This window comes from Mycobacterium sp. NPDC003323 (assembly GCF_053589535.1).
Genome location: NZ_JBSFSB010000008.1, coordinates 113,162 through 170,832, shown reverse-complemented (window position 1 = coordinate 170,832; position 57,671 = coordinate 113,162). Strand labels below are relative to the sequence as shown.

The 57,671-nt window shown below is 67.5% G+C and carries 50 protein-coding genes and 1 tRNA gene (2 of these 51 running past the window's edge); 25 read left to right on the top strand and 26 right to left on the bottom strand.

The window, feature by feature from the left end:
- The 3 genes from ACWDUN_RS19330 to ACWDUN_RS19320 form a co-directional block, all read right to left on the bottom strand.
- On the bottom strand, positions 1-1,715 hold the 5' portion of the coding sequence (locus ACWDUN_RS19330) for a dynamin family protein (RefSeq protein ID WP_449931462.1). The gene continues 103 nt to the left of window position 1, outside the view; only the first 1,715 of its 1,818 coding nucleotides appear in the window; the start codon lies at positions 1,713-1,715; the stop codon falls past the left edge of the window.
- A gap of 84 nt (positions 1,716-1,799) precedes the next feature.
- On the bottom strand, positions 1,800-2,747 hold the full coding sequence (locus ACWDUN_RS19325; RefSeq protein ID WP_449931460.1) for an IniB N-terminal domain-containing protein: 948 nt from the start codon (positions 2,745-2,747) through the stop codon (positions 1,800-1,802).
- A 217-nt stretch (positions 2,748-2,964) separates the two neighbouring features.
- Positions 2,965-3,456 (bottom strand): Rv0340 family IniB-related protein, encoded by a 492-nt coding sequence (locus ACWDUN_RS19320; protein ID WP_449931458.1) that lies wholly within the window; start codon positions 3,454-3,456, stop codon positions 2,965-2,967.
- 209 nt (positions 3,457-3,665) lie between these two features.
- On the opposite strand from ACWDUN_RS19320, the gene ACWDUN_RS19315 reads away from it, so the two are divergent.
- From ACWDUN_RS19315 to ACWDUN_RS19305, 3 genes are all read left to right on the top strand, one after another.
- Positions 3,666-5,459, top strand: coding sequence for an Hsp70 family protein (locus ACWDUN_RS19315; RefSeq protein ID WP_449931456.1), 1,794 nt, complete (start codon positions 3,666-3,668; stop codon positions 5,457-5,459).
- Positions 5,460-5,466: 7 nt separating this feature from the next.
- Complete coding sequence (gene iniR, locus ACWDUN_RS19310; protein ID WP_449931454.1) at positions 5,467-7,932, top strand: isoniazid response ATPase/transcriptional regulator IniR; 2,466 nt, start codon at positions 5,467-5,469, stop codon at positions 7,930-7,932.
- A gap of 195 nt (positions 7,933-8,127) precedes the next feature.
- Positions 8,128-11,280, top strand: coding sequence for a (Fe-S)-binding protein (locus ACWDUN_RS19305; protein ID WP_449931574.1), 3,153 nt, complete (start codon positions 8,128-8,130; stop codon positions 11,278-11,280).
- Between the two features lie 62 nt (positions 11,281-11,342).
- On the opposite strand, the gene ACWDUN_RS19300 is transcribed toward ACWDUN_RS19305, so the two are convergent.
- Positions 11,343-11,750, bottom strand: a complete 408-nt coding sequence (locus ACWDUN_RS19300) for a hypothetical protein (RefSeq protein ID WP_449931452.1) — start codon at positions 11,748-11,750, stop codon at positions 11,343-11,345.
- 109 nt (positions 11,751-11,859) lie between these two features.
- Here ACWDUN_RS19300 and ACWDUN_RS19295 point away from each other — a divergent pair, with 109 nt between their 5' ends.
- Together ACWDUN_RS19295 and ACWDUN_RS19290 are read left to right on the top strand one after the other, a co-directional pair.
- Complete coding sequence (locus ACWDUN_RS19295) at positions 11,860-13,158, top strand: pyridoxal phosphate-dependent aminotransferase (protein ID WP_449931450.1); 1,299 nt, start codon at positions 11,860-11,862, stop codon at positions 13,156-13,158.
- Between the two features lie 26 nt (positions 13,159-13,184).
- Positions 13,185-14,438: a YibE/F family protein gene (locus tag ACWDUN_RS19290; protein WP_449931448.1), complete on the top strand. Its 1,254-nt coding sequence runs from the start codon at positions 13,185-13,187 to the stop codon at positions 14,436-14,438.
- Here ACWDUN_RS19290 and rfbA read toward each other — a convergent pair.
- Genes rfbA through ACWDUN_RS19270 form a run of 4 tightly spaced genes read right to left on the bottom strand, consistent with a single transcriptional unit; the run spans position 14,392 to position 17,710 of the window.
- Positions 14,392-15,255 carry a glucose-1-phosphate thymidylyltransferase RfbA gene (gene rfbA, locus ACWDUN_RS19285; RefSeq protein ID WP_449931446.1) on the bottom strand — a complete coding sequence of 288 codons (864 nt, stop codon included), beginning with the start codon at positions 15,253-15,255 and terminating at the stop codon, positions 14,392-14,394. The genes ACWDUN_RS19290 and rfbA overlap by 47 nt on opposite strands.
- Positions 15,256-15,621 carry a nuclear transport factor 2 family protein gene (locus ACWDUN_RS19280; protein ID WP_449931444.1) on the bottom strand — a complete coding sequence of 122 codons (366 nt, stop codon included), beginning with the start codon at positions 15,619-15,621 and terminating at the stop codon, positions 15,256-15,258. It abuts the gene before it with no gap.
- A 23-nt stretch (positions 15,622-15,644) separates the two neighbouring features.
- A complete protein-coding gene (locus ACWDUN_RS19275; protein WP_449931442.1) occupies positions 15,645-16,379 on the bottom strand; it encodes a maleylpyruvate isomerase family mycothiol-dependent enzyme in 735 nt (244 codons plus the stop codon).
- Positions 16,380-16,381: 2 nt separating this feature from the next.
- A complete protein-coding gene (locus ACWDUN_RS19270; RefSeq protein WP_449931440.1) occupies positions 16,382-17,710 on the bottom strand; it encodes a cytochrome P450 in 1,329 nt (442 codons plus the stop codon).
- Positions 17,711-17,783: 73 nt separating this feature from the next.
- Here ACWDUN_RS19270 and ACWDUN_RS19265 point away from each other — a divergent pair, with 73 nt between their 5' ends.
- Positions 17,784-18,389: a TetR family transcriptional regulator gene (locus ACWDUN_RS19265; protein ID WP_449931438.1), complete on the top strand. Its 606-nt coding sequence runs from the start codon at positions 17,784-17,786 to the stop codon at positions 18,387-18,389.
- Here the strand turns inward: ACWDUN_RS19265 and ACWDUN_RS19260 are convergent.
- The 5 genes from ACWDUN_RS19260 to ACWDUN_RS19240 all read right to left on the bottom strand — a co-directional run bounded on the left by ACWDUN_RS19260 (position 18,386) and on the right by ACWDUN_RS19240 (position 22,605).
- Positions 18,386-19,087: an SDR family NAD(P)-dependent oxidoreductase gene (locus tag ACWDUN_RS19260; RefSeq protein ID WP_449931436.1), complete on the bottom strand. Its 702-nt coding sequence runs from the start codon at positions 19,085-19,087 to the stop codon at positions 18,386-18,388. The two genes, ACWDUN_RS19265 and ACWDUN_RS19260, sit on opposite strands and share 4 nt — an antisense overlap.
- A gap of 20 nt (positions 19,088-19,107) precedes the next feature.
- Positions 19,108-19,671, bottom strand: coding sequence for a TetR/AcrR family transcriptional regulator (locus ACWDUN_RS19255; RefSeq protein ID WP_449931434.1), 564 nt, complete (start codon positions 19,669-19,671; stop codon positions 19,108-19,110).
- A 134-nt stretch (positions 19,672-19,805) separates the two neighbouring features.
- Positions 19,806-21,428: a DUF7159 family protein gene (locus ACWDUN_RS19250; protein ID WP_449931432.1), complete on the bottom strand. Its 1,623-nt coding sequence runs from the start codon at positions 21,426-21,428 to the stop codon at positions 19,806-19,808.
- A 149-nt stretch (positions 21,429-21,577) separates the two neighbouring features.
- Positions 21,578-22,147, bottom strand: coding sequence for a dCTP deaminase (gene dcd / locus ACWDUN_RS19245; protein ID WP_449931430.1), 570 nt, complete (start codon positions 22,145-22,147; stop codon positions 21,578-21,580).
- A gap of 23 nt (positions 22,148-22,170) precedes the next feature.
- Positions 22,171-22,605, bottom strand: a complete 435-nt coding sequence (locus ACWDUN_RS19240; RefSeq protein ID WP_449931428.1) for a cupin domain-containing protein — start codon at positions 22,603-22,605, stop codon at positions 22,171-22,173.
- A 57-nt stretch (positions 22,606-22,662) separates the two neighbouring features.
- Here ACWDUN_RS19240 and ACWDUN_RS19235 point away from each other — a divergent pair.
- From ACWDUN_RS19235 to ACWDUN_RS19200, 8 genes are all read left to right on the top strand, one after another.
- Positions 22,663-22,736, top strand: a tRNA-Gly gene (locus tag ACWDUN_RS19235).
- A 296-nt stretch (positions 22,737-23,032) separates the two neighbouring features.
- Positions 23,033-23,653, top strand: coding sequence for a hypothetical protein (locus tag ACWDUN_RS19230; protein WP_449931426.1), 621 nt, complete (start codon positions 23,033-23,035; stop codon positions 23,651-23,653).
- A 340-nt stretch (positions 23,654-23,993) separates the two neighbouring features.
- The gene (locus tag ACWDUN_RS19225; RefSeq protein WP_449931424.1) at positions 23,994-24,293 is read left to right on the top strand and encodes a terminase; all 300 of its coding nucleotides are present in this window, start codon (positions 23,994-23,996) and stop codon (positions 24,291-24,293) included.
- Between the two features lie 430 nt (positions 24,294-24,723).
- Positions 24,724-26,406 carry an AIPR family protein gene (locus tag ACWDUN_RS19220; protein ID WP_449931422.1) on the top strand — a complete coding sequence of 561 codons (1,683 nt, stop codon included), beginning with the start codon at positions 24,724-24,726 and terminating at the stop codon, positions 26,404-26,406.
- 366 nt (positions 26,407-26,772) lie between these two features.
- Positions 26,773-27,750 carry a TIGR03885 family FMN-dependent LLM class oxidoreductase gene (locus ACWDUN_RS19215; protein WP_449931420.1) on the top strand — a complete coding sequence of 326 codons (978 nt, stop codon included), beginning with the start codon at positions 26,773-26,775 and terminating at the stop codon, positions 27,748-27,750.
- The gene (locus tag ACWDUN_RS19210) at positions 27,747-29,426 is read left to right on the top strand and encodes an alpha-amylase family protein (RefSeq protein ID WP_449931418.1); all 1,680 of its coding nucleotides are present in this window, start codon (positions 27,747-27,749) and stop codon (positions 29,424-29,426) included. Before ACWDUN_RS19215 ends, ACWDUN_RS19210 begins: the two co-directional genes overlap by 4 nt.
- Positions 29,427-29,465: 39 nt before the next feature.
- The gene (locus tag ACWDUN_RS19205; protein WP_449931416.1) at positions 29,466-30,773 is read left to right on the top strand and encodes a DUF2252 domain-containing protein; all 1,308 of its coding nucleotides are present in this window, start codon (positions 29,466-29,468) and stop codon (positions 30,771-30,773) included.
- Between the two features lie 73 nt (positions 30,774-30,846).
- A complete protein-coding gene (locus ACWDUN_RS19200) occupies positions 30,847-31,854 on the top strand; it encodes an acrylyl-CoA reductase family protein (protein WP_449931414.1) in 1,008 nt (335 codons plus the stop codon).
- Positions 31,855-31,891: 37 nt separating this feature from the next.
- On the opposite strand, the gene ACWDUN_RS19195 is transcribed toward ACWDUN_RS19200, so the two are convergent.
- Complete coding sequence (locus tag ACWDUN_RS19195; protein ID WP_449931412.1) at positions 31,892-32,137, bottom strand: hypothetical protein; 246 nt, start codon at positions 32,135-32,137, stop codon at positions 31,892-31,894.
- Positions 32,138-32,372: 235 nt separating this feature from the next.
- Here ACWDUN_RS19195 and ACWDUN_RS19190 point away from each other — a divergent pair, with 235 nt between their 5' ends.
- Both ACWDUN_RS19190 and ACWDUN_RS19185 read left to right on the top strand, forming a co-directional pair.
- The gene (locus ACWDUN_RS19190) at positions 32,373-33,086 is read left to right on the top strand and encodes a PucR family transcriptional regulator (protein ID WP_449931410.1); all 714 of its coding nucleotides are present in this window, start codon (positions 32,373-32,375) and stop codon (positions 33,084-33,086) included.
- A 137-nt stretch (positions 33,087-33,223) separates the two neighbouring features.
- Positions 33,224-35,215 (top strand): fatty acid desaturase, encoded by a 1,992-nt coding sequence (locus ACWDUN_RS19185; protein ID WP_449931408.1) that lies wholly within the window; start codon positions 33,224-33,226, stop codon positions 35,213-35,215.
- Positions 35,216-35,225: 10 nt separating this feature from the next.
- Here the strand turns inward: ACWDUN_RS19185 and ACWDUN_RS19180 are convergent, their stop codons facing one another.
- Positions 35,226-35,420: an excalibur calcium-binding domain-containing protein gene (locus ACWDUN_RS19180; RefSeq protein ID WP_449931406.1), complete on the bottom strand. Its 195-nt coding sequence runs from the start codon at positions 35,418-35,420 to the stop codon at positions 35,226-35,228.
- A 94-nt stretch (positions 35,421-35,514) separates the two neighbouring features.
- Positions 35,515-37,221 carry a cellulase family glycosylhydrolase gene (locus ACWDUN_RS19175; protein ID WP_449931404.1) on the bottom strand — a complete coding sequence of 569 codons (1,707 nt, stop codon included), beginning with the start codon at positions 37,219-37,221 and terminating at the stop codon, positions 35,515-35,517.
- Between the two features lie 145 nt (positions 37,222-37,366).
- Here ACWDUN_RS19175 and ACWDUN_RS19170 point away from each other — a divergent pair, with 145 nt between their 5' ends.
- Complete coding sequence (locus tag ACWDUN_RS19170; protein ID WP_449931402.1) at positions 37,367-38,152, top strand: SDR family NAD(P)-dependent oxidoreductase; 786 nt, start codon at positions 37,367-37,369, stop codon at positions 38,150-38,152.
- A gap of 10 nt (positions 38,153-38,162) precedes the next feature.
- Here the strand turns inward: ACWDUN_RS19170 and ACWDUN_RS19165 are convergent, their stop codons facing one another.
- The 5 genes from ACWDUN_RS19165 to ACWDUN_RS19145 form a co-directional block, all read right to left on the bottom strand.
- Positions 38,163-39,926 carry a hypothetical protein gene (locus tag ACWDUN_RS19165; protein ID WP_449931398.1) on the bottom strand — a complete coding sequence of 588 codons (1,764 nt, stop codon included), beginning with the start codon at positions 39,924-39,926 and terminating at the stop codon, positions 38,163-38,165.
- Between the two features lie 119 nt (positions 39,927-40,045).
- Positions 40,046-41,863: a glycoside hydrolase family 15 protein gene (locus ACWDUN_RS19160; protein WP_449931396.1), complete on the bottom strand. Its 1,818-nt coding sequence runs from the start codon at positions 41,861-41,863 to the stop codon at positions 40,046-40,048.
- On the bottom strand, positions 41,856-43,238 hold the full coding sequence (gene zwf, locus ACWDUN_RS19155) for a glucose-6-phosphate dehydrogenase (protein WP_449931394.1): 1,383 nt from the start codon (positions 43,236-43,238) through the stop codon (positions 41,856-41,858). The genes ACWDUN_RS19160 and zwf overlap by 8 nt, the downstream gene beginning before the upstream one ends.
- A gap of 68 nt (positions 43,239-43,306) precedes the next feature.
- Complete coding sequence (locus tag ACWDUN_RS19150; protein ID WP_449931392.1) at positions 43,307-44,722, bottom strand: APC family permease; 1,416 nt, start codon at positions 44,720-44,722, stop codon at positions 43,307-43,309.
- On the bottom strand, positions 44,719-45,777 hold the full coding sequence (locus ACWDUN_RS19145) for a DmpA family aminopeptidase (RefSeq protein ID WP_449931390.1): 1,059 nt from the start codon (positions 45,775-45,777) through the stop codon (positions 44,719-44,721). The genes ACWDUN_RS19150 and ACWDUN_RS19145 overlap by 4 nt, the downstream gene beginning before the upstream one ends.
- Before the next feature lie 121 nt (positions 45,778-45,898).
- Here ACWDUN_RS19145 and ACWDUN_RS19140 point away from each other — a divergent pair, with 121 nt between their 5' ends.
- A complete protein-coding gene (locus tag ACWDUN_RS19140; protein WP_449931388.1) occupies positions 45,899-46,510 on the top strand; it encodes a TetR/AcrR family transcriptional regulator in 612 nt (203 codons plus the stop codon).
- Positions 46,511-46,739: 229 nt separating this feature from the next.
- Positions 46,740-48,956, top strand: a complete 2,217-nt coding sequence (locus tag ACWDUN_RS19135; protein WP_449931386.1) for a molybdopterin-dependent oxidoreductase — start codon at positions 46,740-46,742, stop codon at positions 48,954-48,956.
- On the opposite strand, the gene ACWDUN_RS19130 is transcribed toward ACWDUN_RS19135, so the two are convergent.
- The 5 genes from ACWDUN_RS19130 to ACWDUN_RS19110 are packed head-to-tail and all read right to left on the bottom strand — an operon-like array spanning position 48,935 to position 53,588.
- On the bottom strand, positions 48,935-49,591 hold the full coding sequence (locus tag ACWDUN_RS19130) for a phosphodiesterase (protein WP_449931384.1): 657 nt from the start codon (positions 49,589-49,591) through the stop codon (positions 48,935-48,937). The two genes, ACWDUN_RS19135 and ACWDUN_RS19130, sit on opposite strands and share 22 nt — an antisense overlap.
- The gene (locus ACWDUN_RS19125) at positions 49,588-50,454 is read right to left on the bottom strand and encodes a glycosyltransferase family 2 protein (protein ID WP_449931382.1); all 867 of its coding nucleotides are present in this window, start codon (positions 50,452-50,454) and stop codon (positions 49,588-49,590) included. Before ACWDUN_RS19125 ends, ACWDUN_RS19130 begins: the two co-directional genes overlap by 4 nt.
- Positions 50,451-51,368: a glycosyltransferase gene (locus tag ACWDUN_RS19120; RefSeq protein ID WP_449931380.1), complete on the bottom strand. Its 918-nt coding sequence runs from the start codon at positions 51,366-51,368 to the stop codon at positions 50,451-50,453. Before ACWDUN_RS19120 ends, ACWDUN_RS19125 begins: the two co-directional genes overlap by 4 nt.
- Positions 51,286-52,524, bottom strand: a complete 1,239-nt coding sequence (locus ACWDUN_RS19115; RefSeq protein WP_449931378.1) for a glycosyltransferase family 4 protein — start codon at positions 52,522-52,524, stop codon at positions 51,286-51,288. Before ACWDUN_RS19115 ends, ACWDUN_RS19120 begins: the two co-directional genes overlap by 83 nt.
- The gene (locus ACWDUN_RS19110; RefSeq protein ID WP_449931376.1) at positions 52,521-53,588 is read right to left on the bottom strand and encodes a glycosyltransferase family 1 protein; all 1,068 of its coding nucleotides are present in this window, start codon (positions 53,586-53,588) and stop codon (positions 52,521-52,523) included. The genes ACWDUN_RS19115 and ACWDUN_RS19110 overlap by 4 nt, the downstream gene beginning before the upstream one ends.
- 214 nt (positions 53,589-53,802) lie before the next feature.
- On the opposite strand from ACWDUN_RS19110, the gene ACWDUN_RS19105 reads away from it, so the two are divergent.
- The 6 genes in view from ACWDUN_RS19105 to ACWDUN_RS19080 are tightly spaced (at most 30 nt apart) and all read left to right on the top strand, a layout consistent with a single transcriptional unit that may run on beyond the window.
- Complete coding sequence (locus tag ACWDUN_RS19105; RefSeq protein WP_449931374.1) at positions 53,803-54,216, top strand: phage holin family protein; 414 nt, start codon at positions 53,803-53,805, stop codon at positions 54,214-54,216.
- Positions 54,203-54,460, top strand: a complete 258-nt coding sequence (locus ACWDUN_RS19100; protein WP_449931372.1) for a DUF3618 domain-containing protein — start codon at positions 54,203-54,205, stop codon at positions 54,458-54,460. The genes ACWDUN_RS19105 and ACWDUN_RS19100 overlap by 14 nt, the downstream gene beginning before the upstream one ends.
- Before the next feature lie 25 nt (positions 54,461-54,485).
- Positions 54,486-54,773, top strand: coding sequence for a DUF4235 domain-containing protein (locus ACWDUN_RS19095; protein WP_449931370.1), 288 nt, complete (start codon positions 54,486-54,488; stop codon positions 54,771-54,773).
- Positions 54,754-56,112: a cytochrome P450 gene (locus tag ACWDUN_RS19090; protein WP_449931368.1), complete on the top strand. Its 1,359-nt coding sequence runs from the start codon at positions 54,754-54,756 to the stop codon at positions 56,110-56,112. The genes ACWDUN_RS19095 and ACWDUN_RS19090 overlap by 20 nt, the downstream gene beginning before the upstream one ends.
- Positions 56,105-57,172, top strand: coding sequence for a M42 family metallopeptidase (locus tag ACWDUN_RS19085; RefSeq protein ID WP_449931366.1), 1,068 nt, complete (start codon positions 56,105-56,107; stop codon positions 57,170-57,172). Before ACWDUN_RS19090 ends, ACWDUN_RS19085 begins: the two co-directional genes overlap by 8 nt.
- Positions 57,173-57,202: 30 nt before the next feature.
- Positions 57,203-57,671: the beginning of an iron-containing redox enzyme family protein gene (locus tag ACWDUN_RS19080; RefSeq protein WP_449931364.1), read on the top strand. The gene runs 551 nt beyond the window's last position; only the first 469 of its 1,020 coding nucleotides appear in the window; it begins with the start codon at positions 57,203-57,205; its stop codon lies off the right edge, out of view.

Below are 57,671 nucleotides of genomic sequence, written 5' to 3'. Positions count from 1 at the left end.
TTGGCCGCCGCCAGCGCCGCCTGCAGCGACTCGTTGAGTGAGCGGCTGGTCTGGTCGGCGATCCCGCGGTAGTGGTCGCGCAGTTGGCGTTGGATGGCGCGCAACCGGTCTCGCGATTCCTTGCTCACCACGAACGAGATGTCGTCGACGAAGCGGCGCATGTTGGTCTTGGCCTCGTTGCGGACCCGCAGCATCCGGTTCTCCATGTCCTCCTTGTAGGCCTTGCGGCCCAACAGGAATCCGGCCCCCAGCGACAGTGGATTGAACATGCCGAGCCCGGCGAACGAGGTGAGCATCCCGAACATCAGGATGCCGCCGTAGGAGCCGCGCATACCGGTGACGACCTTGTGCCCGGCCTTGATCGGTTTGGCCTCCAGCCGGGCCAGCGACTTGAACTCGCCGAAACCGGCGCCCATGTCGCGGGCGCTGACCTCGGGCAGTTCGACCGCGTCCAGGCCGGCCTCCATGAACAGCCGGGCCACCTCGGCCGCCAGGGCGTCGGCGCGCTGATAGGCCCACACGAAGTTGTCGCCCACCGCGGTCGCGACGGCGTTCTCCAGTTCGGCACCGATCTCGGCCCAGTGCAGGGTGGGATCACACCCGTCGATCACCTTCTCGGTGTGAGCGGTGATGTGTCGGAACCGGTTTCGCAGGTCATGATCGATATCGGCGGTCAGGTCGGCGATACCGTCGTTGAGGGTCTGCTGCCACAGCGCGGTCTGCTGCAGGGCGTCCTGGGCCTCGGCCTTGCGCCGTTCCAGTTCGGCGGTGAGCTTCTCACGGGTGTCCGGGTCATCCAGTGCCGCCAGCTCGGTGTCGATCGACAGACGCAGATGTTCTGCGGCGGCGCGGATTTCGCTGACGACATGATCGCGGATGCGGTCGTTCTCCCGCGACATGATCTTGTCCGACAGAAACTTCACGATGGCCGGGAAGTTCGATTCCTCGTTGAGTTCCTTGTCGTTGAGGCTGATGGCGTGTCCGCGCAGCACGGAACTGGCCGGGATCATCGGGATGTCGACGCCGGCGCGTTTGAGATGGGCGGTGTCGACGGCGACGATATCGCGCCAGTGCGGGTACAGATCGGTCTTGGTGGCGATCACGGCGGCGACCGGGCAGATCTCGACGGCCTGCCGGATGAAGGTGAGCTCGGGTTCGGTGAACTCCTGGCTGGTATCGCTGATCATGAGCACCGCATCGGCATCGGGCAGCAGTCCCAGCGTCGCCGACAGGTGCGGTTGCCCGTGCCCGCCGACGCCGGGGGTGTCGATGAAGGTCAGTCCGTTCTTGAGCATGGGGCTGGGCACCCCGACCTCGACCCGCAGCACCTCGCGGCCCTCGGCGGCGGGCCACCGGCGCAGATCCTGCTTGAGGTCGGTCATCTCGATGGGCACGAACTCCGGACCGTTGACCCCGGCGACCACCAGCTTGGCCGTCGGTTCCTCGGCGTGCGAGACGACCGTGGCCAGTACGGTGCTCTCGTCGTCTCCGACGCGGGCCACCGGCAGGTTGAGCAGCGAGTTCAGCAGCTGACTCTTGCCCTGTTTGAGCTGACCGGCAATGACGACGCGGACGTGCGGATCGGTGATCTTTTCCTTGGCGGCGCGCAGTCGAGCCACCAGATCGGTGCGCTCGTAGAGCTCGGCGATCTTGGTGGTGTGGTCGATGAGTTCGACGATCACCTTCGTCTTGCGCGGGTCACTGGGCTGCGTCATCGTGGTCCTCTCCTGACGGTCAACCGTAAGCGTGCGAACTGGCGGGGACCACCGAAGCGGTCCCCGCCAGTCCTGGGGGCAGGATCAGAACAGCCCGGCGTCGACGTTGGTCTCGACGGTCGTGTCGATATCGGTCTCGATGCCCACCGAGTTGTCGGTGCTGTTGTCGACCGAGTTGTCCACCAGGGTGTCGTCGGCGCTGTTGTCGATGACTCCGGAGTTGTCGACGATCACGATGCCGCCGCCGTTTCCGCCGGCACCACCGTCGGAGTTGCCGCCGCCGAGCAGGCCACCGCCGGCCACCGAGCCGCCGCCGTTGCCGCCGCTGGTGTCGACATCGTTGAGCACCGGGGCCTCGTTGTCGGAGATGATGTCGTCGCCGGCGATCTGCGAGTTGTCCTCGACCTCGTTCTCGTCACCGACGATGACGGGCGAGTGGTTGCCGGTCTCGACGTCGACCTTGGTGTTGTCGTCACCGATCACATTGTCATCGCCGGTGATGTTGTCATCGCCGACCACGACGTCCTCGCCGACGATGTTCTCGTCGCCGACCACGTTGCCGTTGCCGGTGGTGACGGTGCCGGCGTTGTCGCCGTCGACCACCACGCCACCGTCGGTGGCCGTGTTGGAGGTCTTGTTGCCGAAGGTGATGTCACCGAAGCCGAGGTTGAAGCCGCCGACCTGCGAGTTGGCGCCCGAGCTCTGGTCGGGGCTGAGGAACTCGGCGTTGGTCCGGTTGTGGCTGGCGACGTCGGTCTCGGGGGCGAAGGTGCGCTGCGGGGCGTACATCGGGGCAAAGGAGCTGGCGATGCTGTGGTGATCGGCGACCGCACGCTGCAGGCCCAGCACCGGGTCCCCGCCGCCGAGCGCGACGCCGGCCGGGGCCGCGGTGGCGGCGACGGCCTGCAGTTGGGCGGCGGTGACGTTGGGCAGACCGGCGTCCCGCAGGGCCTGCTCCGGGTCGGCGATGAAGGCGCCGGCCAGGTCGGGGCTACGGAACAGGTCGAGGATGTAGTCGATGATGGTGGTCATGTGAGTGCCTTTCTCGAAGCGGATGGTCCGGCGAACTGAAGACCACGTTATGAGCCCGCCGGCCCCGCTGAAACGGGGCAGAATCCCCTCCTACCCAACCCCCATACCGGGGTTTAGGGGGTGACTCCATTAGGGGATTAGGGGTATCGGGTGCGGGCACGAAAAAGCCCGCCCACAGCAGCTGTGAGCGGGCTTCACCGGCGGTGCCGGAACGCGGTCAGTCCAGCAGATCGAGGTCGGGATGAGCGGTGTCGAGCGCCCCGTCGACGGACGCCCAGGCCGGGACCTCTGACTCGAAGACCGGATCGGAGACCGGCGCATCGTCGATCACCGGCGCGGCCGGAAGGTCGTGCCCGGCGAAGACGTCGTCGAGCGTGCTGGCGGCATCGTCGAAGGACGAAGCGGTGTCCACGACGGCCGGGACGTCAAGATCGTGCAGGTCAGCGACCGGCACCGGCAAGGCGTCCTCGATACCGAAGGCATCGAATGCCGCCGTGGCGGCACCGCTGGCCCACACGTTCGCGTCGGCCGTCGGCACCGCCGAGGACAGCGACTCGGTGACCACGGGGATCAACTGGTCGACATCGACACTGGAAACCTCGGTCAGGCCTGCCGCGGCGATGGCACCGGCCGGATCGGCGGCGTACTGTGCCGCGGCGTCGGGGTCTCGCACCAACGCCATCACGAAGTCGAGCAGTGAGTTGCCCATGATCCCCGTCCCTGTTCCGTTACATCTGAAGCTCGTGCACCGATGTTATCGACGACGAGGACGTTTTGAGATCGGTGCTGAGCCCACCCACCGATCACACCCGTTAGGGGATCGCCCGTTAGGGGTTTCGACACGTTAGGGGGATTACCGCTGCCGCGGTGTCCCAGCCGATAAGGTGTGGGCTGTCTATACGAGAGGGGCTGCAGTCGATGAGCGACTCGCTCGGGTTGTCCGTCGGGACGACCAACCTGGTGGCCACCCGCGCCGGACGGGCGCCGGTCATCCGCCGATCGGTGCTGACCGTGTTCAACGACCGGGCACCCGAGGTCGGCGTGCCGGGCGAGAACCCGAACCTGAACCAGCCGGGCCTGGTCCTGGGCGGTTTCGTCGACCGCGTCGGTGATCCGGTTCCGCTGGTGGCCTCCGACGGCTCCTCGCATCGCGGTGAGCAGGTGCTCGCCGAGGCCCTCGACGCCATGGCCCACACCGTGGGCGGGGGCAACCCGATCACCATCGCGGTGCCTGCGCACTGGTCCGACAACGTGGTCGCCGCGCTGCAGGGCGCGCTGCGCACCAAGCCGGGCCTGGCCAGCGCCGCCCTGGTGCCCGACTCGGTGGCCTCGCTGGCCGGGCTGCGCGCCGCAGGGAACCTGCCGGCATCGGGAGTCGTCGCGCTGGTCGACCTCGGCGGCGGCGGCACCAGCGTGACGCTGGCCGACGCCGGTGCGCAGCTCGCCCCGATCGGGTCGACGCTGCGCTACCCGGACTTCTCCGGCGACCAGATCGACCAGGCGCTGCTCAATCACGTCATCACCGGCGTCGCCGAGGCCGGTGACGCCGACCCCGCGGGCACCGCGGCGGTGGGCTCACTGGGCCGCCTGCGCGACGAATGCCGTCGCGCCAAGGAACGGTTGTCGGCCGATACCGCCACCGCGATCCCGGTCGAGCTGCCTGGCTTCAACTCCGATGTGCGGGTCACCCGTTCCGAGCTCGAGCAGCTGATGGACGCGCCACTGGCCGGACTGATCGGCGCCATCGAAGAACTGTTGCAGCACCACAATATTGCCCGCAGTGATATCGCGGCGGTGGCCACCGTCGGTGGCGGCGCGGCCATTCCGCTTGTCACACAACGACTCTCGGAGCGCCTGCAGGCGCCCGTGGCCACCATCGGCCAGGCCGCCATCGGCGCGGCCGCCGGCGCGGCGCTGGTCGCCGGCCTAGCCTCCGAGGCCGGCGCCGCGACCGGGCTGGCCCCCGTCGCCCACCCCGATTCGGCACCGACCGGCATGGCGCCGACCATGGGTTGGGCCGGCGCGGCGGCCGCCGAGGAGGGGCCCTCCGGCGGACTGGCCTGGTCGCAGGACGAGGACGCCCCCACCGGCGAACCGGTTCCGTATCAGGGCCCGGACTACCAAACCGGTTACACGCCAAGCCCCGCCGATGCGCGACCGCAGATGGAGTTCGGCACCGGCGAGGACGATTACCCGGCCGAACCCGAACCGCTGCCCTGGTACAAGCGCCCGCCGCTGTTGTTCGGCGCGGCGGCCGCGGCGGCCCTGCTGGCCGTCGGCGGGCTGGCGGTCACCCTCACCGGGACCAGCAGTCCCAGCGGGCCGGTCACCGAGACCGCGACGAGCTACTCCACGCAACCCGGTGAGAACACCGAACCCGTGGTGACCGAACCCCAGACGGTGACCGTCACCGGCTCCGATGGCGTCGTCACCACCTCGGAGATCCCGCCGCCACCGCCGCCGTCGACCACGACGACCACCTCTCCGACCACCACGTCGTCGACCACCACGACCACGACGACCACCACCACGACCACCACGACCACCACCACGACAACGACGACACCGCCGACCACGACGACACCGCCCACCACCACGGTGCCGCCCACGACGACGCAACCGCCGGTCACCACGACGACGGTGGCGCTGCCACCGGAGCCCGAGCCGGTGGAGCCCGACCCCGTCGATCCCCCCGACGACGGTTCCGCCTGACCCGGTCGTGATCCCGGCGCTGCTGCAGGCACCCACCGACCCGGTGCGGGTGCTGATCACCGGCGGGATGGGCACCGGTAAGACGACGCTGCTCGGGACCGTCCGGGCGACGCTGCGCGAGGCCGGGGTGCCGGTGCTGAGCCGGCCTCCGCGGCCCGGCGATCCCTCCGGTGCTGCGGTGGTGATCGATGATGCGCATCTGCTCGACGATGACGAGTTGTTGCGGCTGGGCGAGTGCGCCGCCGAGGCCGACCGGACCGTTGTGGTGACCGCCGAGCCGCTCGCGCACCGCGCAGCGCTGCGCGTCGTGACGGGCGCGCTCACCCGCGAGGGTCCCGCGGTTGTCCTGGGCCCGTGGTCGGGTGCCGAGATTCACCGCTTCGCGGCCGAAAAGACCGGTGCGACACCGTCTCCGGAGATCGTGCACGGAATCCAGACCGCGACGGCCGGGGTGCCGTTCCTGGTGGCCGCGGCCGTGTCGGCGGCCGGCCGCCCGCCCGCCGAATCCGCGCGCTTCGCCCTGGTGGACCGACTGCGCCGACTGGACCAGCCGACACTGGACACCGTGCTGATGTCCTCGTTGGCACCAGGATTGGGTGCCGATGACATCGCCGCCGCCCTCGGCATCGAGGCCGACCGGGCCCAGCAACTGATCGACCGCGCCCACGCCACCGGGCTGCTGGAGCCGGGCCGGCCCCGCGGTTTCACCCGCACCGTGCACCGGGCGGTCGCCGAGGTCGTCGGCAATGCCCACCACCACGACACCGAGGTGTCGCTGCTGCATTCCCAGCTCGAGATGACCACGCTCTCAGCCGATCTGGCGTTGAGCATGGCCGAGCACGGGCTGCGCGACCCGGGACTGGCCGATGCGCTCGCCGGATTGGCCGCCCGCCATCGCGACGAGCCCGCACAGGCGGCGCGGCTCTACCGGGCGGCCTCCGATGCCGGATCGACCCAGCTGAGCGCGGACCTCGCCGATGCCCTCGCACTGACCGGGGACTGCGCGACGGCCGCGCGTCTCGCCGACGAACTGCTCAGTGCAGCGGATCCCGCGCAACGGGCGGCCGCGGTCCGCATCGCGGCCGCCGTGGCGATGCACGACGGGGGCGCCGCCCAGGCTGCCGACCTGTTCGGCTGGCTGGGCCCCTACCCGGACGCAGTGGTCGGCTCGGCCGCCGCCATCGTCGCGGTGGCCACCGGTGATGCCGCCGCCGCCCGCGCCGCGCTGGCGGTCCCGGACTCCGGACCGCCCACCTCGACCGCGCGGGCGGCACGCAATCTCGCCGACGGGCTGCTGGACTCGCTCGACAAACCCTTCGATGCCGCCATCGCGAAGCTGAGCCAGGCGATCACCACCGACCGCCCGTTCGCCGGTGTCATCCCGGACAGTCCGGCGTCGCTGGTGACGTTGGCCGCGCTGCACGGCGGTGATCCGGTGCGCGCCCGCAGTGTCATCGGCCGAGCGGTGCGCGCCGAGGCCGAGACGCATGCGGTGTTCCACGCCCACCGGCACCGGTTGTTGTCGGGGTGGACGCGGATGCTCGACGGGCACCTGACGGCCGCCGCCGAGGCCGCCGCGACCGACGGGGCGGTGTTGCATCGCCGCGATGCCCTCTGGGCGGCGGCTTTGCGCACCGGGATCGCCCGGCGCAGCGGGGACAGCGGGGCCGTCGCACAGCATTGGTACAGCGCGATGGAGGTGCTCTCGGAGTACTCGCTGGATCTGTACTCCCTGCTGCCGTTGGGTGAGCTGTGGGTGGCGGCCGCCCGGTTGCGTCAAGTGGACCGCGTGCAGCATCACCTCGACACCGCGATGGGCCTGCTGACTGCGCTGGGAGATCCGGTGCTGTGGACGGTGCCGTTGCACTGGGCCGGCGTGCACGCCGGCATCCTGGCCAACGCGCCCGACGCGGTCGCCCCGCACGGGCAGGCGCTGACCGCGGCGGCGGCGCACAGTCCGTATGCGCGGGCGCTGGCCGCGGCCGGGCGGACCTGGCTTCGCGTGCTGGCCAATCAGGTCGACGTGGACGAGGTCACCGCCGCGGCACGGGATCTGGCGCAGTTCGGGCTGAGCTGGGATGCCACCCGGTTGGCCAGTCAGGCCGCGCTGCAGACGCCCGACAGCCGGGTGTCGGGGCTGATGCTTCAATTGGCCCGGGATCTCAAGGTCACCGTCGCCGGCGCCGAAGACATCTCCGGTGATCTTGCACACACCGTTACCGCCGACGGTCCGGCGGTCGCCGCGCCGACGCCGTCCGCACGGCCGACGGCGTCCTCGAAGCTGTCCGACCGCGAGCGCGAGGTGGCCGAACTGCTGCTGCTCGGCATGCCGTATCGCGACATCGGCAGCCAATTGTTCATCTCTGCCAAGACCGTCGAACACCACGTCGCACGTATCCGTCGCCGCCTCGGCGCGGAGTCCCGATCGGAGATGCTGTCGATGCTGCGGGCGCTGCTGGGCACACCGACCTGAATCGGTTCAATCGGCTAACCAACCGACTAGTTAGGTGAGCCTTGCTAGCGATCCCCGGATCGGTGATGTAACTATGAGCAGGCAAATAGCCTAAGTTACCCGTCAGTAACCATACTTAAGTTACCGACCAGTAACGACACCTCGGGGAGGCACGCGGTGCAGCACACACTCGAAGTGGCCAGGTTGGTCATCGCCATGCTGGCGACCGCCGTCGTCTTGTTCTTCGCCGCGAAGCGTGTTCTGTGGCTGACCAAGTTGATCAACTCCGGCCAGAAACTCGGCGACGAACGCGGCCGCAAGGACGACATCGTCACCCGCTTCCTGAACCAGAACAAGGAAGTCTTCGCTCAGTCGAAGCTCCTGAAATGGTCGATCCCGGGTATCGCGCACTTCTTCACCATGTGGGGCTTCTTCGTCCTCGGCTCGGTCTACGTCGAGGCCTTCGGTGTGCTGTTCGACCCCGAGTTCCACATCCCGCTCGTCGGTCGCTGGCCGGTGCTGGGCTTCCTGCAGGACTTCTTCGCCGCAGCGGTGCTGGCCGGCATCGTGGTGTTCGCCATCATCCGCGTGACCCGCGAACCCAAGAAGCTCGGCCGCGAGTCCCGCTTCTACGGCTCGCACACCGGCGGTGCCTGGGAGATCCTGTTCATGATCTTCCTGGTCATCGCGACCTATGTGCTGTTCCGCGGTGCCGCGGTCAACGTGCTCGGCGAGGACTTCCCCTACCAGAGCGGCGCGTTCCTGTCCGACGGCATGGCCTGGCTGCTCGCGCCGCTCGGTGCGACCGCCAACATGTGGATCGAGACCATCGCCTTGCTGGGCCACATCGGCGTCATGCTCGTGTTCCTGCTGATCGTGCTGCACTCCAAGCACCTGCACATCGGCCTGGCGCCCATCAACGTCACCTTCAAGCGACTGCCCGACGGCCTCGGCCCGCTGCTGCCGATGGAGCACAAGGGCGAGAAGATCGACTTCGACGATCCCGCCGAGGACGCGGTGTTCGGTCGCGGCAAGATCGAGGACTTCACCTGGAAGGGCTACCTCGACTTCACCACCTGCACCGAGTGCGGCCGCTGCCAGTCGCAGTGCCCGGCCTGGAACACCGGCAAGCCGCTGTCGCCCAAGCTCGTGATCATGAACCTGCGCGACCACATGTTCGCGAAGGCGCCGTACATCCTGGGCGAGAAGGAATCGCCGCTGGAGAACACGCCCGAGGGCGGACTCGGTGAGAACCTCGGCGGTGAGAAGCACGACCAGAAGCACGCGCATGACCATGTGCCCGAGTCCGGCTTCGAGCGCATCCTGGGATCCGGCCCGGAGCAGGCGCTGCGTCCACTGGTCGGCACCGAAGAGCAGGGCGGCGTCATCGACCCCGACGTGCTGTGGTCGTGCACCAACTGCGGCGCCTGCGTCGAACAGTGCCCGGTGGACATCGAGCACATCGACCACATCGTCGACATGCGCCGGTACCAGGTCATGGTCGAATCCGAGTTCCCCGGCGAGCTCGGCGTGCTGTTCAAGAACCTGGAGAACAAGGGCAATCCCTGGGGCCAGAACGCCAAGGACCGCACCAACTGGATCGACGAGGTCGACTTCGACGTCCCGGTCTACGGCCAGGATGTGGAGTCCTTCGACGGGTTCGAGTACCTGTTCTGGGTCGGTTGCGCAGGCGCCTACGAGGACCGCGCCAAGAAGACCACCAAGGCCGTCGCCGAACTGCTGGCCACCGCGGGCGTGAAGTTCCTGGTGCTGGGCACCGGCGAGACCTGCACCGGTGACTCGGCCCGGCGCGCCGGTAACGAGTTCCTGTTCCAGCAGCTGGCCGCGCAGAACGTCGAGACCATCAACGAGCTGTTCGAGGGCGTCGAGACGTCCAAGCGCAAGGTCGTGGTGACCTGCCCGCACTGCTACAACACCATCAACCGCGAATACCCGCAGCTCGGATCCGACTACCAGGTCGTGCACCACACCCAGCTGCTCAACCGGTTGGTCCGCGACAAGAAGCTGATCCCGATCAACCCGGTCGGCCAGGACGTCACCTACCACGACCCGTGCTTCCTGGGCCGGCACAACAAGGAGTACGAGGCCCCGCGTGAGCTCGTCGGCGCGGCCGGCGCCAAGCTCACCGAGATGCCCCGGCACGCCGATCGCGGCCTGTGCTGTGGTGCCGGTGGCGCCCGGATGTGGATGGAAGAGCACATCGGCAAGCGCGTCAACCAGGAGCGCACCGAGGAGGCCCTGGACACCGGTGCCTCGGCGATCGCGACCGGCTGCCCGTTCTGCCGCGTGATGATCACCGACGGCGTGGACGAGGTGAGTGCCAGCTCCGATCGGGAGAAGGCCGAGGTGCTCGACGTGGCGCAGCTGCTGCTGGCCTCGTTGGAGACCAGCGTCTACACGCTGCCGGAGAAGGGCACCGCGGCCAAGTGGTCGGCCGAGCTGGCCGAGAAGCGGGCCGCCGCCGAGGCCGAGGCCGAAGCCGCCGCCCCGGCGGTGGAAGAGGTCGAGGAAGAAGACGTCGCCGAGGAGGCCCCGGCCGCCGACGCCAAGCCGGCCGCCGCCGCACCCGTCAAGGGTCTGGGCATGGCCGGTGGGGCAAAGCGTCCGGGCGCCAAGAAGGCCGCCGCACCGGCGGCCGAGGCCGCACCTGCCGCCGAGGCCGCTCCGGTCAAGGGCCTGGGCATCGCCGGCGGGGCCAAGCGTCCCGGCGCCAAGAAGGCCGCCGCACCAGCAGCCGAGGCCGCACCTGCCGCCGAGGCCGCTCCGGTCAAGGGCCTGGGCATGGCCGCCGGCGCCAAGCGTCCCGGCGCCAAGAAGGCTGCTCCCGCCGCCGCGTCCGCGCCGGCCGAAGCCCCGGCAGCGCAGGCACCGGCCAAGCCCGAGCCCGAGGTGAAGGGGTTGGGGATTGCCGCGGGTGCACGCCGTCCGGGTGCCAAGAAGGCCGCCGCGCCGAAGGCCGCACCCAACGAGGGTGAGCCGACGGTGACCCAGCCGCCCAACGTCGATCCCGATCACGCCCAGGCGGGCGCCAAGGAGGAGACCGCGGATTCAGACATGGGCCTGGAGGAGGCCAAGCCGGAGCCGCCGGTGGTCGGACTCGGTATCGCTCCGGGTGCGCGTCGCCCCGGTGCGAAGAAGGCCGCGGCGGCCAAGGCCGCGGCGCCCGCGCCGGCCACTCCCGCCGAACCCGAGGCCGAAGCCGAACCTGTCGCGGACGAGCCCGCGGCGGCCGAGGAGGCCCCGGCACCGTCGTCGAACGGTTCCGCCGAGGACCGCGTCGTCGGTGACGAACCGCCCGTCGTCGGTCTGGGCATCGCCAAGGGTGCCCGCCGCCCCGGCAAGCGCTAGAACTCCCTGCGATTTGTGGAGCGGCCGTCGGAATCATTCCGACAGCCGCTCCACAAATCGCTTCAGACGGCTTTCAATTGGAATGGCGTCGCGCTGGTGATGCCGCCCGGGCAGGTGCCATTCGAGTCGGCGGACAAAACGCCGACCAGCGTCACCGGATCGATCGTCATGTGCACGACGGCCGGTGCGTAACTTCCGTCTGGGCAAATGAACCCGTCGGGTTTGGTCACCGAGAAATTCCAGATTCCCGCGGCCAGCGTCATCGGACTGGTCCAGCCCTGATTGCTGGACACCGTGCCCGAGCAGCCCGCCGGCGCGCAGGTGCTGGCGATCACCCAGACGTTCTCCGGGTCACCCTCGGCTCCCGAATAGGAGCCGTTGAGCAATGGCGGCTCGGCGTGGGCAGATCCCGCCAGCAGTAGTGCGGCCGCCGCGGCCATTCCGAAAGCGGCACTCAGCGAACGTGTCATCCTCGTCATAATGGCTGAAGAAAATAACACCGAAATGCGCTGAAAAGCGGTATGCGCAGCGGTTCTTATCTGCGCGGAAGTCAAATTGTTACGCAGCACGGAAATCCGTTTGCCGCGCCGTGGGACACTGTTACCCGTGAGTACCCATCAGCTGCCCGACCGGACGTGGCATCACAGCCAGCAGCCGCGCCCGCGGACGTTCGCCCAGTCGACCAAGCTGCAGGACGTCTTGTACGAGATCCGCGGCCCCGTACACGAGCAGGCCTCCCGACTCGAGGCCGAGGGACACCGCATCCTCAAGCTCAACATCGGCAACCCGGCCCCGTTCGGGTTCGAGGCCCCCGATGTGATCATGCGCGACATCATCGCCGCGCTGCCGACCGCACAGGGTTACTCCGATTCCAAGGGCATCATCCCGGCCCGGCGCGCGGTGTTCACCCGCTATGAACTCGTCGACGGGTTCCCCAAGTTCGATGTCGACGACGTCTTCCTGGGCAACGGTGTCTCCGAACTGATCACCATGACCCTGCAGGCGCTGCTGGACAACGGCGATCAGGTGCTCATCCCCGCGCCGGACTATCCGCTGTGGACGGCCTCGACCGCGCTGGCCGGCGGCACCCCGGTGCACTATCTGTGCGACGAAACCCAGGGCTGGAATCCCGATATCGCCGATCTGGAATCCAAGATCACCGAGCGCACCAAGGCGCTGGTGGTGATCAACCCGAACAACCCGACGGGCGCGGTGTACAGCCGCGAAATCCTGGAGCAGATGGTCGAACTCGCGCGCAAGCACCAGTTGCTGCTGCTCGCCGACGAGATCTACGACAAGATCCTCTACGACGACGCCAAGCACATCAGCCTGGCCTCGCTGGCGCCGGATCTGTTGTGCCTGACCTTCAACGGCCTGTCCAAGGCCTACCGGGTGGCCGGTTACCGCTCGGGATGGCTGGTGATCACCGGCCCGAAGGAGCATGCGAGCAGTTTCATCGAGGGCATCAACCTGCTGGCCAATATGCGGCTGTGCCCGAATGTGCCTGCCCAGCATGCCATTCAGGTGGCACTCGGCGGCCACCAGAGCATCGACGATCTGGTGCTGCCCGGCGGACGGCTGCTCGAGCAGCGCGATGTCGCCTGGGAGCAGCTGAATTCGATCCCCGGGGTGTCGTGCGTGAAGCCCCAGGGCGCGTTGTACGCGTTCCCGCGGCTGGATCCCGAGGTGTACGACATCCACGATGACGAGCAGCTGGTGCTCGACCTGCTACTGCAGGAGAAGATCCTGGTCACCCAGGGCACCGGATTCAACTGGCCCACACCGGATCACCTGCGCATCGTGACGCTGCCGTGGGCGCGGGATCTCTCCAACGCCATCGAGCGCCTCGGCAACTTCCTGGTCAGCTACCGGCAGTAACACCCCAACCGCCTACGCTGTTGCAGGTGGCCCACTCACATTCACACTCGCATTCGCTGAGCGGCCCCTCGCCGCTGGGCCCGCTGGCCGCGCGCGTCGTCGTCGGCCTGCTGATCGCGATCGCCGTGGCGACGCTGGCGGGTGTGGCCTGGCTGTGGCCCAGCCAGCAGAAGGTCGAGATCCCGCTGCCCTATCAGAACTCCGTGGGCGGCGGCGTCAGCACCGAGGCCGGACGAGTGGTCTCCACCTCGGAGGCGACCTGCGGTGGGCCGACCGTCGGCGCGGTGATCACCGCTGCACCCGCTCCCACCGAAGGTGAGACGCACTGCCTGCAGTCGTTCATCCAGATCGGATCCGGGCCGAACGAGGGCGCCTACACCGTCCTGGAGTTCAGCGGCGGACCCGGGCAGCCGCAGCTGATCGTGGGCGACGATATCCGCATCACCCGGGCGGTCGACCCGACCGGAACCACGGTCTACTCGTTCTACGACTATGAGCGCACCTGGACGCTGACGGTGCTGGCCGCGGCGTTCGCGGTGGTGGTGGTCGCGGTCGCCGGGTGGCGGGGGCTGCGGGCCCTGATCGGCATCGCGGTCGCGTTCGCCGTGCTGGTGGTGTTCATGCTGCCCGCGTTGCGCGACGGGTCCAATGCGATACCGGTGGCGCTGGTGGCGTCCTCGCTGATCCTGTACGCCGTGCTCTACCTCGCGCACGGGGTCAGTCTGCGAACCAGCGCGGCGCTACTGGGCACGTTGACCTCGCTGCTGCTGGCGACGGCGCTGTCCTGGGGCGCCATCGAACTGACGCACCTGACGGGGTTGTCCGAGGAGGAGAACAACGCCGTCGCAACGTATCTGGGCGGGGTGTCGATCACCGGACTGTTGTTGGCCGGGTTCATCATCGGCTCGCTCGGCGTGCTCAACGACGTCACGGTGACGCAGGCGTCGACGGCGTTCGAACTGGCCCAGCACAGCGGTTCGCGGCGGGCGGTGTTCTTCGGCGCGATGCGGGTCGGGCGCGACCATATCGCCAGCACCGTCTACACCCTGGTGCTGGCCTACGCCGGTACCGCGCTGCCGCTGTTGCTGTTGTTCAGCGTGGCCAACCGGTCCCTCGGTGACGTGCTGACCGGCGAGAGCGTGGCCATCGAGATCGCGCGCTCGGCCGTCGGCGGTATCGCGCTGGCGCTGTCGGTGCCGCTGACGACGGGGATCGCCGCGGTGCTGGCCACACCTAGCGCTGCAGCAACTCCAACAGATAACTCCCGTAACCGGACTTGAGCAGGGTCTGCGCGCGCGCGGCGAGTTGATCATCGTCGATGAAGCCGACGCGCCAGGCCACCTCTTCGGGGGCGCTGATCTTCAGTCCCTGCCGCTGTTCGATGGTCCGCACGAAATCGCCCGCGTCCAAAAGGGAATCGAAGGTCCCGGTGTCCAGCCAGGCGGTGCCGCGGGCCATCACCTCAACCGACAACCGACCCTGCTGCAGATAGGTCTGGTTGATCTCGGTGATCTCGTATTCACCGCGCGCCGACTTGCGCAGCGAGCGTGCGATCTCGACCACGTCGTTGTCGTAGAAGTACAGACCGGGCACCGCGTAATGGGATTTCGGTGTGACCGGCTTCTCCTCCAGGGAGATCGCCCGACCGTCGTCGTCGAACTCCACCACCCCGTAGGCCGAGGGGTTGGCGACCCAGTAGGCGAAGATGGCGCCGCCGCTGACATCGTGGAATCGGCGCAGTCCGGTGCCGAGGCCCGGGCCGTAGAAGATGTTGTCGCCCAACACCAGTGCCACCGAGTCGCCGCCGATGTGCTCGGCGCCGATGACGAAAGCCTGTGCCAGACCGTCGGGTTCGTCCTGGACGGCATAGCTGAGATGGATGCCCAGATCCGAACCGTCGCCGAGCAGCCGGTGGAACGCGGGCGCATCGTGGCCGGTGGTGATGATGAGGATGTCGCGGATACCCGCCATCATCAGGGTGCTCAGCGGGTAGTAGATCAGCGGCTTGTCGTAGACCGGTAGCAGCTGCTTGCTGATCCCCCGGGTGATCGGATACAGCCGGGTGCCCGATCCGCCGGCCAGGATGATGCCGCGCATCTAGGTGTCGAGGTCCTTCTCCGTCAGCCCGGTGGCCGCCAGCGCCGCGTCCAGGCTGTCGTGCACAAAGACTGCGGCGATCTGATCGTGGACCACGCGGAAGGCCGAGGCCGCCGTGCCCGGACCGCCGGTGCCGTTGACGGTCTGCTCGGCGACGACGACGCCGTCATGCACGTAGAGCTTGCCCGCCTCGGCGCTGACAGCACCCTGCTGGGCCCAGTCGAGCAACGCCTGGTGCCCCTGGGCGGCCCGGTCGGATGTCGCGATCTCGATATCGTCGGTGGACAGCTTCAGCAGGGTGTCGTGGTCACGGGCGTTGAGGGCGTCGTGCCAGGCGAGTACGGTCGCGATCTCCGAGGTGCTCATGGTGCAACTCTAGGGGGCGGCACTCAGAACGGGGTGCTCGCCAGCCAGGCGTCCCACAGCGCTTTGTCGCCGAAGATCTCCAGTCCCGCCTCGTCGGCGCTGCGTCTGCGACTGATGGCCAGCAGCAGATCGGCTGCGGTGCCGCGGATCGCGACATCGCCCTTGCTGTGCGCATGCGACCAGGACACGCCGTCCTCGTCGTGGGTGATGGTCCATTCGCCGGTGGGGCCGAGTCCGTCGTCGGTGGCGTGCAGATGCAGCGACTGGCCGCGCTGGATGGGCGCGTGCTGGACGACGGCCAGCTCGATCCATTCGCTGATGGCGTCGACGGCCAGGTCCGTCGGCACGGTGAACTCACGACCGAGCGCCAGCTCGGCGTCGGCGCGGTGCACCAGTTGCTCGTGCACGCGGCGCCGGATCCACCACCCCGGCAGATGCGGGCCGACGAAGGTCCACACCTTGACGTGCCCGGTGCGTTCGACATTGTCGATCAGCAGTTGGGCGCCGGCGTTGAGCCACCCGATCGCGGCGTCGATGTCCTCGGGTGGTTTCCCGTCCCGGACCTCGCGCGGATCCAGCGGTTCGGCGCGACGCTCCGCGACTATCTGTGCAGACCAACGATTTCCGCGCCCGACGTGGCGGAACAGCTGTTTGAGCGTCCATTCCCCGCAGGTGGGTACCGGCGTCGCGGGGTCGGCATCGCGGATCAGTTCGCCGAAGGCGTTGGTCTGTTCGAGCAGGGCGGCCCGGAAGTCCATGGTTATGACCGTAGCGCGGCGCGGGTGTCGCCGAGGGCGATTGGCAGGCTGGACCAGCCGCGCAGCACCCGGGTGTCGCGGCGGGTGCCGGCGCCGGCCAACGCGGCGTCGGGATAGCGCTCGAAGAATGTCCGCAAGCCGACCTCGCCCTCGGCGCGGGCCAGCGCGGCACCCAGGCAGAAGTGCCGGCCGCCCGAGAAGGACAGGTGCTTGCCGGCGTTGGACCGTTCGAGGTCGAACCGGTGCGGGTCGGTGAAGACGTTCGGATCGCGGTTGGCGCCGGCGATGTAGACCAGCACGCCCTCGCCCGCACGGATGCGCTTGCCGGCAAGCTCGATGTCCTTGGTGGCGATGCGGGCCGACAGTTGGACCGGCGATTCCAGCCGCAGGATCTCCTCGACGGCGATCGGCCACAGCTCGGGTCGCTGCTGCAGCGTCGCCAGATGTTCGGGATTCTGCAGCAGCAATCGGATACCGCTGCCCAGCAGGTTCACCGTCGTCTCGAAGCCGGCGGCGAGCACCAACCCGGCGGTGGCGACCAGCTCCTGTTCGGTGAGCGGGCCCTCCTCGGAGGCTTCGGAGGCCCGGATGATCTGACTCATCAGGTCATCACCCGGGTTCTTGCGCAGCTGCTGTAGATGGTCGACGAGCCAGTCGTTGAACCCCGCGACGGCGGCGCTGACCTCCTGGTATTGCGGCCACGTCAGGCCGATGTCCAGGCTGGCCGCGCCGTGCTCGCCGAATTCGAGCACCCGGCCGCGGTCCTGTTGGGGCACACCGAGGATGTCGCCGATGACGGTGACGGGCAGCTGCCCGCAGTACCGCCCGACGATGTCGACGGTGCCGGTCTCGCCGGCCAGGTCGTCGAGCAGTGTATTGGCGGTGTCCTGCACCCGGTCGCGCAGCGCGGCCACGGCGCGGGTGGTGAACACCGAGGACACCAGCTTGCGGTAGCGGGTGTGCTGGGGCGCCTCGACCGAGAGCATCGACGGCGGCTGCAACGGGTGCAGCACATCGGGTTTGGTGCGGTTGATGACCCACTGCAGCGGTGTGGGCAGATTGGATCCCAGCGCCAGGACGCGGAAGTCCTCCGAGCGCAGCACGTCACTGCAGATCTGGTGGTCGACGGACAGGTAGACCACCCGCCCCTTGACCAGCGGGCCCTGGGCCCGCAGTTCCTCGGTGAACGGGACCGGGTCGATGCGGATCGAAGGGTCGGCGATCAGCCTGCCCTGCGGATCGCCGCGGCGGGCGAACGCCTTGGAGACGCCGCGGACGAATCCGTGCATCGCCATCCAGTGAATGCGCTGTCGAACCCTGCCCTGCGCCATGACACTCCCCTAACCGAATCGCGGTTCGGTACTGTGATCGCAGCCTACCGAATTACAATTCGGTGTGGCAAGGATGCGGATACCGGCGGCTCAGCGACGCGCCCGCATCCTCGATGCGGCCGTGGAGGCCTTTGCCGAGCACGGGTTCGCCGAGGCGAAGATGCAGGACATCGCCAACCTCGCGGGCGTCGTCCCCTCGGTGCTCTACGACCACTTCGGCTCCAAACGCGAACTGCACGTCGCCGTGCTGGAGGAGCACGCGGCGCAGCTGCGCGAGCGATCCCTGCGCCGGGTGGAGGGCGCCACCCCCGAGGAACTGGTGCGCGCGAGCATCTCGAACTACTTCGAGTTCGTCGAGGCCGATCCGTTCATGTGGCGGTTCCTGCACCGCGATCCGCCGGCGGATTCCGAGACCGCCGCGGTGGTACAGGAGATCGCCGACCAGGGCACCGCCGCCATCGCCGAACTCATCCGGTTCGGCGCCGGGGACACCACCTCGGTGCGCGGTATCACGCTGGACGACTCGGCGTGGATCCTGGCCCGCGCCACCCAGTCGGCCTGCGACGGGGTGGCGCGGTGGTGGTACGGGAACCGGAACGTGCCGCGCGAGCGCGTCGTCGAGTTGGTCTTCATGCTGCTGTGGCAGGGCTTCGACGGGATGCTGGCCCAGGCGGATTAGGTGTTGCGGCCGCCGTTGACGCCGAGGATCTGCCCGGTGATGTAGCCGGCCTCTTCGGAGATCAGGAACGAGCACGCGGCGGCGATATCTTCGGGTCTGCCCATCCGGCGCACCGGTGTCGCGGCGATGGTGTCGTTGATGTCGCCGAGCAGTCCCCGACTCTCGGCGCCGCGCAGCATCGGGGTGTCGATGAAACCGGGTGGCACGGCGTTGACGGTGATGCCGTACCGGCCGTATTCCAGCGCAAGAGATTTGGTCAACCCGTTCACCGCGGACTTGGCCGAGACGTAGTGCGACATGTAGGGCACACCCGAATGCGTGCTGGACGACGAGATGTTCACGATCCGCCCCCATCCCGACTCCATCATGTCGGGCAGCACGGCCTGGATGGTGTGAAACACCCCGTGCAGGTTGACATTCACCACCTTCTGCCATTCGTCGAAGGTGATATCGGTGAACGCCTTGAAGCCGTCGAGCCCCGCCGAGTTCACCAGAACCGCGACGGGGCCGAGCTTTTCGCGGATCGCGTCCAGCGCGGCGTCGACCTGGGCGCGGTCGGTCACGTCCGCGGTGAACGCATTGTCGTCATCGGAGCCGTGCAGATCCAGCGTCGCGACGGTGAGGCCGTCGGCGCCGAGCCGCTGTGCGATCGCGCGCCCGATACCGGAGCCGCCGCCGGTGACCACTGCTGTCTTCATGCTGTCCCTTTCGTGGAATGTCATGACCTACGACGCGGGGCGCGCAGCCCGAGCGTGCGTCGTCCGGTCTCGACCAGATGGCCGAGCAGGTCTTCGTCGGCGATGGAGATCCAGGCCGGCCCGACGGCGCCGGCGATCCCGCCGACGGCGACGGCCGCCTTCACCTGCCCGCCGGGGCCGGGTTCCACATCGGCCAGCAGGCGCATCTGACGGTCGATCAGTTCGGCCCAGCCGGGTTGGGCGCTCAGTTGACGGATGACGCTGGGATCGCCGCCGAGCACCGAGACCAGCGCGCGGTGGCGGACCGCCATCTCGGCATAGCCGCACAGCACGGCATCGGCCCGGGCGTGCACACCGCGCAGTTTCTCGGCCGCATCGACCACCTGCTGCAGCTGGTCGAAAATCGGCTCCAACACGCTCGTGAGCAGTTGTTCGCGGGTCTTGAAGTGGTAATAGATGGCGGCCTTGGTGAAGCCCAGCTCGTCGGCGATCATCTGCAGCGACGTGCCGGCGAAGCTGTGCCGGGTGAACAGGTCGACCGCGACCCCGATCAGGCGCGCACGCGTATCGGTCGCGGTGTCCATCCCACCTCCCGGGTCACTTGCCGATCGTAAAGTACTTGACTTGACGATCGTAAAGCAACGGCGGTCGGGTGCCGAGTGGCGGACCTACGAGAACGGGCCGCGCCCGAAGGCACGGCCCGTTCACCGGATGAGGATCAGTTACAGAAGATCAGGAAGCAGTTACCGCCCTGGCGGCCACCGCCACCGGGACCGCCGGAGTCGCCGCGACCACCGCCGTCACCACGGCCGTAATCGCCTCGGCCGTAATCGGATTCACCACGGCCACCGCCGGAGCCGTTGGAGCCCGATCCGCCGCCCGGCCACTGCGGCCATTGCGGCGCCTGCTGCTGCGGGGGCTGCGTGGGCCGCGTCGGCTGGGGCTGCTGTGGTTGCGGCTGCGGTCGCCAGTCGGGCCAATCGGAATCATCGTCGTCGTAGTCGGGCCGCTCGGGCTTCTGCTCCCACGGCGGACGCCACTCGGGCCACTGCGGACGCGGCAGCACGATCACCGGCGGCGGCAGAACCACCGGCGGACGCCATACCGGCGGCACCGGGGGCTGCACGACCGGGGGCGGGGCCACCGGCGCGGGTGCCGGCGGCGGGGCGGCCGGCGCGGGCGCGGGAGCCTGCGGGGCCGGGGCCTCGACGTACACCTGCCGCGGAGCCGGCGCCTGCTGGACGACCGGGATGGGCGCCTTGATGGTCTCGGCCACCTCCGGTGCCGGCGGAGGCGCAGGCTGCACGGGCAGCGCCTCGGGTGCCGGAGCCGCCGGGGGCGGTGCCTGCACGCTGGGTGCGACGGCGGCGCGCGCCGGGGCTGGTCGTTCGTCGGCCGTCGGCCGGATGCTGACGGCCAGCGAGATGGCCAGCGCCACGACACCGACCACGAAGATCGACGCCATCGCGCTGCCGACCAGCAGGAACGGCTTGCGTCCCTCCTCGGCGGGCGGCTGGGCGTCGAGGGCGGCCAGGTCGTCGGGGACCTCGACATAGTTCGGGACGGCACCGGCCGCCAGCTGGGTGTCGGCCGAATGCAGGACCGAACCGGCGGTCGGGCCGTCGGGATCCAGCGAGTAAGCCAGGCCCACCGTCGACGCCTCGTACATCGGCGCGTTGGCCGAGGCCAGTGCGGCGCCGCGGGCCAGCGCCAGACCCGACTCCTCGGGGGCGCTGACCGGGATGTCGACCAGGGCGGCCAGGTGGTCCTTGACCGCGGCGACGTCGACCCCGGATCCGACGACGAACATGCCCTCGGGTGCGGTGTCCTGGCCGGCCACCGCGGCGGCCATCTCGCCGAGCACCGCCATGGCGTCGGTGCTGTGCAGGCTGCGGCTGAGCACCTTGACCACCGAACCGTCATCACCGCGGACCACCGACAGGGTGGCGGTGTCGCGGTTGAGGAACAGCAGGGCGGTCGAGCTGTAGCCGACCGCGCGGCCGGCGGCCTGGGCCAGCGCGCCCGCGGCATGCAGTTCGGACACCATCATCACGTCGGTGATCCCGCGCGCGGCGAGCGCGTCGCGCAGCGCGGAGGCATCGGTGTGGTCGGTCCAGGTGACACCGATGGACCGCAGGTGGTGTCCGCCGGCCTGGGCGCTCTCCTGCGTGCCGAGCACCGCCTCGACCACCTGATCGACCGCCGCCGACGTTGCTGCGCCATCGCCGGCCGAAACGTCGAAGACGTCGTGATCGACGGTCGCGCCGTCGCCCTTCTCCCCCTCGACCAGCACCATCCGCACCGTCGTAGGCGTCAGGGACACACCTAGTACGATGTCCACTTACCCCTCCAAAGTGTTTGCTACGTCGCTCGTTTGGTCGACATCCCGCTCTCGACACAAACCGGCAACTAGTAGCTTCATCGCCGTGAGCCGCACCGCCGTTACACCCGGCGGTCTTAGCTAGAGCACGAAAGAAACCCTACGCGGGTTCAGGGCTGAGGGAAGTTCAGGTACGACCGCGACGGGGTCGGCCCACGCTGTCCCTGATACTTCGATCCGGCCTTGCTGCTGCCGTAGGGATGCTCGGCCGGACTGGTCAGTCGAAGGAGACACAGCTGGCCGATCTTCATGCCCGGCCACAGCGTGATCGGCAGGTTGGCGACGTTCGACAGCTCCAGGGTGATGTGCCCGGAGAACCCCGGATCGATGAACCCGGCCGTCGAGTGGGTCAGCAGGCCCAGCCGTCCCAGTGAGGACTTGCCCTCCAGACGCCCGGCCAGGTCGTCGGGCAGCGTGCAGCGCTCTAGCGTGGCACCCAGGACGAACTCGCCGGGGTGCAGCACGAAGGGCTCCCCCTCCTTCGGTTCGACCAGGGTGGTCAGATCGTCCTGCCGCAGCGCCGGGTCGATGTGGGTGTAGCGGGTGTTGTTGAACACCCGGAACAGACTGTCGAGGCGGACGTCGATGCTCGACGGCTGGATCAGACTGTCGTCGTGCGGGTCCAGCGCCAGCCGGCCCGCGGCGATCTCGGCGCGGATGTCGCGATCGGAGAGCAGCACGCGGTGAGCCTAACCGCCGCGGGTCAGGGACAGGCGGCTGGCGCGTCGTCGCGGACCGGGACGTCGGCCGGCAGCGTGTAGGTGACCACCGCATTGGCGTCGTGCGGGCTGTCGTTGCGCACGATGTGCGGCACACCGGCCGGGATGAAGATGGACTGGCCGGCCAGATACGGCGTGGGCGCGCACTGGTCGGCGGTCTGCACGGTGACGGTGCCGCCGGTGATGACGGCGTGCTCGGGCCCGGGGTGGGTGTGCCAGCCGCTGCTCGACGGCGGGTGCAGCACCAGCTCCTGCACGTAGAGGGTGGTGGGGCCGGTGGTGTCGATGACCACCGGTGTGTTCGTGGTGCCCGTCGCGAGATCGGTGCGCTCGACCTCGCCGTCGGGCGGGGTGGCGGTGGCGGTCGGCGCGGCGGCGATGCTCAGGCTCGCGGTGATTGCTGCGGCGAGGCGTTTCATGGATCCCCCAACTCATGAATCGGTGTCGCCTGGATGCTAGCCTTCCTGTTCGAACAGGCCGATGTAGTTCAATGGCAGAACATCAGCTTCCCAAGCTGAATACGCGGGTTCGATTCCCGTCATCGGCTCCAGTTTGACCAGCGCGAATGCTGTTCGAGCCGTTCGAATCCGTGCCTCAGTGTCACGTCGATGTCACAACTCGAGGGAAACTCGTTGGCGGAGTCGAGCAACGGCCCCTAAGGTCGAGCGCATGGATTCGGCGCCCGTCGTACCGAGTTGCTGGTGGTGCGGGGGCGTAGCTAACTCGCGGGAGCACAGAGTCAAAGCCTCGCAACTGAGGAGAATGTTCTCGTCGGCAGACCATCTGATCCTCAGTGGCAAGCGAGGTGATCGGCCTACGCGATTGAACGGCGTCGGGGCGAAGCCCATGTTGTTTCCGAAGGTTCTGTGCGCGGACTGCAACAACTCTCGAAGTCAGCCATTCGACCAGGCCTATGACAGGTTTGTTGACAAGGTCTGGAGCGACCCTGACTACTTCCGAGTTCGCGCCCATTTCAACATGGGGGAGATCTTTCCCAACGATCCGACTGGGGGAGCCGATCTCGCCCGCTACTACGTAAAAAACGTCGCTTGCCGCATCGCGGAGATTGGCTTCGCCGTGCCCGCGCCGCTCGTTGACTTCATGGACGGCGCTCTCTGGATTGTGGGCGGCACGTTGGTGCTCTACCGGGATTTCTCGAACTTCGACCAGTTCCGTCGCGCTGGAACCGACGGCCACTACCCTTTCGCGAATCGAATGCACGACCCCGAGTCACCCGCAGATGGGCCCCTGAGAGCAGTTTGCGCCGAGATACAGAACGGCCCAGTAGGAGCAATGCTTTGGTGGTCGAAGGATGGCGAATCGCGTCCGATGTTTTGCCTTCGATCGCACACGTTCTTAAGGGATCGGCGGGAGCTTCCGCACCCTGAACTTCACGAAGACGAGTGGGCACGTGCGGATCTCATGAAGCAGACGCAGGACCGGCAGGGCATACCCTCGTACCCGTGACTTGGGTCCTTCTGGCCCCGTAGATCGGCGACGCACTACTGCGTGGCCTTCGTCGTCACAAGCCGGTTGAAAGTGTCACCGGCTCGCTCGGACGTTCTGCCATTCGTCTGAGCGAGCCACCGCACGCCAGTGCAGCAGCACCGCACGCCTCTCCGTGATGCGACCTCGGCGCCGTGGGCGGGCTGCTGCGCTACTAATCGAAAGCTATTGCACAGCAACGTTTCATGTGAAACGCCGCAGGGGTGGGGGGTACCCCCGCGACGCTCCCGCCGTGCACCTCGGGGCATAGGCAGGCGTCTCTCCCCGACATTCCAGAAGTTTGGGCCTTGAAAGGGGCAGGATGACGACGACACCGCGCGGGTTGAAGGCTGGCGGCCGACGGCTCTGGTCCTCTGTAACAACCGATTTCGAACTCGACGAGTCCTCGGCCGCCGTCCTCGCCGAGGCGTGCTACACGGTTGATCTGCTGGCCGCATTGCGGGCCAAACTCGCCGATACTCCCCCGATAATCGACGGCAACCAGGGGCCGCGAACGCATCCGCTCCTCGTCGAGCTGAGGATGCAGCGTCTCGCGCTGGCGAAGCTCATCGCCAGCATCGGGCTGCCCAAGGAGCTGGCTGACGACCAGCCTGGCCGCTGATGCCGGTTCGCCGCCGGGTGCCGACCGCGCCGCGAGAGTTTCGCCCGTCGATGCCGCCAGCTCTCAGCATGTTCAACGGAGCCGATTGGGGCGCACCGCCACGCGACGCCGACGGCCGCGGTTGGGAAGTCGCCTATCGGGGCGCCTACACGCGGTGGCAGACAGCCTGCAATGAATGGCGGAACCAGTTCGGCCACCTACCTGTCGACACGGCGAGCGTCCCGGAAGACGAACCGTTCGACGGACTTGACCTCTAGCCTGACCGCGATCGCCCGCTGCTTTTCTGTCAGGCATGAGCCGACTCGATGCGGCGTCCCGATGCAAGCTGTCTCAGTGTCGCGAACGACGTGCGTAGACTTTCACGGTCCTAGCAGGCCCAGTGACGGGATCATGTATGTCGAGTACGCCAGATTTCAGCTACCCCGCCATCGTGCAAGAATTCGGCCGACATCTCGTATCTGGACGTACGGAGTCCCGCGCGTTCCTGGGGTGGTTTCTCGAAAACTACTATCGACTCGATGAAACCGAGGCTCAGGACGCGATCTGCGATGGCCCTGACGACAAGGGCATCGACGGTATCTACGTCGATCACACACTCGAACGTATTGATGTGTTCCAAACGAAGCTTTACCAAGTCGGTGCTGGTCAAGATAAGACGCTCGGCGATTCCGCTCTGAAGCACTTCGCTGGCAGCTTGGACCAACTCGCAACCAAGGAAACGGCCGTCGAACTAGCCCGCCAAACCGGCAACGTCGAACTTCGTGAACTTATTACCGCAGAAGGCATTCCAGCCCTCATCGAAAGTGGATACGAGGTTCGCGGCTTCTTTGTAACGAACGTTGCGATGGACGATAACGCCAAGTCTTACCTTGCGACACGCGGAGACATCACCGTTCACGACGTCGATCGCCTCACGGCCAATTGGGTAGCACCTGGCGAATCGACTCCCGTGTCAAGCCCAACCTCATTCCAGTTAGACGGCCATGAGGTGATCGAGTACCGCACACCCGAGGCAACCGTCTACATCACGACCGTGTTGGCATCCGACCTCATTACCCTCGATGGTCTGCAGAGCGGCGAGTTGTTCTCCTGGAACGTCCGACAGGCCTTGGGTAAGACAAAAGTCAACAAGGCAATCGCCATCAGCGTTAAGCAGCAAAGTGAGCACAAGAACTTTATGCTGTTCCATAATGGCTTAACGGTCCTGGCCGAGGAAGTCGAGCATGACAAAGAAACATTCACGATCAACGGCTACACAGTAGTCAATGGTTGCCAGAGCCTGTCGACGCTTAATGAACACCGGTCGCACATCACCGACGAACTCCGCATACTTACTCGGGTAATTAAGATACCTCCGCAGAGCGAACTGGCTGCGAAAATCACTCGCAATAGCAATAACCAGAACTCAATCAGCGCACGGGATTTACAGTCGAACAGTACCTTGCAGCGCCGCCTGCAGACAGAATTTCACAGTGAATTCGCCGGTGTCATCGACTATGAGATTAAGCGCGGCGAAACGCATTCTGCACCCGAAGTCATCACAAATGAAGATGCCGCAAGAGTCCTACTAGCTTTCGATCTTGAGCAGCCCTGGTCATGCCATCAATCGTATCGACTATTCGACGAGTTGCACTCGGACATATTTGGGCGTCCCGGCGTAAATGCCGCTCGAATCGCATCGCTAATTGCGATTCAGGATTCGATTTCCGACTCATTGATAAAGCTCGATAATCAGCTATTTGCAGGCTACCGATTGACGCAGTATTTCCTGGTGTACCTGGTGCGACAAGCCCTTGCAGACGACGAGGTCGGTATCGATTTCATCAAGGACCCGAAGGCTCTGCTCGACAAGGTCGGCATCGCTGGCATTAAGGCAGCCATTTCGAATGTCGTTGACGATCTGATCACTGACCTAAACGCGGAGCTCGCCGAGAGAGCCGAAGAAGGCAAGATCTTCGACTACAAACGAGAACTCAAGAGCGCGACGGCAGTCCGCTCACTCAAGAACGCGATCGTTCCCAACTATCAGAAAGCAATCCGCAGGAACCGTGCGACATCGTTCGCGGAGGAGATCGCGCAGGTCGAGGCAGCAGGGACCGCAACCAATCAGTAAGCGCATCAGGCGACCCACACTGACGGCCGCGACGGGGGAACGTTCTAATGCTGAAGCGAACGAGTCGCTACTCGCCATCGACGCTCGGCAAGGTCGGAGGGTGGGTGTCACAAGAGTGTCACAAGTCGACGGGAACTCCTGCGCCGACACAGGCGAACGCCGGCAGACACTGAAGGACAACTGTCGACACATCGCACCAGGTCAGAGCATAGTTTCGCCGTGCCCGCGCGGACAGCCGCGGATAGACACAGACAGCCGCGGACCCGCCGAATCGACTTCCCAAGCTGAATACGCGGGTTCGATTCCCGTCATCGGCTCCACCTTGACCCCCGCGTAAGCGCCGGATGTAACGGGTATGCCCCGACGATGACCGTCGTCGGATTCCACTGCTCGCACGAACAGATCAGTCCGGCCCAGTTGCTGCGCGACGTCCAGCACGCCGAGCGTGCCGGTTTCACCGCCGGCATGTCCTCGGACCATTTCAGTCCGTGGAGCACCCGCCAGGGCGAGTCCGGCTTCGCCTGGTCGTTCCTCGGCGCGGCGCTCGCGACCACGCAACTGCCCTTCGGCGTCGTCAACGCACCCGGCCAGCGCTACCACCCGGCGATCATCGCCCAGGCGATCGCCACGCTGGCCCAGATGTTCCCCGGCCGCATCTGGGCGGCACTCGGGTCCGGCGAGGCCTCCAACGAACGCATCACCGCGCAGGTGTGGCCGCGCAAGGAATTACGCGACGAACGCCTGATCGAATGCGTGCACGTGATCCGGCGCCTGCTACAGGGCGAGGAGGTCAGCCACGACGGGCTGGTGCACGTCAACAAGGCCCGGCTGTGGACACTGCCGGACACCGTCCCCGACCTCGTCGGCCCCGCCGTCACCCCCGCGACCGCGGCCCGCCACGCGGCGTGGGCGGACGGCCTGGTCACCGTCAACCAGCCGACCGAGACCCTGCGCAAAATCCTGGATGCCTATCGCGACGTGGGCGGTCGGGGACCTGCGCGTCTGCAGATCCATCTCAGCTGGGCACCCACCGAGGATGAGGCCGAGGCCATCGCGCACGACCAGTGGCGCACCAACGTCTTCGCCCCGCCGGTGTGCTGGGACGTCGAGACGGTGGAGGCGTTCGATGTCCTCGGCGAAGCCGTCTCCGCCGAGCAGGTGAAGCAGTCGGTGAACGTGTCCAGCGACCTCGCCCGTCATGCCGAGTGGCTCACGCAGTACATCGACCAAGGATGGGACGAGTTGTACCTGCACTTCGTGGGCCAACAGCAGACCGGATTCATCGACGCCTTCGGTGAGCATGTGCTGCCGCAACTGTCCGTCACCGCCGCCGAGCCATCATGAGATCGGCTGACTCGGGCGACCTGTGGTGGAAGAACGCCGTCTTCTACTGCGCCGACATCCAGACCTTCTACGACTGGGACGGCGACGGCACCGGTGACATCCGCGGCATGACCGACCGCCTCGACTACCTCAACGACCTCGGCGTGACGTGCCTGTGGCTCATGCCCTTCTACCCCACCGCCCGCAAGGACGACGGCTACGACATCACGGATTTCTACGGCGTGGACCCGAAACTGGGCACCCTCGGCGACTTCGTCGAACTGGTCCGCACGGCCAACGCCAAGGGCATCCGGGTCATCATCGACTTCGTCATGAACCACACCTCCGATGCCCACCCCTGGTTCAAGTCCGCCCGACGCAGCAAGGACGACCGGTACCGCGACTTCTACGTGTGGAGCGCCACCGAGCCGAAGTCGAGCCCCGCAGACGTCGTCTTTCCCGATCAGGAGGACAGCCTCTGGGAACTCGAACCGAAAACCGGCGAGTGGTACCTGCATCACTTCTACAAGCACCAGCCGGATCTGAACATCGAGAATCCCGAAGTGCAGGAGGAGATCTCACGCACCCTCGGATTCTGGTTGGAACTCGGCGTCTCGGGATTCCGGGTCGACGCCGTACCGTTCCTGTTCGCCAGGGACGCCGTTCCGGGCCGCACCGACCTCTTCGACCCCTATCAATATCTGGGCGACATCAGGAACTTCATCACCCGTCGGCTCGGTGACGCTGTCGTGCTCGGCGAGGTGAACGTCCCCTACAAGGATCAGAAGAAGTTCTTCGGCGGGCCGGATGGCGACGGGCTCAACATGCAGTTCGACTTCATCGGCATGCAGCAGATCTACCTCGCCATGGCGCGCGGCGACGCCCGGCCCGTCGCCAAGGCGCTGCGGCAGCGGCCCGCACTCGACCCGACCAGCCAGTGGGCCAACTTCATCCGCAATCACGACGAGCTGACCCTGGACAAGCTCAGCGATACCGAGCGGCAGGAGGTGTTCGACGCGTTCGGGCCGGATCCCGACATGCAGCTCTACGGCCGAGGGTTGCGCCGGCGACTACCGCCGATGCTCGGCGGAGACGAGCGCCGGATGAAGATGGCGTACTCGCTGGCCTTCTCGCTGCCCGGCACCCCGGTGCTGTTCTACGGCGAGGAGATCGGGATGGCCGAAAACCCGGACATCCCGGGCAGACTCGCCGTCCGCAGTCCCATGCAGTGGACCGGCGGGACCAACGGCGGCTTCTCCAGGGCGGCGAAGCGGCGACTCACCCGGCCGCTGCCCGAAGGGCTGTACGGGCCCGAGCGCGTCAACGCCGCCGACCAGCGCCGCGATCACGACTCCTTCTGGTGGTTCATGCGCAACCTCATCTACACCTATCGCGAACAACCGGAGATCGGCTGGTCGACGGTGCAGGTACTCAAGCAACCCAACCGGGCGGTGCTGGCACATCTGTGCCGGGAGGAATCGGGGTGGGCGATGCTGGCGCTGCACAACTTCGGGGCCGAGAATTGCATCGTCACCGTGGAACTCGACGCCGTCGCACCGGAATCGGTCCTGGTCGACCTGCTCGACGGTCTCACCGAGACCGCGCTCGACACGTCGGGCCGAGTCGAATTGGACCTCGGGCCCTACGGCTATCGCTGGCTGCGCGTGCTGGGTCCGCAGGAGGAACCGATCATCTGAGCCGCTGTAAGAAGTCAACCGTCAGATCGAAGGGACATCATGGGTGACGAACGGGAGTCGTTCATCGTCGAGACGCTCGTCGACGCCTTCAGCGACCTGATGGAGGCCGACCCCGATGCGTTCCGCACCAAGTTCCGCAAGATGGCTGCCGACCCGTTCGCGTTCTACCGCGGCAGTGCCTGCCTGTTCTATGCCGACGTGTTCGCCCTGGAGGACCGATGGGCCGACGAACGCACCAGCCGCGTCTGGATCCAAGGGGATCTGCACGCGCAGAACTTCGGCACCTACATGGACGGCGCCGGGGTGCTGATCTTCGATGTCAACGATTTCGACGAGGCGTACGTCGGCCACTTCACCTGGGACCTGCAGCGGTTCGCCGCCAGTGTGGCGTTGATGTGTTGGCAGAAGGCGCTTTCGGACTCCACCATCACCATGCTGATCGAGACGTTCGTGCATGCCTATCTGAAGCAGGTCCGCTGGTTCGTTGAGGTCGATGATGATGCAGAGTTCTCACTCAACCTCGAAACCGCACGCGGCGCGGTACTTTCCGCATTGCAGTCGGCCCGGTTGTCAACGCGGGCCGGAATGCTCGACCGGATGACCGTGGTCGACGAATGGGACCGGCGCTTCCGCGAGGTGCCCGGCGTCGTGCGACTCGACGACGCGACACGCCAGAAGGTCGTCGCGGCGTTCGAGAGATACCTGGACACGATCCCGGAAACCCAGCGCTTCCGCGGTATCGCCTACGACGTCAAGGACGTCATCGCCAAGACCGGCTTCGGTATCGGCAGCGCCGGACTGCCCGCCTACACGGTGCTGATCGAGGGCTTCAACCAAGCACTCGACAACGACGCCGTGCTGTCGATGAAACAGGGCAATGTCGCAGCACCGGGCCGGGTGGTCGACGACCGAGAGGTTCACGACTACTTCAAACACCACGGACACCGGACCGTGGTCTCGCAGCGCGCCCTACAGGCACACGCCGACCCGCTGCTCGGGTACACCGACATCGACGGGGTGGGTTTCGTGGTCAGCGAGATCTCGCCTTATGAGGCCGATTTGGACTGGGCTGAGTTGACCGAACCGGGCGAACTCGCGGAGGTCATCGAGCAACTCGGTCAAGCGGTTGCCAAGGTCCACTGCGTCAGCGACACCGACAGCGACCAGTCGCTGGTCGGCTTCCAGACCGAGGAGGCCATCGTCGAGGTGATCGGTGACCACGAGGCCGACTTCGTCGCCGACATCGTCGCGTTCGGACTCGAGTACGCCGCCAGAGTCCGCGACGATCACCGGCACTTCGTCGAGGCGTTCCGCGAGGGACGCATTCCGGGCGTCACCGCCACGTGACCGGCTGCGGAGGGCAATGAAGAATCGAGGTCGGCGACGATGAGTCGTGACCGTCCATCATCTAGGAGGCACCGTGGCACCTGCAGAGACCGACACGACGCGCGCACTGATCGCCGACTCGTCCGGACCCGACACGGTGCTGGAGGTCCGGTCGCTCCCGATCTCCGAACTCGGTGACGGTGACGTGCTGATCGCCGTGTCCTGGTCGAGCGTCAACTTCAAGGACGCGCTGGCCGCGAGCAAGGACGGCAAGGTCGCCCGCCTCGACCCGCTCATCCCGGGCATCGACCTGGCGGGCACCGTCGTCGACCCGGGTGACTCCGGTCTGGCCGAGGGCGCCGAGGTGCTGGTGCACGGTTACGACCTCGGCGTGGCCCATCACGGCGGCTACAGCGAGTACGCCCGCGTGCCGGCCGACTGGGTCGTCCCGCTACCCGACGGTCTGAGCCTGCGCGAGGCGATGACCCTGGGCACCGCGGGTTTCACCGCCGCGCTCAGTGTGATCGCGCTCGAAGAGCGTGGACTCATCACCCGGGACGCGGGGCCCGTGCTGGTCACCGGGGCCACCGGTGGCGTGGGCAGCGTCGCGGTGTCGATCCTGGCCGCGCGCGGCTATTCGGTCACCGCGGTGACCGGCAAGGCCGATGCCGCCGATTGGCTGCGCCACCTGGGCGCCGCGGAGGTGGTCGACCGTTCCGCGGTCGGTGATCCGAAACGGCCGTTGCAGAAGGAGTCCTGGATCGCTGCCGTCGACAGTGTGGGCGGCGAGACGCTGGCCGCGGTGCTGGCCTCGCTGCGTTACGGCGCGTCGGTGGCCGCGTCGGGCAACACCGGCGGAGTCGCGTTGCCCACCACCGTCTTTCCGTTCATCCTGCGTGGGATATCGCTGCTGGGCATCGATTCCGTGCAGTGCCCGATCGAGCGTCGCCGCGATGTGTGGGCCCGACTCGGACGCGATCTGCGCCCGCCACTGCTCGACGAACTGGCGGCCGACGAGGTCGGTCTCGACGAAGTGCCCACCGCACTGGAGCGCATCCGTGGCGGCGGCAACCGGGGACGCACGCTGGTACGGGTCCGCTGAACAGCGCGGGCGAACTAGGGTCCGGTAGGTGGACACGTCACCCCCACCCGGCGGTTCGCCCGATCTGCAGACCGTCGCGGCGGTGCTGCTCGGCAACGTCGCCGAACTGGCCGAGGACATGCTCGAGTATCTGGCGCGCCACATCCCCGAGATCGCCGCGGACCCAGAACTTCGGGGGCTGACCCTGGGCTCGTGCTCGTCGAACCTCGAGGCGGTGCTGTCGATGGTTCGTCTCGGTATCGACGCGACGGCGGCCGAAGCCCCGGTCACCGCGCTCGAACATGCCCGCGTCATGGCGTCACGGGGGCACAGCGTCGACGTGATGCTGCGGTTCTACCGCCTGGGCCATCAGTACTTCACCGGCAAGTTCGCCGACGTGCTCACCACATACCTGCCCGACCCGGCCCTGGCGCTGCAGTCCTTTCTCGCGGTGGAGCGGTTCGGATTCCAGTACATCGACCGGATTTCGACGCTGGTCTCCTCGGAATACGTCGCCGAACTCGATCGCCGGCAGAACCGTGACCGCGCCGAGCGCAGCGATGTGGTGCGCTCGGCGCGCCGCCGAGCGCATCGACCTGCGCAAAGCCGAAGCGGTGCTGGGCCATCCGCTGACCGGCGGTCAGCTCGGCTTCATCTGCTGGACCACCGACAGCAGTATCGACCTGCCGGGCGTGGCGCAGCGGTTCGCCGACCGCGTGCTGGTCATCACCGCCGGGCCGCGCACGGTGTGGGGTTGGACGGTGGCAGCGCCGGGCAGCGTCGCCGACGCGGCACCGCTGGGCGAGGACGTGCACCTCGCCGTCGGCTCGGTACAGCCGGGGTCCTCCGGTTTCCGCACCACGCATCTGCAGGCTCTGCGCGCCCGCCGCATCGCCGAGTTGGCCGAGCGCCCCGCGCCGTCTGTCACGGTCTTTGGCGACGTCGCCCTGGTCGATCTGCTGTCACAGGACCTCGATGCGGCCCGCGCCTATGTGCGGGCCGAACTCGGAGACCTGGCGCGTGCCGACGCGAAGAGCAGCGCCGAGCGGGCCGCGTTGCTGGCGTTCCTGTCCGCGCAGGGAAGTTTGAAGGCCGCGGCCGATGCGCTCGGCGTGCACCGCAACACCGTCCTGCAGCGCGTGCGCCGCGCCGAGCACCGACTGGGTGGGCCGGTCACCGCCCGGCTTGCTGAGGTGCATGCCGCCCTGCAGCTGTGCGACGTGCTCGCAGCATCGCTGTTTCACGAGAAGTAAGACTCATCCCGAGTGGCGCAGCGTCTGAAATGTGCGCGCCGCACATGAACAGGTGCTGAGACCTCCTTGTCGGCCCGCACGTCGCTCATTAGCTTTACGGGCACATCAACCCGATGCTGCGGAAAAGGACATACGCCGTGTCACTGACACTTGAGCACCCCGGCACCCCGGCCGCACCGCCCTCGGTGCCTGACACCGGCGAGCAGATCCCGGCGCTGTCCTGGCCGACGGTGGGGATCTTCACCGTCGCCGTCGCCGTGTTCGGCGCCTCGACGTGGGCGGCGCTCACGTCGGCGCTGCCGGCACCGGTGACCATCGCCGTCAGCGCCGCCGCCATCTTCGTGCTGTTCACCGTGCTGCACGACGCGTCGCACTATTCGATCAGCCGGCACCGCTGGGTCAACGTCGCCTTCGGCCGGGTGGCCATGCTGTTCGTCTCTCCGCTGATCTCGTTCAAGTCGTTCGCCTTCATCCACATCGAGCACCACCGCAACACCAACGACGGCGACAACGATCCCGACCATTTCGTCAGCGCCGCCCCCTGGTGGCAGCTTCCGTTCCGGTTCCCGCTGATGGACGTGCCCTATCTGCGCTTCCTGATCCGCAACATCGGCAGCCGGCCACGCGCCGAGGTCATCGAGACGGCGGTGCTGATGTCGTCCTCGGTGGCCGCGATCGTGGTCGCCGGGTCCACCGGCCATCTCTGGTTGCTCGCAGTGGTGTACCTGATCCCGGAGCGGGTGGCGATGTTCGTGCTGGCGTGGTGGTTCGACTGGCTTCCGCATCACGATCTCACCGAAACCCACCGCGGCAACCGGTATCAGGCCACGCGCAACCGGGTCGGCGCGGAGTGGATCCTCACCCCGCTGCTGCTCTCGCAGAACTATCACCTGGTGCACCATTTGCATCCCTCGGTGCCCTTCCACCGCTACGTCGCGGCGTGGCGGCGTAACGAGGCCGCCTACCTCGCCCACGATCCGGCCCTCATCACGGTCTTCGGTCAACAGCTCGACGCGCAGGAGTACCGGACGTGGAAACAGCTCAACGGCAAGCTCGCCCGCGTCCTGCCCATGCATGCCCCTCGCCGCGCCGGCGACACCCATACCGTGGCAGTACACCGCATCGACCGCCTCACCCCGGACAGCGTCCGGATCACCTTCGACGTGCCGCCGGATCTGCGCGACACGTTCAGATTCCGCCCGGGCCAACACCTCACCGTGCACCACCGCCTGGCCGGACAGGACATCCGCCGCAACTACTCGATATGCACCTCCGCCATGTCCGAGGAGCTCGCCATCGCCGTCCGGCGGATACCCGAGGGGCTGTTCTCCACCTTCGCCAACGACGATCTGAAGGCCGGCGACACCCTCAAACTCGCCCCGCCCGCAGGCAATTTCGGTGCACCGCTGGATCCGAGCGCGCGGCGCCACCTTGTCGCCGTGGCGGCGGGCAGCGGAATCACGCCCGTCATGTCGGTCCTGCAGAGCACCCTCGACGTGGAACGTGACAGCCGGTTCACCCTCATCTACGGCAACCGCACCGCCGCGTCGACGATGTTCGCCGCCGAACTCGACGACCTCCGGGCGCGGTACCAGGGCCGGCTACAGATGATCCACGTGCGCTCCGGCGACCGCGACGAGCCCGCGGCGCTGCGCGGCCGCATCGACCACGCTCTGGTGCGGCGGGTACTCGGAGCCGACATGGACGCCGTGGACCAGTGGTTCCTCTGCGGCCCGCAGGACATGGTGAAAGCCCTGCGCGACAACCTGATCGACGACGGAGTGGCTGCGCAGCGGGTGCATCTCGAACTGTTCGGGGCCACCACCGCGACCGCGCTGCGACACGATTCCCCGGCCGCACAGCTGACGGTCACGCTGCGTGGTACCGAACGCGAGGTGTCGCTGCAAGCCGGCGAGAGCGTCCTGGAGGCTCTGCTGCGCAACAAGATCGACGCCCCGTATGCCTGCATGGGCGGAGCCTGCGGAAGTTGTGCGGCTTCGATCACCTCGGGCGCCGTGGCGATGGACCAGAACTACGCGCTGAGCGCCGAGCAGGTGGACGCCGGACTGGCGCTGACGTGTCAGTCACGGCCGACGACACCGTCGGTGCGCGTCGACTTCGACGCGTGAGCGGTGCCCGTCAGGCCTCGCAGCCGATACCGTCCTGATCGCGGTCGAGGTGCGGGCCGTAGGTGTCGCTGGTCGACGGGATGTTCACATCACCGTTGTCGCGCGCCTCGGTGCAGTTCTGCCACGGGGCGGCGCCGGCAACGGGCGCGGCACCCAGCGCAACGGCGGCGATGGCGGCGACGGCAAAGACAATACGAGTGAGCACGGGTCCCCCTGTGAAGATACGAAGCAGGTTCCCCAACCCGGTTGGGATGCTAAAGCCGCCGAACCCGTGATCACAGCAAAAACTGTCGCCTGAGTTAATTCATTCGTTTTGCGGATCCTGCTTCGCCGCTCTTGTCCGTGTCACCGGGTGCGTCTGTGTCGTCGGCACCCTCGTCCGCCGCGGTCTCGTCATCGGGGCGATCGGTCTCGTCCTGCGCCTCGGCGTCCGCTTCGGTCGCCTCGTCGTCGGGTTCGGCGGCCATCTCGACCGTCTCTTCCGTCGTGAGGTCCTCATCGGAGGTGCCCCGCTCGACCGGCGCGCCCGCATCCTCCTCCTCGGGTGCCGCACTGTCCGCTACTGCGGAGTCCGTCGCACCCGATTCCCGGTCGGCGCTCTGCTCGCCGGCGCTCTGCTCGTCAGGTTTCGGCACCGCACGCTCGGCGGTATCGGTCACCGTCCGGCGATCCCGCGGAGGCTCCGATTCGCCGGGCTCATCGACCCGCACGGCGGCCACGGCGGAGTCGGGTGCGGCGGCAGTGCGGGCGGCGGTGGAGTTCACCCCGAGCACGTCGCCGACGAACCTCACCACAGTCCGTACCACCCGCCCGATCAGCTCGGGAATGAAGGCGATGGCGTCGCCCACGGCGCGGATGACCTGCTTGACGAACGTCACGACCGGATTGGCGGGATGGTGCGTCGGGTTGAGCTCTTTGATCAGCGCCGCCAGTACCTCGGCGGCCTCCTTCTGCGTCCAGTCCGATTGATACAGGCCCAGATTGTGGTCGGGATTGCTGTCACCGGTCTGCGTGTCACGCAGGTTGTAGAAAAACACCGGCCCGGCCCCCTCGACGGACTGCCAGGTGCGCAGCAGATCGGCGATGAAGGCGGCCTGCTGCGCCTCGGTGAGCACCGTGCCGTCGGCCAAGGTGGTCGTCGGCTGGCCGTACTCGGTGATCCACACCTTGAGTGCGCCGTCGCCGTGCTCCACCATCAGGGCCCGCATCTGGTCGAGTTGTTCGATCGGATAGTCGAAGTGCGGCTGGTTCTGCCCACCCGAGAACGGCATGCTGAACAGATACGGATGGTAGGAGATGGCGTCGAAGTAGCCGTGCGCCCCAGCGTCGTACATGCCCTGCAGGAAGTCGACGGGGCTCATGGTCGAGCCGTCCGGCCGGGTCGGGCCTGCGACCACCGACCCCGCGATGACCACCGCCGAGGCGTCCACCTGCTTGATCGCCTGGTAGCCGGCCTTGAGCAGATCGGTGTAGACCGCCGGGTCGACCGGATCCCAGAACAACGTCGTCGTCGGCTCGTTCCAGATCTCGTAGGCCGAGATCCTGCCGTCGTACCGCTCGGCGGCCGCTTTGACGAAGGCGCCCCACTTCACCGGGTCGGGATGGCCGGTCAACCCGCCCGCACCGGCCCAGTCCGGCGTGTACAGCATGGTGCCGAGGATGCCCATCCCGCGCTCATGCGCCGCCTCGACCATCTGGTCGACGCGGGTCCAGTCGAACACGCCTTCCTCGGCCTCCACGTCCGCCCAGAAGATCGCGATGCGGACGTCCTGCACACCGAGGCTCTGCATCGCCTCCAGCGTGCGTTCGACGTCGGTGTCGGACATGTAGTAGAGGTCGGCCCCCTCGGCGATCCCGACGGTGGAGGGTCGTTCCTCGATGGCGGCCACCGGGTTCACGGCGTAGCCCGCGGCTCGCGCCCGCGTCTCACCGACCCCACTGACCAGTGCCAGTACGCAGGCGCAGGTCGCCACGATGGCCGCGAGGCGATGGCGTTGTCGATGCACGGCGCGTCTCCTCCGCATGATCACTGCACGTCGGCAGGAGATTAGCCGACGCGGCGCTGCGGAGCGCCGTAATCGTCAGGCTGCGCAGAAGGAGCGGACATGACGGGCGACGCGTCTCGCATCCGTCGCGTTAGGGTCTTGCACCGTGACCGACGCGCCGAACACCGCCAACCCCTTCGATCTCACCGGGCATGTCGCCGTGGTCACCGGGGGCGGCTCCGGGATCGGCCTCGGCATGGCTCGCGGCCTGGCCCGCGCCGGCGCGTCGGTGGCGATCATCGGGCGCTCGATCGCCCGTCTCGACGAGGCCGCTGCAGTCCTGCACGAGTACGGCCGGCCGGTGCTCGCCCTGTCCTGCGATGTCGCCGACGAGCAGGCCGTGACCGAGACGATGGCCCGCGTCCGTGACGAACTGGGCCGCCTCGACTCCTGCTTTGCCAATGCGGGTGTGCGCGGCGAATTCACGCCGCTGCTGGACACCTCCCTTGCGGAGTTCAGATCGGTGACGAGCGTGGATCTCGACGGTGTGTTCCTCACCCTGCGTGAGGCGGCGCGGCAGATGATCGCGGCAGGCCGCGGCGGAAGCCTGGTCGGAGTGTCCAGTCTCGGTGCCCGCCAAGGCATGCCGCGGCAGGTGGCGTACGCCGCGTCCAAGGCCGGTGTCACCTCGATGATGGACAGCATGGCCGTCGAGCTGGCCAAACACGGGATCCGGGCCAATACCGTGCAACCCGGCTGGTTCGACACCGACATGACCTCCGAGGGGCTCGCCGATGAGCGGTTCAGCTCGCGCGTGCTGCCGCGGGTACCGGTGCGACGGTGGGGTACTGCCGAGGATGCCGCCGGAATCGCGGTGTACCTGGCGAGTTCGGTCAGTAGCTACCACACCGGTGACGTGTTGCGCCTCGACGGCGGCTACCTGAAGTTCTGACGCCGCCCGGTCAGGGGGTGACCAGGATCCCGTCGTCGGAGGCCGCCTTCAGCAACTGCTGGATGGTCAACTCCCCGTAACCGGTGTGCACGGTGCCCCGACGGGTGCCCAGCCACGGCACCACGCCGGGATCGGTGTCGACGTCCAGGTGATAGGCCTGCACGCCCATCAGGTGGTACTGAAAGAAGTTGCCCAGGAAGTCCACCGCGAAGACGAGGCTACCGATCAGGCTCTTACCCCACATCGCCGCGGAGTTGACGAGCGGGTTCATCGCCTCCCGGTCCCCGATCAGCACGATCGGACCGTAGTGTGGTTTGGCGCCGCCGGTTGGCACATACGGCGGGAAGAACGGTTGCAGCCCGGGCAGATCGGTGGCCATGAAGGCGACCGGGCTGCCGTACTGGGCGATGTTGACGAAGTTGGAGTCGGCGCCGTTGCCCGCGGCCCTGGTGTTCATACCGGGTGACTCGAATCCGATTCCGGCCAGGCCGGTGCGCTGCGCGACGAACTGGGCCTGCCACCCGCCCAGTGAGTGGCCGGTGACGAAGACGTCATCGGCGGCGTAGCCCTGCAGAGCGGCCTCGTCCTGCACGCGTCGCGCGAATCGCAGCGCGTCGTAGAAGGCCAATGGTGTTGTGCCGGTGAGGATGACCTGCATGTCGGCGGCCAGCTGGGTCAGCGTGATCAGAGGATTGACCAGCAGGTTCGTGCCACCGGTGGTGCCCTGATAGGCGATGATCACCTGACCTTCGGGAGTCACCCACGCCTTGCCGGACATGCCGGAGAAGATGTTGGTCGACTGCAGCTGAAAACCGTTGACGGTGAAGGGCACCATGCCGCCGGGGATGGTGCCCCAGCCGTACGCCGCCGTCGACGCGTTGAGGAACTGTGCCACCGTCGGGCTCGGCCGGTCCGTCGGACCGGTATAGGTCATCGACGGCAGCACCGGCTGCACCGCCGGTGTCCGGTGCAGACCCACCAGCCGTTCGATCTCGCGGAACGCCGCGAACAGCAGGTCGTTGATCGGCGCGATGTTGAACGGGCTGCGCGGTCCGGTGACGGCCGCGGTGAAGTCCAGGAACTGCAGGACGGCGTTGACGATGCGGCCCGGGATCTCCAGCAGCGTCGCGATCGGTGACAGCGGTTTCGGTGGCGTCGGCGTGGTGACCTCGACGGCGGCCGCGCCGAGCGTCGCGGGGATATTCGGCGCGACCGGTGCTGTGGTCGCTGTGGACAGCGGGGCGGGGCCCTCGAGCAGCCCGACCGCCGATCCGCTGCTGTGCACGGTGCGCACGGCGGGGACCGAACGCTGCACGGGGCGGTTGATGACGACCTCGTCACGGTCCGGATCGGCCTCCGGAGCGGGTGTCGGATCCGGCTGTGTGACAACGAGTGACGGCTTCTTCGGGCCCACGGTCGGGGTGGGCTGCTGATCGGGTGTCGGTTCGGGTTCCTCGGTGACCGGAGTGTCGCCACCGGGCTCGGACGGGTCGTCCGGTTCGGCCTCGTCCTCGTCCTCGGGCTCGGTCGACTCCTCGGGCTCGGTCGAGTCCTCGGGGTCGGGCCGGGCGGGCGACTCCGCACCGCGGGAAGGTTCGGTGGCCGAGTCGTTGTCGGCGGTCCGGTCGGCCGTGGACTCGCCGGCCGCCGAAGTGGATCCGTTGTCGGTTTCCTGTGCCCAGGCCACCTGGACCGGCGCGACGGCCAGGCCGGTGCACACCGTGACCACAGCCAGGCAGTACCGCAGCGATCTGGCCTTCCGGCCCGATTCCATCCGCCCGGCAGCCTCCATGGCCGACCCCCCTACCCCTTCGCCCGACGCTGACAACGTGCGATGTCATGGTGAGGGTAGCCAGCGGGCGCAGGCTGGAAGTCGTTTTCGGCAAGGACGGTCTAACCGTCGAGGGCCCGATCCAGGTTGATGGCCGCGCTGATCAGCGCCAGGTGGGTGAACGCCTGCGGGAAGTTACCGACCTGGTCACCGGTGGCGCTGACCTGCTCGGCGTAGAGCCCGACGTGATTGGCATAGGTGAACATCTTCTCCAGCGCCAGCTGTGCGTCGGCGAGCCGGCCCGCGCGGGTGAGCGCCTCGACATACCAGAACGAGCAGATCGAGAACGTCCCCTCCAGACCGTCGAGACCGTCGGTGCCCGGCTCATAGCGAAAGACGAGGCTGTCGGTCACGAGATGCTTCTCTATCGCGTCGAGCGTGGACAGGAAGCGGGGGTCGGCCGGCGACATGAACTTCAGCATCGGCATCAGCAGGAGTCCGGCGTCGAGGTCCTCGCCACCTTCCACCCGGGTGAACGAGTTCAGGTCGGCATTCCACGATTTCGTCATGATCCGGTCGTAGATCTCATCGCGGGCTCTGGACCAGGCCACCAGATCAGCGGGCAGCCCCCGCTGGCGGGCGATCCGGATCGCCCGTTCGATCGCCACCCAGCACATCAGCCGCGAGGTGGTGAAGGGCTGTGCCTCGTCGCGAATCTCCCACATGCCCGCGTCGGTCCGGTCCCAGTTCTGCGCGACCCAGTCGACGATATCGGTGATGTCACACCAGGCGTCGTGGCTGATACCGGGGCCGTGTTTGTTGAACAGGTAGACCGAGTCGATGATCTCACCGTAGATGTCGAGTTGCAGCTGGTGCGCGGCCGCGTTTCCGATCCGCACCGGTTTCGAATCGCGGTGCCCGGCAAGATGATCGAGCTGCTGCTCTTCGGGCAGGTTGCCGTCGATGTCGTAGAGTACGCGCAGCGGCCCCAGCCGACGGTCCCCGGCCCCGTCGTGGCTGCCCATCCGTTCCGACAACCACCGGATGAACTGCCTTGCCTCATTGAGGAATCCGAGTCGGAGCAGCGCGTACATGCTGAATCCCGCATCACGGATCCAGACGTAGCGGTAGTCCCAGTTGCGGCTGCCGCCGACCGGTGCGGGCAGGCTGGTGGTGGGCGCGGCGATGATCGCGCCGCTCGGCTCGTGGGTCAGCAGTTTCAGGGTGATCGCCGAACGGTGCACCGTCTCGCGCCAGCGCCCGGTGTAGCCGGATGTGGACACCCAGTTGCGCCAGAACGAGACCGTCGCGTCGAACAGCGCCTCGGTGCGGTTCATCGAGTCGGTGCTGACTTCGTCGCCGTCGGCCAGCATCTCCAGCACGAACAGCGCGGTGTCACCGGTGCTCAGCGTGAAATCTGCTGTCACGAAACTGTTCTCGTCACTGTCCTCGATGTCCAGGTCGGTGGAGGCGATCAACCCCAACCGCACCCCGTCGCCGGTGATCAACACCCCGGCACCGGCGTGCTCGGCGGTGCACGACTGGCGCGCATAATCGGGACGGGCGTCCAGGCGCATCCGCAGCCGCATCGTTCCGCGCACCGCCTTGACCCTGCGCACCAGGCGCTGCCGGTGATCCGGTTCGTCGGCTGTCAGTACCGGCATGAAGTCGTGGACCTCGACCACCCCGTCCTCGGTGAGGAATCGGGTGATCAGCACGGCGGTGTCCGGATAGTAGAACTGTTGGGTGCGCGTCACCTCGGTACAGGGCGTCAGCCGCCAACTGCCGCCCGACTCATCGTCGAGAATCGCGGCGAACACGCTGGGCGAGTCGAACCGCGGGGCACAGAACCAGTCGATGGTGCCGTCGGTGCCGACCAGCGCACAGGTCCGCAGATCGCCGATCAGTCCGTGCTGGGCGATCGCGAGCGGTTCACTCATCGGGTAACCGCCAGCCGGTGAGCGCGAGCGCCGCCTCGGGGCCCCACGTGCCGGGGCGGTAGACGTGCACGGGCGGCGGCGCGTCGAGCACCGGTTGGCACACCTGCCACAACCGGTCCACCTCGTCGCCGCGGGTGAACAGCGTCTGATCGCCCCGGATGACATCGAGCAGCAACCGTTCGTAGGCCTCCAGGCCGACGCCCGCGGGGTCCAGCCGGCCGAGATCCACATCGATCGGTTTGAGTGTCAGATCGGGCCCCGGACGTTTCACGGTCAGGTGCGCCTCGACGGCCGGTGGGTTGTCGAGTTCGAGGACCAAGGTGTTGGGTTCGGCCTCGAACAGGCCCGACGCCGGAGTCCGGAAGGTCAGCGTGACGGTGCGGCGGGTATCCCCCATCGCCTTGCCGGTGCGCAGGTAGAAGGGCACGTCGCGCCAACGCTCGGTGTCGACGAAAGCCTCCAGCGCGACGAGGGTCTCCACCTGCGAGTCCTCGGCGACGTCCTCTTCGTCGCGATAACCCTCGTACTGCCCGAAGACCACCCGCTCGGGGTCCAGCGGACGCATCGCCTCGAACACGCGTGCCTTGGCGTCGCGCAGCGACACCGGATCGATCTGTTGCGGGGCCTCCATGGCGACGAAGCCCAGGACCTGGCACAGATGCGTGGTGATCATGTCCCGGAAACAGCCGGTGGACTCGTAGAAGCTGCCGCGGCCCTCGACCGTCAGTTCCTCGGGCACGTCGATCTGCACCGACGCCAGGTGTTCCCGGGTCCATGCCGGTTCGATCAGCCGGTTGGCGAAGCGCAGCGCCAGCAGGTTCTGCATCGCCTCTTTACCGAGGAAGTGATCGATGCGGTACACCTGATCCTCGGCGACGACATCCTTGAGCGCGGCATCGAGTTCCCGAGAAGACGACAGGTCGGTGCCGAACGGCTTCTCGACCACGATGCGTGCGTCTTCGACGAGTCCTTCGCGGCCCAGCATTCCGATCATCGATTGCATCGCCGTGGGTGGCACGGACAAATAGATCATGACGCGGCTGTCATCACCGAGTCGTTGCCGTGCATCGCGGACAGCCGCGGCCAGCTCGCTGCCGTCGTCGGAGTCCGAGGTGTGAAAATCGATGCGCGCCAACATGCCGGACAGCACTGTGGGGTCGAGATCATCGACACCGTCGCGCAGCGCGTCGGCCACGATATCGCGGAACTCGCCCTCGGGTGCGTGCCGGCCCGAGCCGATGATGGCGTAGTCGTCGGGCAGCCGGGCGTCGGCGGCCAGTCGGTACAACCCGGGGAACAGTTTGCGTGCCGCGAGGTCGCCGGTGGCACCGAAGACCACGAACACCTGTGGTGGCAGCCGATCGTCCGCGGTCATACAGCGAGGCGGTGATCGGTCAGTTCACAAAAAAGCACACAGCCTTGATGCCCACGAACGGGTGTCCGCTAAACGCCCACCTGTCCACGCGCCGCACTCGGTCGCCACAGCAGCGCACCGAGCACCAGCCCGACGAACGGCACGGCGGCCAGGATGGTGCTGACCGTGACACTGCCGCCGGTGACGAGGGTGAAGTTCGACAGCACCAACCACAGGCTGCCGAGCAGTCCGAGGACGGCCAGTGCCGGTGCGATGCGGGTCTGCCACGGCCGGCCATTGCGCAGGTCGGGGTTGCGCACGAAGAAGACCAGCACCGCGATCGAGGTTGTCAGCATCAGCAGCACCATCCCGACGGTGGCGACGCCGGCCATCGACCCGAAAACACCGACCAGCGGGTCGATTCCGAGAAGCGCCAGCACGGCGACGATGATCGCCGCGGTCACCGTCTGCACCACCGACGAGAACGCCGGCGACCGGTGCCGATCGTGTACGGCGCCGAGGCGGTCAGGCAGCAGACCCTTGCGGGACAGTACGAACTGATAGCGCGCGATCACATTGTGGAACGACAGCACGCAGGCGAAAAGGCTTGTCAGCAGCAGGATGTTGACCACGTCGCGACCGATCCGGCCCAGTGCGGCGTCGGTGGTGTCCAACAGCATGTTGGCCTCACCGTCGAGGGTCTGCTGCGCGGTGGCGGTGACGTAGTCGGGGCCGATGGCGACGACGAACGCCCACACCGTCAACGTGTAGAACGCGCCGATGAGGATCACCGCGGCGTAGGTGGCGCGCGGAATGGTTCGCTTGGGGTCACGTGCCTCGTCCCGGAACACAGCCGTGGCCTCGAAACCGATGAACCCGGTGAGCGCGAACAGGATCGCGATCCCGATGACGCCCTCGGTGAACACACCCGGGGAGAAGGACGCGAAGGTGATACCGGCCGGGCCGGGGTCGGCGACGATGGCCACGTCGAGCAGCACCACGATGCCGATCTCGAGGGCCAGCGCCACGCCGAGCACCTTGGCGCTCAGCTCGATGTGGCGGTACCCCAGTACGGCGACGATGGCCAGCACCGCGAACGAGTAGACCGGCCAGGGAATCTGCGGGCCATCGTAGAACGCGACCGTGTCGCCGATGGCCCACCCGATATAGCCGTAGATGCCGACCTGGATCGCGGTGTAGGCGATCAGCGCCACGACCGCGATGCCCTTGCCCATCCGCTCACCCAGACCGGTGGTGACATAGGAGAAGAAGGCGCCCGCCTCGGGGACGTACGGCGTCATGGTCACGAAGCCGACGCTGAACAACAACAACACCAGCGACGCCGTGAGAAATCCCACGGGAGCGCCCGCGCCGTTGCCCAAACCCATCGCCAGCGGCATGTTGCCACCGATGACGGTCAGCGGGGCGGCCGCCGCGACGACCATGAAGACGATACCGACGGGGCCGAGCCTGCCGGTCAGGCCCCGACTTTCGGTGCTGGTCATGAGTTCTCCTTCAACGCCGCGGTGAGCTGGTTGTGGTCGATGGCGTGCACGGTGTAGCCGCGGTATCCGGTCACCGTCTCGGCGGCCACCATGGCGTTGACGATCGCCTCCTCGGTGGCCTCGATGGTCAGGTCGAAGAGCAGATCCATCAGCTGCGGTCCGACCATGCGCAGCGGGATCTCCGGCGCAACCGTGGTGACGTCCTCGACGACCCCGTACGGCGGGATACCGCGGTTACCGGTGGAGAACGCCAACATCAGGTCACCGCTGTACTGTTCGCCGGTGCCACCGAGCCGGCCGACGGCCAGTGCCGAGCGCTGGGCCAGCCGCTGACACTGATGCGGCAGCAGTGGTGCGTCGGTGGCGACGACGACGATGATCGATCCGGAGCCCGGTGCGTAGCCCGGGGGGTATGCCGGCAGCGGCACGTCGGGCTGGGTCACCGGAACCCCGTTGATCCGGAGGCGTTCGCGGCGGCCGTGATTGGCCTGGACCAGCACGCCGACGGTGTAGCCGAGCCGGCGGGATGCGGTGCCGATACCGCCCTTGAACTGGTGGCAGATCATGCCCGTTCCGCCGCCGACATTCCCCTCGGCGACGGGCCCGTCGGAGGCGTTCTCCAGCGCCGATCGGACGTGTTCGGTCCGGACATGGAAACCGTTGATGTCGTTGAGGAATCCGTCGTAGGTCTCCCCCACCACCGGTAGCGACCAGTACACGCCGTCGCCGCGGACCCGGACCTGTTCGGCCACCAGCGCGTCACGCACCACGCCCACACTGTGGGTGTTGGTCAGCCCGATGGCGGTGGTGAGTTCGCCGGATTCGCGGATCCATTCCAGGCCGGTGAGTTCACCGCTGCCGTTGAGGACGTGGGATCCGGCGAACACCGGTTCGGTCCAGATGTCCTCATGTGGGATGACGACCGTGACGCCGGTGTTGACGCCCGCACCGGTGACGGTGGTCTGACCGACCCGCACCCCGGGTACGTCGGTGATGGCATTGTGCGTCCCGGTCGGGTGTTGACCGATGCTCACGCCGAGATCTCTGGCACGCATTCGTTCCGCCTCGTTCACAGTTTTTTTCCTTATTGGAAAAGAACTATGCGCCCGCGATGTGCGCTGCGCAACAGGAACGGCAAAATAGGTACGCCCGAATTCTTGAGAGGAGCACGCGTCGATGGCTCGTCCCAACCGCCAGGAGGAACGCCGTGGTGAGATCCTGGATGCGGCCATCGCCGTCATCGAACGGCACGACCTGGCCACGCTGAAGCTCGCCGATGTGGCCGCCGAGCTGGGGCTGACCACCAATGCGCTGCGCTACTACTTCAAGGACATGACGGCGCTGCTGTCCGAACTCGCGCTGCGCTCCGACGTGCGGTTCTACGAGGCGCGCCTGCAGATCGGGGCCCAGACCGATGATCTGCGCACCCAGCTCGCGCTGACCATCGCCGCCGGCCTGCCGTCCGGACCCGAGGACGCCGAATGGCGCGCGATCTGGCGCGCGGTGCTGGCCGCCGGCTTCGAACTCCACCAGCGCCGCGACGTGCAGGCCATCTACCACCGCCAGGTCGGTCTGTACGCCGATCTGCTCACCACAGGATCCGAGGCAGGGGCGTTCCGGCTGGGTTCACCGGCCCGCGATATCGCGATGACGCTCATGGCGATGGAGGACTATCTCGGCTATCGCATCGTGGCGCGCGATCCTCTGGTGGACCGGCGCACCGCCCTGCGACTGATGCGCGAATACGCCGAACTGGCGACCGGCGTCGGTTTGCCCGACACGCTCTGACCGTCTCGTCGGAAGTGAACGTCCGGGTAGGTCTCCACGTACGTCTGGCCGTCCATCGCCACCATGGGTGACGGCGCCGCGCTGCTGCTCGCCGCCATGCCTTTCGATTCCTGACCGCGTTGGGGACGCGCGCACCCACATCGGGTCTGGTGATCGCGTGCAGCGGGTTGCCGGAGACTGGCGCCGGCCCTACTGTGACGCGGACCACCCCCGATCGAGGAGGCCAGGCGTGACGGTCGAGCAGAAGGTCACCTACTGCCGGATCTGCGAACCGCTGTGCGGCCTGATCGCCACCGTCGAGGACAACCGCCTGATCTCGCTGCGCCCGGACAAGGATCACCCCCTCTCCCAGGGCCGCGCCTGCCCGAAGGGCATCGCGTTCACCGATGTCCAGAACGACCCCGATCGCGTGCTGCATCCGTTGCGCCGCCGCCCGGACGGCACCTTCACCGAGGTGAGTTGGGACGAAGCGCTCGACGATATCGCCGCCCGACTACGCCGCGTGCTCGACGAGCACGGTGGCGGTGCCGTCGGCGAATACCTCGGCAACCCCGCGGCGTTCGGGTACGCGGCCAGCCTGTGGTCGGGCCTGTTCATGAAGCGCATCGGTGCCGGCCACCTGTACTCGGCCGGATCGCAGGACATCAACAGCCGGTATGTGGCCAGCAAGCTGCTCTACGGCGCCGCCACCCAGATCCCGTTCCCGGACCTGCCGCGCACCGACTTCCTGTTCATGCTGGGCGCCAATCCCCTGGTCTCACACGGTAGTGCGCTGCGGGTGCCGCGGATCAGGGATGACCTGGCCGCCATCGTGCGCCGCGGTGGCCGCGTCATCGTCGTGGACCCGCGACGCACCGAGACCGCCGCGGCCTACGAACACGTGGCGGTGCGGCCCGACTCGGATGCCTGGCTGATGTTGTCGATACTGCACGTCGTCTTCGCCGAGGGACTCGAGGATCGCGCCGCGATCGCGGCGCACTGCACCGACATCGACACACTGCGGGCGTTGTGCGCGGACTTCCCGCCCGAGGACACCGCCGCGCGCACGGCCGTCCCTGCTGCCACGGTCCGCGCACTGGCCCGCGAATTCGCCACCTCGCGAACGGCTGTCGCGTACGGGCGGACCGGGGCCTGCCTCGGACACCACGGCACACTGGTCAGTTTCCTGATCGACGCGCTGAATGCGGTGACCGGAAACCTGGACCGTCCGGGCGGTGCCCTGATGTCGCATCAGGTGATACCGGTCGAGGAGTTCGGCGAGAGGTCCGGCGCCTTCAGCTACGACACCAAACGATCCCGGATCGGCGATTTTCCCGATGTGTTCGGTTCCTTCCCAGCGGCCTTGATCGCCAGGGAGATCACCACGCCCGGTGCGGGACAGCTGCGCGCGCTGTTCGTGTTCGCCGGCAACCCGGTGCTGTCGGTGCCCGACAGCGTCGCGCTGGAATCGGCACTGGGGCAACTCGATCTGATGGTGTCGCTGGATCTGTACGTCAACGAGACCAACCGGCACGCCGACTACATCCTGCCGGGTACCACGTTCCTGGAACGCGATGATCTCCCGATGGCCTATGCGGCGTGCTGCCCGACGGTGTTCATCCAGGGCGCCGAGCCCGTGGTGCCCGCCTACGGGCAGGCGCGGCCCGAGTGGGAGGTCTTCGAAGACCTGGCGGCCCGGATGGGATTGTCATTGTTCGCCACCGGACCGATGGCCCGGCTCAACCCGCTGCTGCGCCGGCTGGAGCGTCGCGGGCTGCGCATCACGCCCCGACGGATGATGCACGCGCTGCTGCGCATGGGGCCCTACGGCGACCGGTTCGGATTACGTCGCGGCGGGCTCAATCCCGCACGGCTGCGCGCCAATCCGCACGGCATCGTGCTGTCCGAGCATGCGCCGCACGGCGTGCTGCGCACCGTCATCACGCACGCCGACAAGATGGTGCACCTGGCGCCGCCGGAGATCGTCGCCGAGGTCGACAGGTTGGGCCACGCCCCCGGTGTGAGCGCCGACTATCCGTTGCTGGCCATCGGTATCCGCGAATTGCGTTCGCAGAACAGCTGGATGCACAACAGCCCGATCCTGATGAAAGGTGATCGCCGCCAGCGCGCAAGGATCAATCCTCTCGACGCCGATTCCGCCGGAGTGCCCGATGGCGGCCGGCTGCGCGTCGTCTCAGCCACCGGCTCGATCGAACTCGAAGCGCTGGTGACCGACGAGGTCGGCCCCGGCACCATCGCGATCCCGCAGGGCTGGGGGCACCGCGGCGGCGGCTGGCGGCTGGCCAACGCGAACCCGGGTGTGAACGTCAACGAGCTGACCTCCGGCCGGCCCGAGGACCTTGAGGCCCTGGCCGGCATGTCGGTCCTCAACGGCATCGCGGTGCGCGTGGAGGCGGTGCGCCGGCCGGCCGCGGCCCCGGTGCTTCACTCGGCGTCGCGGCCCTGACGACTGCCGCGATAGGCCCGACGGCGCAGCGCGGTCAGCCAGCCGGGCAGCAGCGTCACCCCTTCGGCGTGATTGAGCGTCGGGTCGAACGCGACGTCCTCCGGCCACTCGGTTTCCAGGTCCCGGTCGAACTCGAGCACCGCCAGCGGGGTGAACGCCCCGGTGCCCTCGGCCTGTTCGATGCTGACGACCACGGGCTGCTGGTTCAGGCGCCGCCGGAGTTCGTCGACATCCAGCCCGGCGAACGACCTGGGCGACGTCACCTGCGCGCGCAGCCAGTACATCCGGTCCCGATACCCGAACGGCATCAACGTCGAATAGTGCGCCGCGGACCAGGACGTGCTCGGGGACAGCACCAGCCGACCGATCGAGGACACCATCAGCACGTCCCACGGCTGCGTGCCGACCTGGGACCGCCACGCCAACCCGGCGAAATCGGGCAGTCCCCCGGGTGTGCCGATCCCCTTTGAGATCCGGCCGATCACGTCACCGTCACTCACCGGCAGACCCCGGTCCGGGTCGGCGGTCCGGGTGATCCGGCCGCGGCACAGCAGACCGACGGGGTGGAACAGGCGGGCGTCGCGGATGGCAGCACCGGCGCGGAACGGCAGCGCCGTCACCTCTGAAGCTCTCATGTCTCCCGGGTGCCCGCGCCGGTGCGAGCCAAACCCGCCCTCGACAGCAGCGGGCAACCCTGTTGGTCGCGGCCGATCAGGCCCATCGCCTCGAATTCGCACAGCCAGCCGTCCATCGGCCACCATCCCCACCGGCGATGGAAGATGCGCGCATTGCGCACGATGTCCTCGACGTGTTCGACCGGCGGCTTCGACACCGGGTGGTACTGGTGAAATGCCGGGGCACCGCCGACCCACCGCAGCGGCACATTGCGTACGGCCGCGGTCTGGGCGAAGTCGGTGTCCTCCCCGCCGTAGCCCTCATACCGTTCGCAGAAGCCACCGATCACCTGCCAGGTCGGCGCCGTCACCGCGAACGACAATGACCAGAACAGCGTGTAATCGGTGCCGGGCAGGATCTGAGCGCTCGTCGGCGAGGGACGCGCCGGGTGCGGGGAGGCCAGGGTGTCCAGGCCCTCCTCGGGATAGCCACGTGGCCCGGGTGGCGGCAGATAGGACACCGGACCGCAGAGCAGCGCGTCGGTGTGCGCCGGGTCGCCGGCCACCCCGTGGTAGCGCCGCACCAGCGTGGGACCGGGAATGCAGTCGACGTCGAGGAAGATGAGCAGCTGCGCCCCGTCATCCAAAGCCGTTGCGGCGCCCAGATTGCGGGCCCGGGCTATCGGCAGCCGCCTTCCGGGCGCGTCGCATTCCACGATCGAGGTGCGCAGCGGCGCGTCATCGATCTCGGATCGCACGTCGGGGTCGTCCACCGCGACGATGACGTGCAGATCGGGAGTTGTGATGCCCGCAGCCAGCCCGACCCGCTGACGCCGTAGGTGTGCTCGCCGGCCGTGGACGGTGGTGATCACCGCCGTCTTCACGCCGGCACCCGCCCTCGACACTGTCGGGCCGTCTCCTCGATCACGGCGGCCGCGCGCGCGGCGGCGCCCTGCACCCGCCAGCGTCGCCACTGCCGGGTGTCGATTGCCCTGGCACGGGCCAAGAGCTCCGGCCAGGCCTGCGGTTTCGGCCACCCCGGGCTGACTGCGGCCATCCGGTGGGTGTCCAGGACCGTCGCCGTGGTGACCTGCTCGTCATGCGGCCGGATCTGCGGGATGACGACGGCGGGCCGTTCGGCGGCGGCGATATCGGCGATGCTGTTCTGCCCGGCGTGGGTGACGATCACGTCGGCGGCAGTCAGGTGCGGCCACGGGTCGGCGATCCACTGGCCGTGCCGACCGCCGAGCCATGTCCAGTTCTGCGCTGTCGGCGCTTCCGGTGGCGGTCGGCTCATGCCTTCGGCACCCGACAGCACGACGATCTGCGATCCCGGCGGCTCCTGTGCGCGGGGTCGACCGTCGAAGCGGCTGATACCACCGACGTAGACGGTCTTGTCGTCATGTGGTTGCAGCCATGTCGGTACCCGAAGCTCTCTCGGCCAGGCCGCGATGATCCGATCGGCGATGGTGTGCACCAGTCGGTGCGGTGCATCGGTGCGGGTGCCCGGTAACGCGACGACCACGACGGGTATCCCCAGCAATCGCACGAAGGTGGCTACCTCGACCGACACGTCGACGACGACGGCCTCGGGCTGCGCGGCGCGTACCCACTCGGCAATGGCCGACATCCTGGCGCTGTAACCGGCATCCAGGTGCGGGGCCCAATGCAGCCCGCCGTGCGCGGTCGGCTCGTGGACCGTCGCGGCCTGATCGTCACGCGGAAGCTCGATGATCTCGGCGAACGGATTCTGCTGCGGTACCGGGCGACTGCTGAGCACCGTCACGGGTCGTGACATCTGTTCGGTGATGCTCATGGACCTGGCCAGATGCCCGTAGCCGTGATGGTGCACGTAGTAGCCGATCATCGTCTCCGCCTTCGGGATGGCTGATCATGGTGGTGTACAGCGCCAGATAGGTCTGCACCATCGCCCCCTCGGAGCAGTGGTCGATGGCCTGTCGGCGCACCTGCGCGCGGGGCAGTGTGATGACCTCGCCGATCGCGTCGGCCATCGCCGCGGGATCGCCCGGTGGCACCAGGCGCCCGGCCGCCGGGGCGAGCATCTCGCGGATACCGCCGCGGTCGAACGCCACGACCGGCGTTCCGCACGACATCGCCTCGGCGACCACCAGGCCGTACGGTTCGTCCCACATCGGGGTGACCAAAGCCGCTGCGGCAGAACCCACCAACGTCATCAGGTCATGGTGGTCCAGGTGCCCGGCGTAGCTGATGTCATCGTCGAGTTCGGGCGCGACGGCACCGGCGTAGTAATCCGGATCGGAAATCGGTCCCGCGATCACCAGCGGCAGGCCGGCGCGACGCGCCGCCGCGATGGCCAGGTGGGTCCCCTTCTCCGGGGTGATCCGGCCGAACCAGACCAGGTGGCGCCCACCGGGTCCCAGCCGCCACGCCGAGATGTCGACGCCGTTGGGGACCACGTCGATATCGGGCGCCACATGACGCCAGGCCGCGGCGGTGTGCCGGCTCACCGCCGCCAGCCGGGTGCCCGCGCAGCCGCCGGTGGCCAGCGCGGACTCCAGCCATGGTGTCGGCGGGGTGTGCACCGTGGTGAGCATCGGAATGGGCAGCATCGGCGCCATCGCCACCGGCAGGTGATGCAGGCTGTGGTTGTGCACCACGTCGAATCGTCGGTCACCGGTGCGCGCGAGGTCGAGCATCAACATCAGGTACGCATGGTGGTCGGTCATGAAGGCGTCTGCGGGCATCGACGTGTCGGCGCGCGCGGCATCGGACAGGTGCAGTTCGCGGACCGTCAGCGCGTCACACGTGAGCGCCGCATCCGAGCCCTGGGCCGCATAGAGGGATACCTGATGACCGCGCCGGACCAGCGCCCGGGCCAGATGCCACACGTGCGCTTCCAGGCCGCCGGCGAAGGGCTGCCGGATGGGATGGCGGTTGGAGGCGATCAAAGCAATGCGCAGCGCAGCTGTCACGCCAGCACCTCCCGGTACACCCGTTCGTGGGCATCGGCGATGGCCACCCGCTCCTCCCGGCGGACCGCCCAACTGGTCTCGTGTTGTGTGACACCGGCATTCCGGTTCCGGTAGGTCTGGACGACCGATCGGTGCAACGAGTCCGGATCGAACTTCTGCTCGTCGAAGCCGAACACCTCACAGTTGCGTTGCTCCCGGTAGAACCCGCAGCTCGGGGCGATGACCTGGGTGCCCAGGTCATGGCAGGCCTCCAACCAGCCCGAATGGGTGCCGAACCGGTACGGCAGCACCGAGACATCCAGCGATTCCAGGTAGTCCCACAGCTCGTCGTCGGTGAAGTAGGGGTGTACACGAACCCGAACATGGTCGTGCCGGTCGTACTCCAGCAGCGAAGCACCCGTCTTTGGGGCATACCAGTGGTTGCCGGGATCGAAGATCTCGTCATGCACGTCGATCTGCAGGGTCGCGCCGGGCAGTGCCGCGACCGTCTGGGTGAGGGTGTCCAGGATCGCGAGCGGATCCATGTTGGCGCGCAAACTTTTCACGTGCACCCCGACCACGAACTCCGACCGCTGCGTGCGGGGACGCTCGATACGCGAACTGGACAGCACATGCGGATGCGGTAGCACCTGAGCGGGGCGGCCCCACCGGTCTTCGACCAGGTCGGCCGCGCCGGGCGTCAACGTCAGGATCCAGTCCGCGGCCTCGGCCAGCACGTCCTGCTGCTCGCGGTGCGGTGACAGGCCGGGATAATGCGGATTGCGCAGATCGTGCACGGTGTACACCAGCGGTTTGCGGTGCGCCTTGAGTTCGGCGACGACGCCGGCCAGCCCCTTCGGATCGATCGAGTCGAAGCCGAAGTGGACATGAAAGACGTCGAACAGGTGATGGTGTGCGCTGACCCACCCGGGCTCCAGCATGAGCGGCGGCCACCAGCCCCCGGGCACCTTGCGGCGGTCATCAGGGATCGGATCGCGCAGTCGCACAACATTGTCCAGTCCGCCCGGCTGGGAAAGATGGCGTACATACACGTGCGACGCAGGCACGGAGGCAACACGCAACATAACTCTCCTCGTGATGAAGACATGACCGGGGCAGCCCGATGGGCCTGCCGTCCCGCACTTCTCAAGGAGGGCTGCTGACGGGTTACCCAGGCCCCGGGTACGGAAAACCGAATCAAGGGAGACGTTTAGCGCACCGAGGTTTAGTGCCCCACGAGGCCGGTAATGCCATCGCTGCCGAAGTGTTTTCGCAAGCATCCACCCGATTGGAACGTCGATGACGAACATCGAGACCAAACCCGGCTCCGAGGCCTCCGTGCCGGAGCTGATCAATCAGTTGGCCACTCAGACATCCCGCCTGGTGCGCGATGAGATGAAGTTGGCGCAGTTGGAGTTTCGCCGTGGCGCCACCAAGGCGGGACTGGGAGTCGGCCTGTTCAGCACGGCCGGACTGCTGGCCTTCACGGGCATGCTCGCCCTGGTCGCGGCCGCGGTGGCGGCCCTTGCCCTGGTACTGCCCGTCTGGGCGGCGGCAGCGATCGTCGCGGCGGTCCTTTTCGTGGCGGCCGGTATCGCCGCGGTCGTCGGTAAGAAGCAGATCGAGCAGGCTCCCGAAGCCGCTGGCGAGGTCAGTTCCAGCGTGCATGCGGATGTCGACGCGGTGCGGGGGTCGCTCCATGACCGCACCTGATCCCACCCCCGAGCCCAGCACCGATGCCGGTATCGACGCCATCGAGCAGGACATCGAGCAGACCCGGCGCGAGGTGACCGAGACGGTCGAGGCGCTGACGGCGAAGCTCGACGTCAAGGAACGAGTCACCGACGCCGTGACCGAACCCGACGGATCGGTCAAGACAGCCATCCCGATCGCGGCCACCATCGTGGCCACGACAGTCGTGCTGCTGGGCGTCATCATCTGGCGTCGACGGCACTGAAGCAGACCATCGCGAGGAGACAACCATGACGAAACCCACGATGACCGCGCGCGTCATGTACCGACCCGTCGGGTTGGCCAGTTCCCTGCTCGGCGGCCTGGTGGCCGGCGCCATCTTCAAGCAGGTGTGGAAGCATGCCTCCCCCGGCGACCACGACGATCCACCCACCGCCCTGGAGCGCGAGTATCCGATGCGCGAGATCGTCCTCGCCGCGGCTGTACAAGGCGCGATCTTCTCGGTGGTCAAGACGGTCATCGATCGTCAGGGCGCACGCGTCTTCGAAAGGTGGACCGGTGAGTGGCCGGGCAAGTGACACATCGAGCCCGGCACGTCTGAGCGGCACCGCCGCACTCGCGGCGCTGGTGGATATCGGCGGCGCGTCATTCGCCGCCGGAGTGCTGGCGCGTCGACGCCGGATGGTCGGTGTCCTGGAGCGGTTGCAAGCCGATCGCCGCGCCTTGACCCGCATCCGGCATCTGCGTGAGCGTTTCGGCCGCGGGCCCGTCGAACTGGCAATCCCGGGGCGCTCGGTCGCGGTGATCCTGGACGCTGCCGATGTCGGCACGGTGCTGGCGCAGTCCCCCGATCCGTTCCACCCGGCCAGCTGGGAGAAGCGCAAGGCGCTGGAGAAGTTCCAGCCGCATGCGGTATTGGTCTCGCGCGGCGATGCGCGTGAGCGCCGGCGCGAACTCAACGAGGCGGTGCTGGACTCCTCGATGCCCATGCACCATCTGGCCGAGACCTTCGCCCGCGTCGTGAGCGAGGAATCGCAGAGCCTCGCGGCACACGCCCTCGACGCCGGGGTGCTCAGCGCCGACGAGCTGACCCGGACGTGGTGGCGCATCGCGCGACGCGTGACGCTCGGCGACGATGCACGCGATGACCACGCCGTCACCGACGACCTGTGGCGGCTGCGCAGGGCGGGCAACTGGTCGTTCCTGGGGCGTTCGCACCGCCATCTGCGAGAACGCTTCTCCGACCGGTTGTACGACTACGCCGCGTCCGCGGACGCCCACAGCCTGATCGGAACGCTGGCCCGGTCACCGCGCGACGGCTCGGTCGACCCGATCGGCCAGGTTCCGCACTGGCTGTTCGCGTTCGATGCCGCGGGGATGGCGCTGATCCGCACCGCGGCGTTGCTGAGCACCCATCCCGAGGTGCTGGGACGCTGTGAGCTGACCGACCCGGAGCAGGTTCAGGTCCGGCCCATGTTGCGGGCCAGCGTGCTGGAATCGGTGCGGTTGTGGCCGACCACCCCGGCGATCCTGCGCGAGCTCACCGCCGACACGCGACTGGGACCCGACCGACCGCTGCTACCGCGCGGGGCATCGGTGCTCATCGCCGCACCGGTCTTCCACCGCGATCCCGACCTGCCGTTCGCACATACCTTCGCGCCGGACATCTGGCTGAACGGTATTGCGCAGGAGCATCCCGAGCTCGTGCCGTTCAGCGCCGGGCCCGCCGAATGCCCGGGCCGTAATCTCGTGCTGCTCACCACCAGTTCAGCTCTGGCCCAACTCTTCTCGACGATGCATCTCGAGCTCCGGTCGACGCCGGACCTGGACCCGAACCATCCGCTGCCGCTGACCCTGAACCAGTTCGGCGTCGAGTTCCGCGCGACCGCGCCCTACGCCGCCGTCAGCCATGGGTGACCTGCTGCAGGAGTTGGTGGCGACCTACGGTCCGTGCGGGCAGGAGGACGAGGTCCGCGAGATCTGCCTGCGCGAGGTCACTCCGTTGGCCGACGAGGTGTGGGTCGATGATGCCGGCAATGTCGTCGCGCTGCTGAAGGGTGCCGCGGCGGACGCACCCGCCGTCCGGCTCATGGCCCACATGGACGAGTTGTCGATGATCGTCAAACGGGTGGAATCCGATGGCACGCTGCGGCTCTCACCACTGGGCACCATGTATCCCGGCAACTTCGGTCTGGGTCCGGTGGCGATCCTGGGCCGCAATGACGTGTTGACCGGCGTGCTGACCCTCGGTTCGGAGCACACCACCCAGGAGAGCCAACGCATCTGGGAGACCAAACCTGACCAGGGCGACAAGGCACTGGACTGGTTACACGTGTACGCGTTCACCGGTCGCAGCACAGACGAGTTGCAGGCCGCCGGCATCACGCCGGGGGCCCGCGTCTGCGTGCACCGCAGCAAGCGGGATCTGGTGCGTTTCGGCGGCTATGTCGGCAGCTACTTCATCGACGACCGTGCCGCCATCGTCGTGTTGTTGGAGGCGGCCAAACGACTGCGGACGCAGGACGAACCCCTCACCCGCGATGTGTATCTGGTCTTCACCACCGGTGAGGAGATCGGCGCCAACGGCGGCCTGTACGCGGCACGCACGCTGCCCGACGGCGTCACCGTCGCCGTCGATGTGGGGCCCACCGAGCAGGAATACCACACCTCGATGCACGGCGGTCCGATCGTCGCCTACAGCGACGCGTTGACGACCTACGACAAGCCGACCGCAGACGCCCTGATGGACGCCGCGACACGGAGCGGGCTGGCACCCCAGGCCGCGGTGCTGGGCGCCTTCGAACCCGATGCGTCACACAGCAAGGCGGCCGGCATGTGTCCGCGCGCGGGATTGCTGTGCATCCCGACGCTGAGCACCCATGGTTACGAGGTGATCGCCGAAGGCGCCATCGACGATGCCGCCACGGTGCTCGTCGGCTTCCTGACCGGCGGCGATGTTCGCGAAGTGGACGATTGAGCGAACGCTGATCGCGGGTAGTCAGCTTTCGTGACTCTCGCCTCTCCTCGCCTCGAACCCCAGCTGCCCCTGCCACGCGGGCCCCTCTCACTCGCGGTGATCGAACTGCTGAGCGAGCGTGCACCCGTGAACCACCTGTTCCAGGTGGAAGCCTCACTGGGAGATGCCGATCCGTTCGGCCTGGATCTGCACCTTGCCCTCTACGTCTGTTACGAACTGCACTACCGCGGGTTCGCCGACGTGGACCCGGGCTGGGAATGGGACGCCGGCCTGCTGCATCTGCGCGGCAGGATGGAGAGCCTTTTCCTGTCCGAAGTGCGGCGGCAGGTCGGAGCCATCGGTGCCGATGAGACCGCGCTCGCCGAGATGGACCGACTGTCGGTCGAACCCGTCGACGGCGAAGGTCTGTCCTACTACCTGCGCGACAAGGGCAACTGGGAGCAGATGCGCGAGTACTTCGTGCACCGGTCGCTGTATCACCTCAAGGAGGGCGATCCGC

What these genes read in the sequence shown, in the direction of transcription:
- ACWDUN_RS19325 (WP_449931460.1), bottom strand. Translation starts at nt 2,747, where the DNA reads ATGACCACCATCATCGACTACATCCTCGACCTGTTCCGTAGCCCCGAC.
- ACWDUN_RS19320 (WP_449931458.1), bottom strand. Translation starts at nt 3,456, where the DNA reads ATGGGCAACTCACTGCTCGACTTCGTGATGGCGTTGGTGCGAGACCCC.
- ACWDUN_RS19315 (WP_449931456.1), top strand. Translation starts at nt 3,666, where the DNA reads ATGAGCGACTCGCTCGGGTTGTCCGTCGGGACGACCAACCTGGTGGCC.
- ACWDUN_RS19305 (WP_449931574.1), top strand. Translation starts at nt 8,128, where the DNA reads ATGCTGGCGACCGCCGTCGTCTTGTTCTTCGCCGCGAAGCGTGTTCTG.
- ACWDUN_RS19300 (WP_449931452.1), bottom strand. Translation starts at nt 11,750, where the DNA reads ATGACACGTTCGCTGAGTGCCGCTTTCGGAATGGCCGCGGCGGCCGCA.
- rfbA (WP_449931446.1), bottom strand. Translation starts at nt 15,255, where the DNA reads ATGCGCGGCATCATCCTGGCCGGCGGATCGGGCACCCGGCTGTATCCG.
- ACWDUN_RS19280 (WP_449931444.1), bottom strand. Translation starts at nt 15,621, where the DNA reads ATGAGCACCTCGGAGATCGCGACCGTACTCGCCTGGCACGACGCCCTC.
- ACWDUN_RS19275 (WP_449931442.1), bottom strand. Translation starts at nt 16,379, where the DNA reads ATGGACTTCCGGGCCGCCCTGCTCGAACAGACCAACGCCTTCGGCGAA.
- ACWDUN_RS19270 (WP_449931440.1), bottom strand. Translation starts at nt 17,710, where the DNA reads ATGGCGCAGGGCAGGGTTCGACAGCGCATTCACTGGATGGCGATGCAC.
- ACWDUN_RS19265 (WP_449931438.1), top strand. Translation starts at nt 17,784, where the DNA reads ATGCGGATACCGGCGGCTCAGCGACGCGCCCGCATCCTCGATGCGGCC.
- ACWDUN_RS19260 (WP_449931436.1), bottom strand. Translation starts at nt 19,087, where the DNA reads ATGAAGACAGCAGTGGTCACCGGCGGCGGCTCCGGTATCGGGCGCGCG.
- ACWDUN_RS19255 (WP_449931434.1), bottom strand. Translation starts at nt 19,671, where the DNA reads ATGGACACCGCGACCGATACGCGTGCGCGCCTGATCGGGGTCGCGGTC.
- ACWDUN_RS19240 (WP_449931428.1), bottom strand. Translation starts at nt 22,605, where the DNA reads ATGAAACGCCTCGCCGCAGCAATCACCGCGAGCCTGAGCATCGCCGCC.
- ACWDUN_RS19230 (WP_449931426.1), top strand. Translation starts at nt 23,033, where the DNA reads ATGTTGTTTCCGAAGGTTCTGTGCGCGGACTGCAACAACTCTCGAAGT.
- ACWDUN_RS19225 (WP_449931424.1), top strand. Translation starts at nt 23,994, where the DNA reads ATGACGACGACACCGCGCGGGTTGAAGGCTGGCGGCCGACGGCTCTGG.
- ACWDUN_RS19215 (WP_449931420.1), top strand. Translation starts at nt 26,773, where the DNA reads ATGACCGTCGTCGGATTCCACTGCTCGCACGAACAGATCAGTCCGGCC.
- ACWDUN_RS19210 (WP_449931418.1), top strand. Translation starts at nt 27,747, where the DNA reads ATGAGATCGGCTGACTCGGGCGACCTGTGGTGGAAGAACGCCGTCTTC.
- ACWDUN_RS19205 (WP_449931416.1), top strand. Translation starts at nt 29,466, where the DNA reads ATGGGTGACGAACGGGAGTCGTTCATCGTCGAGACGCTCGTCGACGCC.
- ACWDUN_RS19195 (WP_449931412.1), bottom strand. Translation starts at nt 32,137, where the DNA reads ATGTTCGAGCGCGGTGACCGGGGCTTCGGCCGCCGTCGCGTCGATACC.
- ACWDUN_RS19165 (WP_449931398.1), bottom strand. Translation starts at nt 39,926, where the DNA reads ATGGAATCGGGCCGGAAGGCCAGATCGCTGCGGTACTGCCTGGCTGTG.
- ACWDUN_RS19160 (WP_449931396.1), bottom strand. Translation starts at nt 41,863, where the DNA reads ATGAGTGAACCGCTCGCGATCGCCCAGCACGGACTGATCGGCGATCTG.
- zwf (WP_449931394.1), bottom strand. Translation starts at nt 43,238, where the DNA reads ATGACCGCGGACGATCGGCTGCCACCACAGGTGTTCGTGGTCTTCGGT.
- ACWDUN_RS19150 (WP_449931392.1), bottom strand. Translation starts at nt 44,722, where the DNA reads ATGACCAGCACCGAAAGTCGGGGCCTGACCGGCAGGCTCGGCCCCGTC.
- ACWDUN_RS19145 (WP_449931390.1), bottom strand. Translation starts at nt 45,777, where the DNA reads ATGCGTGCCAGAGATCTCGGCGTGAGCATCGGTCAACACCCGACCGGG.
- ACWDUN_RS19140 (WP_449931388.1), top strand. Translation starts at nt 45,899, where the DNA reads ATGGCTCGTCCCAACCGCCAGGAGGAACGCCGTGGTGAGATCCTGGAT.
- ACWDUN_RS19130 (WP_449931384.1), bottom strand. Translation starts at nt 49,591, where the DNA reads ATGAGAGCTTCAGAGGTGACGGCGCTGCCGTTCCGCGCCGGTGCTGCC.
- ACWDUN_RS19120 (WP_449931380.1), bottom strand. Translation starts at nt 51,368, where the DNA reads ATGTCACGACCCGTGACGGTGCTCAGCAGTCGCCCGGTACCGCAGCAG.
- ACWDUN_RS19110 (WP_449931376.1), bottom strand. Translation starts at nt 53,588, where the DNA reads ATGTTGCGTGTTGCCTCCGTGCCTGCGTCGCACGTGTATGTACGCCAT.
- ACWDUN_RS19105 (WP_449931374.1), top strand. Translation starts at nt 53,803, where the DNA reads ATGACGAACATCGAGACCAAACCCGGCTCCGAGGCCTCCGTGCCGGAG.
- ACWDUN_RS19100 (WP_449931372.1), top strand. Translation starts at nt 54,203, where the DNA reads ATGACCGCACCTGATCCCACCCCCGAGCCCAGCACCGATGCCGGTATC.
- ACWDUN_RS19095 (WP_449931370.1), top strand. Translation starts at nt 54,486, where the DNA reads ATGACGAAACCCACGATGACCGCGCGCGTCATGTACCGACCCGTCGGG.
- ACWDUN_RS19085 (WP_449931366.1), top strand. Translation starts at nt 56,105, where the DNA reads ATGGGTGACCTGCTGCAGGAGTTGGTGGCGACCTACGGTCCGTGCGGG.